Genomic DNA, 57,551 nt, shown 5'->3' on the forward strand with positions numbered 1-57,551 from the left:
AAGTCCTTCGACTTCCAGGTGTTCGAATGGCACAAGGACGGCAGCAAGTCGGTCGCTGCCAAGTAATCCCCCTCGTTGACTGGCCGGGGCACGCTTGCGCGTGTCCCGGTTGTCTGCATCCTGGCCTTTTAGGCCTTTTCCTGTTTTGGGGCGGCATTACACCATGTCAGAACTCTTACCTCAGCTGATACAGCAGCTGTTCAACGGACTGTCCCTGGGCGCCATCTATGCCCTGATCGCCATCGGCTACACAATGGTCTACGGCATCATCGGGATGATCAACTTCGCCCACGGCGACATCTACATGATCGGCGCCTACATCGGCCTGGTCACGCTGTCGGCCATCGGCACGACAAGCGGCCTGCCCGTATGGGCCATCATCGGCCTGATGCTGGTGGTGTCGGTCTTCATCACCGGCGTCTACGGCCTGGTGGTGGAACAGGTGGCCTACAAGCCGCTGCGCCGCAGCCCGCGCCTGGTGGCCCTGATCTCGGCCATCGGCATGTCCATCTTCCTGCAGAACTGGGTGGCCCTGGGTCAGGGCGCGCGCGACATGGCCGTGCCCTCGCTGCTGCCGGGCGCGCTGCGTTTCGGCGCCGAAGGTGGCTTCGAGATCTATGTGCCCTACTCGCGCATCCTGATCATCGTGGTCGCCATCGTGCTCATGGTGCTGCTGACGCTGTACATCCGCCATTCCCGCATGGGCCGTGCCTCGCGCGCCTGCGCCCAGGACATGCACATGGCCAGCCTGCTGGGCATCGACACCAACCGCGTGATCTCGTTCACCTTCGTGCTGGGCGCCATGCTGGCGGCCGTGGGCGGCGTGCTGATCGCGCTGGCCGTGGGCAAGCTCAACCCGTTCATCGGCTTTCTGGCCGGCATCAAGGCCTTCACGGCGGCGGTGCTGGGCGGCATCGGCTCCATCCCCGGCGCCATGCTGGGCGGCGTGCTGCTGGGCGTGGCCGAGACCTTTGCGGCAGCCTACATCTCGTCCGAGTACAAGGACATCGTGGCCTTCGGCCTGCTGGTGCTGATCCTGCTGTTCCGCCCCACGGGCCTGCTGGGCAAGCCTGAAGTGGAGAAGGTCTGATGAAAGCCAAACCCACCTTGAACCTGCGCGACGCCCTGATCGCCACGGTGATGACCGCCGTGGTCGTCACGCCCATCTTCGGCCTGCACCTGGAGCGCGCCGGCACCCGCACCATCATCAATCCCGACTGGACGGTGGTGGCCTGGGCCTGCGCCCTGGTCTTCCTGGTGCAGCTGCTGCGCCCGCTGATCGCGGCGAAGATGCCCAAGGTCTCGCTGCCCTCGCTGCCGCACGCACGCCCCAGCCACCGCAACGGCCTGATCCTGGCCGCCCTGCTGATCGCCGTGTCCTGGCCCTTCTTCGCGGGCCGCAACGCGGTGGACATCGCCACGCTGGCCATGATCTACGTGATGCTGGGCCTGGGCCTGAACATCGTCGTGGGCTTTGCCGGCCTGCTGGACCTGGGCTTCGTGGGCTTCTACGCCGTGGGCGCCTACACCTATGCGCTGCTGTTCCACTGGGCCGGCTGGTCCTTCTGGGAAGCGCTGCCGCTGGCCGGCGCCGCTGCCGCGATGTTCGGCTTCGTGCTCGGCTTTCCGGTGCTGCGGCTGCGCGGTGACTACCTGGCCATCGTGACGCTGGGCTTCGGCGAAATCATCCGCCTGATGCTGGTCAACCTGACCAGCATCACGGGCGGGCCGGACGGCATCTCCAGCATCCCCAAGCCCACGGTGCTGGGCCTGGAGATGACGCGCAACCCCTCCACCGAGGGCGGCACGACCTTCCACCAGTTCCTGGGGCTGGAGTTCAGCTCGCTGCACATGGTGATCTTCCTGTACCTGATGGCGCTGCTGCTGGCCGTGATCACGCTGTGCATCTCCAACCGCCTGGTGCGCATGCCCATAGGCCGCGCCTGGGAGGCGCTGCGCGAGGACGAGATCGCCTGCCGCTCCCTGGGCCTGAACCCCATGAAGATCAAGCTGTCCGCCTTCACGCTGGGCGCCATGTTCGCCGGCCTGGGCGGCGCCTTCTTCGCGGCGCGCCAGGGCATCGTCAACCCCGAATCGTTCACCTTCATCGAATCGGCGCTGATCCTGTCCATCGTGGTGCTGGGCGGCATGGGCTCGCAGCTGGGCGTGATCATCGCGGCCATCTTGCTGACGGTGCTGCCCGAGCTGGCGCGCGAGTTCTCCGAGTACCGCATGCTGATCTTCGGCCTGGTGATGGTGCTGATGATGATCTGGCGCCCGCAGGGCCTGCTGCCCATGCGCCGCCACCATGTGGAGGTGCGCTCATGAGGCATGCCGACACCATGATTTTTGGGACAACAGATAGCAGCAAGGGCCGGCAATGAGCGAGTATTTGCTAGAAGTCAAAGACCTGTGCATGCGCTTCGGCGGCCTGCTGGCCGTGGACCATGTGGGCTTCAACGTGCGCCCGCAGGAAGTGTTTGCCATCATCGGCCCCAACGGCGCCGGCAAGACCACGGTGTTCAACTGCATCAGCGGTTTCTACCAGCCCAGCAGCGGCTCCGTCACGCTGGACGGCAGCGCCATCGAGGGCCGCAGCAGCCACCACGTGGCCAACCACGGCGTGGTGCGCACCTTCCAGAACGTGCGGCTGTTCAAGTCCATGACGGTGCTGGAAAACCTGCTGGTGGCACAGCACCGCAGCTCGGGCGTCAACCTGCTGTCGGGCCTGTTCAACACGGCAAGCTACCGCCGCAGCGAAGAGGAAAAGATCGAGAGCGCCCTGCACTGGCTGGACGTCATGGGCCTGCGCGAGTTCGTCAACCGCGAGGCCGGCAACCTGGCCTACGGCCACCAGCGCCGCCTGGAGATCGCGCGCTGCATGATCACCAAGCCGCGCGTGCTCATGCTCGACGAACCAGCCGCCGGCCTGAACCCGCAGGAGAAGAAGGACCTGCAGGGCTTGATCGACCAGCTGCGCCGCCAGTACGGCATTGCCGTGCTGCTGATCGAGCACGACATGGGCCTGGTCATGGGCGTGTCCGAGCGCATCCTCGTCATGGAGTACGGCAAACCCATCGCCATGGGCCTGCCGGACGCCATCCGCAACGATGAACGGGTCATCAAGGCCTACCTGGGAGAAGCCTGATGCCTGCCATGCTGCAACTGGAGAACATCTCCACCCACTACGGTGCCATCTGCGCGGTCGACAGCGTGAGCCTGCACGTCAACCAGGGCGAAATCGTCTCGCTGATCGGCTCCAACGGCGCCGGCAAGACCTCGCTGCTGATGACGGTGTGCGGCAACCCGCGCGCCAGCTCGGGCCGCATCTCGTTCGAGGGCGAGGACATCACCCAGCTGCCCTCGCACCACATCATGCGCAAGGGCATCGCGGTCTCGCCCGAGGGACGGCGCATCTTCTCGGACCTCACGGTCACGGACAACCTGAAGATGGGCGGATTCTTCCTGGACAAGCCGCAGATCGAGGCCGGCATCGAACATGTGTTCGGCCTCTTCCCGCGCCTGCGTGAGCGCGCCCACCAGCGCGCCGGCACCATGTCGGGCGGCGAGCAGCAGATGCTGGCCATCGGCCGCGCGCTGATGAGCAAGCCCCGCCTGCTGCTGCTGGACGAGCCCACGCTGGGCCTGGCGCCGCTGATCATTGCGCAGATCTTCGAGATCATCCAGACCATCCGCACGGCCGGCGTCACGGTCTTCCTGGTCGAGCAGAACGCCAACCGCGCCCTGCAGATCGCCGACCGCGGCTATGTGCTGGAAACCGGCAAGGTGGTGCTGGAAGACACCGGCGCCAACCTGCTGACCAACGACGCCGTGCGCCGCGCCTACCTGGGCGCCTGACAACGCACAGGCGCCCAGCGCTCCACGGGCCCGCCCTTCGGCGGGCCTTTTTCTTTTCACGCGCAGATCGCACAGTGGTCTGGTCATGCACGGCCGATTGTGGGGTCTGCGGCCTGGGCGCAGGCGTTATAAAACACGTCCCTGCCTCTCATTGCTCCCCCACGCCCATGAACGCCTGCGCCCCCCAAGACATGCTGCAACCCCTGGCCATCGACGTGGTGTCCGTGCAGTCCCAGGTCGTCTACGGCCGCGTTGGCAACAACGTGGCCATGCCCACGCTGCAGGCGCTGGGGCTGGCGGCGGCGGCCGTGCCCACGGTGGTGTTCAGCAACACGCCGCACTATCCCAGCATCCACGGCGGGGCGATTGCCGCCGAGTGGTTTGCGGGCTATCTGCAGGACCTGGGCGCGCGCGGCGGGTTGCGGCAGTTGCAGGCCGTGCTGGCCGGCTACCTGGGCGGGCCGGCCCAGGCCACGCTGCTGGCGGACTGGGTTGCCGGCCTGCTGGCGCAGCGGCCCGGCCTGCGCGTGGTGGTGGACCCGGTGATCGGCGACCACGACAGCGGCATCTATGTGGACCCCGCCATGGTCGAGGCCTACCAGCGCCACCTGCTGCCGCTGGCCGACGGGCTGACACCCAACCATTTCGAGCTGGAGCGGCTGACCGCGCGCCCTGTGCGCGGCATGGACGATGTGGTCCAGGCCGCGCGCAGCCTGCTCAAGGGACGCACGCAGTGGGTGGCCGTGACCAGCGCATCGCCCGAGCTGGACGGCGACCCTGCCCAGCGCATGCGCGTGGCCCTGGTCACGCGCGATGACGTGCATGTGATCACCCACGCGCGGGTGGATGCGGTGCCCAAGGGAACGGGCGATCTGTTCAGTGCCGCGCTCACCGGCCACTGGCTGCAGGGCGCCAGCCTGCACGAGGCGGCCGAGCGTGCCTGCGAACGCATCGTGCAGGCGCTGGAGCGCACCCGGCAGGCGCACAGCGCCGAGCTGCTGCTGCCATCGGACCCTGTCGCCGCCCAGGCAGCGGCCGGGCCGGCAGCACGGGCACAAGCGATACCATCGCCCGCATGAACAATGCATCGCCTCTTCTTTCCCTGACGATTCTTACCGGCGCCTCGCGCGGCATGGGCCTGGCCATGGCCCGGCAACTGCTGGATGCCGGCCATGAACTGGTCACGCTGTCGCGCTCCACCAGCGAAGACCTGGCCCAGGCGGCCGCCACGGCGGGCGCGCCGCTGCAGCAGTGGAGCGTGGACCTGGGCGAGCCCGAGGCCGCGGCCCGCAGGCTGGGCGACTGGCTGGCCGGCCTGGACGCCGCGCGCTACGCCAGCGTCACCCTGATCAACAACGCGGGCGTGATTCCGCAGATTGCGCCGCTGTCGCAGCTGCAGCCCGCCGACATTGCCCAGGCCATGCGCGTGGGGCTGGAGGCGCCCATGCTGCTGACGGCCGCCTTCCTGGCCGCCACCGAGGGCTGGACGGCCGTGCCGCGCAAGGTGCTCAACATTTCTTCGGGCCTGGGCCGGCGCGCCATTGCCTCGCAGGCCTCCTATTGCGCGGCCAAGGCCGGCATGGACCATTTCAGCCGCAGCGTGGCGCTGGACGAGGCGCTCAAGCCCCACGGCGCGCGCATCTGCTCGCTGGCGCCCGGCGTCATCGACACCGACATGCAGGTGCAGCTGCGCAGCGCGGATACCGCCGCCTTCCCCGATGCAGGCAACTTCGCCCAGCTCAAGGAGGGCGGCAAGCTGTCCACGCCCGAGCAGGCGGCAGCGCTGGTGCTGGGCTGGCTGCAGCGTGCCGATTTTGGCGAGCAGGTGGTGGCCGACGTGCGCCAGCCCTGAGCATTTTCCGGATGGCAGCTTCAATGCGGCGATGAATATCCGGCAATGGAAAAGGCATCGCTGCACTGACCTGAATAACCCGAATACCCGCCCTGGAAAATGTTCTGCAAGAATTACCGATTGCAGGCAGCATTTTCCATATCCGGCCTGCGCATTCGCTTGAAAATCGTCATCTGGCAAAGGATGACGTTTTTCATCTACGTTTGCCAGTCCTGCATTTCCAATCCTCCTACAGCGGCGTCTATTGCGACTGGCAAGAATGGGGCACTCAACTCCAAGAAAGTCGGCCATGTCCATTGCCTATTCCGAATCCGCGCCCCTGGCTGAAGCGCCAGTGGTCAACACGGTCGCCACCGTAGATACCTCACGCAGCGGCGTTTCATGGGCCGCGATATTTGCCGGCGCCATGGCGGCGGCATCGCTGTCGCTGCTGCTGTTCATTCTGGGCACGGGCCTGGGCCTGTCGTCGGTGTCGGTATGGTCCGGTGAAGGCCTGGATGCCGGTGCCCTGGGCCTGACGGCCGTGGCCTGGATCGCCTTCACCCAGCTGGCCTCGGCCGGCGTGGGCGGCTATCTGGCCGGGCGGCTGCGCACACGCTGGCAAGGCGTGCACACGGACGAGGTCTACTTCCGCGACACGGCCCACGGCTTTCTGTCCTGGGCACTGGCCACGCTGGCCATGGTGGCCCTGATGGGCGCCGCTGCAGGCGGTGCCGTCTCCGGCGCCTTCAAGGCCGCGCAGACCGTGGCCACCAGCGCCTCCAGCGTGGTGGGCGGCGCGATCGGCGCCGCGGGCGGTGCGGCTGCTGGCGGTGCCGCAGCCATGGCCGGTGCCTCGGGCGCCGATGCCTCGCCCCAGGGCCTGGCCTACTGGACCGGCAGCCTGTTCCGCAATTCCGGCGCTGCTACCTCCACCAGCAATGCCACCCCCGCCGACCTGGCCAGCGCCACCCGCGAGGCCGGCGTGATCTTTGCCCAGTCGCTGCGCACCGGCCAGCTGTCTCCCGCCGACGAGCAATACCTGGCCCAGCTGATTGCGCGCAACTCCGATATGTCCGTGGAAGATGCGCAAAAGAAAGTGCGTAGCACCTTTGATTCCGTGCAAATGCAGATAAAGCAGGCCGAGCAAAAGGCTGAAGAAGCCAAGCAAAAGGCCAAGCAGGCTGCTGAAGAGGCACGCAAGGCCACGGCCCATTCCATGCTCTGGCTGTTTGTTTCGCTGATGCTGGGCGCTTTTGTGGGCAGCTTGTGCGCCACCTGGGGTGGTCGTCAACGCGATGCCTTTTGATAATCCCCGGCACTGAAACCCAATCAATCCAATTCAATCCATTCAACGGAGGCTTGCCATGCGATCCATACTGCTTTTTCTCCTGGGCGTTCCCATTCCCATCATCATTCTGATTGCGCTCATCCACTGACGGATGCCGCCATGCCGGCCACGCGCAGCAAGTCCCAGGCATCCCGCCAGGCCCGCCCCACCAAAGGGGCGGCCAAGGCGGCGACACCCCAGGCCTCGCTCGCGCTGTACCGGCAAAAGCGCGACTTCACGCGCACACCGGAACCTTCGGCAGAACCTTCCAGTGAAGCGATTGCAGGGCAGCCCGGCGCGGGCGCCCTGCAATTCGTCATTCAAAAGCACTGGGCCAGCCACCTGCACTACGACTTTCGGCTGGAGCTGGACGGCAGCATGAAGAGCTGGGCCGTGCCCAAGGGCCCCAGCTACGACCCGGCCGACAAGCGCATGGCCGTCCAGGTGGAAGACCACCCCATGGCCTACAACCGCTTCGAGGGCCAGATTCCACCGGGACAGTACGGCGCGGGCAAGGTCATCATCTGGGACCGTGGCACCTGGCTGCCCGAGGGCGATGCGGCCGAAGGCTATCGCAAGGGCAAGCTCAAGTTCGAACTGCGCGGCCACAAGCTGCAGGGCCGCTGGACCCTGGTGCGCATGCGCGGCAAGGACGATGCCAAAAAGCCCGCCTGGCTGCTGATCAAGGAGCACGACGGCCTGGAACGTGCTGCCAGCGAATTCAACGTGGTCGAGGACATGCCCGACAGCGTGGCCGGCCTTCCCCTGCCCACCGCCACAGCGCCCGTCACCACGCCCGTCGCTACGCACGTCACCGCCCCCATGCCGCAGAGCATGGCCCCGCAACTGGCAACCTTGGTGGACCATGCACCTGCAGATGCCGGGCAATGGATCTTCGAGAGCAAGTTCGACGGCTACCGGCTGCTGGCGCGCATCGAGGACGGCGCCGTTCGCCTTTTCACGCGCAACGGCAAGGACTGGACCACCAAAATGCCCGCCCTGGCCCGCGCCTTTGCCGCACTGCCCCTGCAATCGGGCTGGGTGGATGGCGAGGTGCTGATGCTGGACAGCGACAGCCGCCCTGACTTCCAGGCCCTGCAAAACGCCTTTGACGGCGAGCGCACCGACCACCTGGTGTTCTTCGCGTTCGACCTGCTGTGGAAGGACGGCCAGGACCTGCGGCCCCAGCCCGTGGAGCAGCGCCGCCAGCAGTTGCAGGCGCTGCTGCACAAGGCGCCTTCGGAGCGCCTTCGCTTCAGCGAGGCCTTTGACGCCCCGCCCGCCGACCTGGTGGCCGCCGCCTGCCAGCTGGGCCTGGAGGGCGTGATCGGCAAGCGGCGCGGCAGTGCCTATGCCTCGCGGCGCAGTGCGGACTGGATCAAGCTCAAGTGCGGCCTGCGCCAGGAATTCGTGATCGCGGGCTACACCGATCCCCAGGGCACGCGCACGGGCCTGGGCGCCCTGGTCCTGGCCGTGCATGGCGAGGACGGCCAGCTGCGCGCGGCAGGCAAGGTGGGCACGGGGTTCAACAGGCGCACCCTGGCCGACCTGCGCCAGCGCCTGGAGCGCCTTGCCACCGGCACCTCGCCGCTGGCGGACAGCCGGGGCCTTGGCAGCGGGGTGCACTGGGTGCGCCCCACGCTGCTGGCCGAGGTCTCGTTCGCGCAGTGGACCGAGGACGGCCAGGTCCGCCATGCCGTATTCCAGGGCCTGCGTGCGGACAAGACTGCACGCAGTATTGTCAAAGAGGAGCCACAGCACGTGCCATCGACCGCATCTTCCGCCAGCGCTGCAGCCACGCCGGGCGCTGCAAGAACGCAAACCCGCAATGCCAGGGCGGCGCGACTGCCCGCCTCGATGACCATCACCCATCCCGAGCGGGTCATCGATCCCTCCACCGGCATCACCAAGATGGATCTGGCGCGCTACTACGCCACGGTGGCGCCCTTCATGATCACCCACCTCAAGTCCCGGCCCGTGGCCATGGTGCGGGCGCCGGACGGCATCGAGGGCGAGCTGTTCTTCCAGAAGCACCTCGACCAGGCGCCGCTGCAGGGCATCGCCGCCCTGTCGCCGCAACTGGACCCCGGCCATGCCCCGCTGATGGAGGTGTCCCGGCGCGAAGGCCTGGTGGCGGCGGCGCAGATGAACACCATCGAATGGCACACCTGGAACGCGCGCAAGGACCGCATCGACCGGCCCGACCGCATGACCTTCGACCTGGACCCCGGCGAAGGCGTCCCCTGGCAGCAGGTGCAGGAGGCCGCCAGCCTGCTGCATGTGCTGCTGCAGGAGCTGGAGCTGCCGGCCTTCCTCAAGACCAGCGGCGGCAAGGGCCTGCATGTGGTCGTGCCCATCAAGCGGCTGCTGGACTGGGACACCGTCAAGGCCTTCTCGCAGGCCGTGGTCCAGCACCTGGCCCATGCCGTGCCCCAGCGCTTCGTGGCCAAAAGCGGGCCGCGCAACCGCGTGGGAAAGATTTTTGTGGACTACCTGCGCAACGGCTTCGGCGCCACCACGGCCTGCGCGTGGACGGCCCGGGCGCGGCCGGGCATGGGCATCTCCGTGCCCGTGGCATGGAACGAGCTGGACAGGCTCACGGGCGGCGCGCACTGGACCATTCGCTCGGTAGACCAGCGCCTGCGCCTGGGCAACTCCCCCTGGGAGCACTACGGCACGGCCGCCGTGGGCCTGGGCCGCGCCATGAAGGCGCTGGGCTTCGAGTCGCAGCGCTGAGCACCGTCCTGCAGGAATCGAAGAAAGCACCGCCATGAAGAAAGCCGCCTCCCCCAAATCCAGCCCGTCCACCTCCGCGCGCAGCATGTGGAAGGGTGCCATCAGCTTTGGCCTGGTGCACATTCCCATCGGCCTGTACGCGGCCACGGCCAGCTCGGACATCGACTTCGACTGGCTGGACAAGCGCAACATGCAGCCCGTGGGCTACAAGCGCATCAACAAGGTCACGGGCAAGGAAGTGGCCACGGCCGATATCGTCAAGGGCGTGGAATTCGAGGAGGGCCGCTACGTGGTGCTGAGCGCTGAAGAGATTGCCGCCGCCTTTCCCAAGACCACGCAGACCATCGAGATCGAGGCCTTTGTCGATGCCCAGGACATCCCCTTCATCTACCTGGAACGCCCCTACTACACCGCCCCCCTGCACCGTGGCGAGAAGGTCTACGCCCTGCTGCGCGAGGCCCTGCGCAAGAGCAACAAGGTGGGTGTGGCCAAGGTGGTCATCCAGACCAAGCAGCACCTGGCCATCCTGATCCCCTGCGGCCGGGCGCTGGTGCTGAACCTGCTGCGCTGGGGCGGCGAGATCCGCTCCTTCGAGCAGCTGGACCTGCCGCCACTGGACGCCAAGGCCGCCGGCATCAAGAGCGCCGAGATGACCATGGCCATGGCCCTCATCAAGGACATGAGCCAGGCCTGGGACGCCGACCAGTTCCGCAACTCCTTCAGCGAGGAAATCCACCAGCTCGTGCAGGCCAAGGCGCATGCGGGCGATGTCCAAAACGTGGAAAAACAGGAGACCACACCCGCCGCGCCGGCCAACGCGGCCGTGCTGGACCTGACGGCCCTGCTCAAGAACAGCCTGGGCAAGGGCGCAGGCGGACCATCCGCCACCGCAGCCAAGGAAAAAAATACCGCGTCAACGGTAAAAAATGCAAAGACCCCAGCGTCCAGAAAATCGACAAAATCCACAAAAACCCCGGCCAGGCCCCCTGCAAAACGCCCCACCGCCAAATAACCCCATATTTGGCCTGGCTGCATTTTTTACAAAAGCAATTTCATTATAAGAAACACATCCATTTGTACCGACAAAATGGAACAAAGCTACTCCATAGCAAATTCCAATGCTTTACCAAAAGTAATCTTCCAAATATCCTACAAGCCCGCCATTTTCACGGTCGCACAATGAAATTGCAGTGATGACGGCATCGCTGTTTACTTAAGGAGTACGGAAATGACGCAACAGACCAACAACCCTCAAGGCAACACGGCCAGCAACCAGCAAAACGACAAGAACAAGCAGCAGCAACAGAACAATCCGGGGCAGCAGCAGCAAAGCAATCCCAACAACCCGAACAATCCCAACCAACAGCAGCAACAGAGCAATCCCCAGCGCAACCAACCAGGGGAACAGCAAAAGCAGGGCAGCCATCAGCAGCGTTAAGCTGCCGATAGCGTGAACTGGCAAAGGGCCCCCTGGGCCCTTTTTTTATCTCCAGAGCTTTGCTGACGATGCCCTTTGGTTCAGCCAATCGCCTCTTCCAATAATTATTGCCTCATACAACAGGCCATCCTCTTTCTTTCAAGGAGTAAATCGTGGCTAAGAAATCCCCTGGTGAAAAGAAATCGTCCAAGCAATCCCCCACAGGCCATGGCGGAGAATTACAGCAACAGGCCGACGGACAGCACCCCGGATTGACCACGCAGCAAGGCATTCCGGTTCCTGATAATCAGAACTCTCTCACCGCCTGGGAAAAAGGCCCTACGCTGCTGGAAGATTTCATCCTGCGCGAGAAAATCACGCATTTCGACCATGAGCGCATTCCAGAGCGAATCGTCCATGCACGCGGCACAGGCGCCCACGGTTATTTCCAGCTGACAGATTCGCTGGAGCAATACACCACCGCCAAGGTCCTGACCGAAACCGGCAAGCAAGTGCCGATCTTTGTGCGCTTCTCCACCGTGGCCGGTGGAGCAGGCTCGGTGGACACCCCGCGCGATGTGCGCGGCTTTGCCATCAAGTTCTATACCGAAGAGGGCAACTGGGATCTGGTGGGCAACAACATACCGGTCTTCTTCATCCAGGACGCCATGAAATTCCCCGACCTGGTCCATGCCGTGAAGATGGAACCCGACCGGGGTTTTCCGCAGGCAGCCACTGCGCACGACACGTTCTGGGACTTCATCTCCCTCATGCCCGAGTCCATGCACATGGTCATGTGGATCATGAGCGACCGCACCATCGCACGCAGCCTGCGCATGATCGAGGGCTTTGGCGTGCACAGCTTCCGGCTCGTCAATGCCCAGGGTGAAAGCACCTTCGTGAAGTTCCACTGGCGGCCCGAGCTGGGCATCCAGTCCACGGTCTGGGACGAGGCCCTCAAGCTGCAGGCCGCAGACAACGACTACCACCGCCGCGACCTGTTCGAGGCCATCGAGGCGGGCGACTACCCGGCCTGGGAGCTGTGCGTGCAGCTGTTCTCGCAAGAGCAGGCAGACGCCCTGCCCTACGACCACCTGGACCCCACCAAGCTCATCCCCGAAGAGGAAATTCCGCTGCGCAAGATCGGCCGCTTCGTGCTGGACCGCTGGCCCGACAACTTCTTCGCCGAGACCGAGCAGGTGGCCTTCTGCCCGGCCAATATCCCGCCCGGCATCGATTTCAGCAACGACCCGCTGCTGCAGGGCCGCCTGTTCTCGTACCTGGACACCCAGCTGTCGCGCCTGGGCGGGCCCAACTTCACGCAGCTGCCCATCAACGCGCCCAAATGCCCGTTCGCCCACCACCAGCGCGACGGCCACATGCAGACCGAAGTGCCCAAGGGCCGCGTGGCCTATGAGCCCTCCAGCCTGCAGGCCGACAGCCCGCGCGCCTCGGCAGCCCGCGGCTTGCGGCACTTTGCCCAGCCCGCGCAGGAGGGCGCCAAGGGCCGCATCCGCCCCGAGAGCTTTGCCGACCACTACAGCCAGGCGCGCATGTTCTACCAAAGCCAGAGCGCGCAGGAGCAGGCCCACATCGCCAGCGCCCTGGTGTTCGAGCTGTCCAAGGTACAGACGCCGCATGTGCGCTTGGCCGTGGTCGGCCACCTGCAGGTGATAGACGCCGACCTGGCAAAGCGCGTGGCCGACGGCCTGGGCCTGCCCCAGCTGCCGCCTGCCGCCAAGCCTGCCGTGCCCCCGCAAAAGCTGCCGCCCAGCCCGGCCACGCGCATCATCGACCGCATGAAGCCCACCTTGCAGGGCCGCTGCGTTGCCATCCTGGTGGACGAAGGCTCCAGCGCCCGGCACGTTGCCGCCTTCCACAAGGCGCTGGTGGCGCAAAAGGCCAGCGTGAAGATCATTGCGCCCAAGATCGGCGGCGCCACGCTGGACGACGGCAGCCACCTGCCCGCCGACGGCCAGCTGGCCGGATCGCCATCCGCGCAGTTCGATGCCGTGGTGTCCATCATCACGCTGGAGCGCGGCCAGGCGCTGGCCCATGAGGCAGCCGCGCAGGACTGGTTCCGCGACGCCTTCGGCCACCTCAAGGCCATTGCCGCCTGCAAGGCCACGCAGCACATCATGAAGACGGCCGGCATCACGCCGGACGAGGGCGTGTTTCCCATCGACAAGCCCGAACCCTTCATCGAAGGCGCCAAGAAGCGCTTCTGGGCCCGCGAAGCGAAGCTGAGAACGCTGGCCTGACCCCCGTCCCGGCGTGCGCCACATCATTGCCACCAGATGGCATCGCGCCGGACTTCAACCAACCTTGTACCCGGGCCATTTACCCCGGGTCCAGGCATGGCGCTTGCCATGGCAACACCAAGGCCGGCCCGGCCTGCCACCTACAGGAGCAACTTCCCATGATCACTTCGGTACCTGCACCCCCTGTCACCCCGCCTGTTGCGCCCCCGGTCAACCCGCCGCCCACCGAGCCGCTGGTTCCCCCCGTGGGCGACCCGCCACCGGCCCCTGCACCTTCGCCCTACTCCGACCCGCCCATTGCCCCGCCGCCACCGCCGCCGCAGGGGGTGCACTGAGCTCCGCGCCAGCCAGGGGCAGGGCAGCGAACGCAGACGGCCCCGGCCCTGCCCTGACCTATGTGAACGACCGCATGCCCGGCTGGCGCCGCGTGCGGCGCGGCAAGGGCTTTTCCTACGTGGCACAGGACGGCAAGCCCGTGCGCGATGCCCAGGCGCTGGCGCGCATCCGCAAACTCGCCATTCCACCGGCCTATGTGGATGTCTGGATCTGCCCCGATCCCCAGGGCCACCTGCAGGCCACGGGCCGCGATGCCCGGGGCCGCAAGCAGTACCGCTACCACCCGCAGTGGCAGGAACAGCGCAAGCAGGTCAAGTTCGACCGCATGCGCGCCTTTGGCCGCCACCTGCCCGCCATCCGTCGGGCGGTGGCGCGCGACCTCAAGCCTGGCCGGCCGCAGCTGGACACCGTGGTGGCCGCCATCGTCTGGCTGCTGGACTGCACGGCCCTGCGCATAGGCAATGACGAGTATTCCGAGAGCAATGGCTCCTACGGCCTCACCACGCTCAGAAACCGCCATGCCCAGGTGCACGCGGGTGAGCTGACGCTGAGCTTCAAGGGCAAGAGCGGCGTGCTGCAGCAGGCCCGCGTGTCCGACCGGGCCGTGGCCCGCATCGTCAAGCGCTGCCAGGAGCTGCCGGGCCAGCGGCTGTTCCAGTTCATCGACGATGAAGGCGAAGTCCACCATGTGCGATCCGAGCATGTGAACGACTACATCCGCAGGATTTGCGGCAAGGCTGCGGCCCATGGGGCTGATGCCGGAGATACCTCAGACGGCCCGGATTTCAGCGCCAAGGATTTCCGCACCTGGCATGCCAGCGTGTACGCGCTGGAACTGGCGCTGGAACTTGCGCTGACTGCAGGCAAGGCAGCGTCGCAAGAAGGCGCAGGCACCAGTGCGGCGGCGCTGAACGCTCTGGTCACGCAGGTCGCCCGGCGCCTGGGCAATACCTGTGCGGTTTGCCGCAAGTTCTACATCCATCCCCAGGTGCTGGCCCTGTGCGAGCAACCTGGACAGGACATTCCCACCGCACCGGACAGGCGCCCGCGCGGACTGAGCGCAAAGGAATGCCTGTTCCTGGGGCTGCTGCAGCCCCGCAGCGGCCGGCGCGCCAGCCGCCAGCCGCCTCCCTGATCCCGCCTCCCGCACGCCCGGCAAACACTGTGCCTGTGGACTGACAAAGACGCCCGCATGCTCGCCCTTAAACTGGCAGATCATGAAATTTTGTCAAAACGCGTTGCGGCGAGGACCCCTGGAGGCCATGCAATGAACCACGTGCTGATCGTCGATGACGATGCGGATTCCGCAGCGACCATGCGCGAACTCGTGGGCGTGGACCGCTTCTCGGTCGCCGTGGCCCACACCCTGCGCGACGCGCGCCGGCAGATGGCCATGCAGCCGCCCAGTCTGGTGCTGCTGGACCTGCAACTGCCCGATGGCAACGGCATGGACCTTTTTGGCGACCAGCAGGTGCCGCAGGACTCGCAGATCGTGCTGGTGACAGGCCACGCCAGCCTGGACTCCTCCATCGAGGCCCTGCGCCGCGGCGCCATGGACTATCTGGTCAAGCCCGTGGGCATCGGGCGGCTGGAGGACATTCTTTCGCGCTTTCTGATCCCCACGGCCGGCCTGCCGGAGACGGGCACCAGCACCGTCACGGGCGCGGCCTTCGACCAGATCACCCCGCAAGACAGGCCAGGCGCCACGCCCGGCGCCGGCTACTGCGCGCAGGAAGGGCGCTTTGGCCGGCTGTGGGGCGGCTCGGCCCCCATGCAGCGGCTGTACCAGCAGATGGAGCGCGTGGCGGGTACCTCGGTCACGGTCTTTCTGACGGGCGAAAGCGGCACCGGCAAGGAAGTCGTGGCACAGACCCTGCATGAGCTGAGCCAGCGGCGCAGCCGGCCCTTCCTGGCGGTCAACTGCGGTGCCATTTCTCCGCACCTGATCGAAAGCGAGATCTTTGGCCACGAAAAGGGCAGCTTCACCGGCGCCGACCGCCAGCACCAGGGCTTTTTCGAGCGCGCGGCCACGGGCACGCTGTTTCTGGACGAAATCACGGAAATGTCGATGGAGCTGCAGGTCAAGCTGCTGCGCGTGCTGGAGACCGGGCGCTTCATGCGCGTGGGCTCCACCCAGACGCTGCAGACCGATGTGCGCGTGATCGCCGCCACCAACCGCTGCCCCTACGAGGCCGTGGCCAGCGGCAAGCTGCGCGAAGACCTGCTGTACCGCCTGAACGTCTTCCCCATCGAGCTGCCGCCGCTGCGCGAGCGCCTGACCGACGTTCCGCTGCTTGCGCAGCATTTCATGGAGGCCATCTCCCAGCGCGAGGGCCAGGCCAAGCAATTCACGGCATCGGCCCTCAAGCAGCTTGCGCAATACAGCTGGCCCGGCAATGTGCGCGAGTTGCGCAATGCCGTGCAGCGCGCCTATGTGATGGAGCCCGGCCCGCTGGTGAGCCAGGAATGGCTGCCCCGGCCGCCCGTGGCCATTGCCCAGCAGCCGGCCCCGGTGCATCCGGCCGCCCACGCCCTGCACCTGCCGCAAGTGCCGCAAGTGCCGCAAATGCCACATATGCCGCAGGCGGGGTCCATGCCAATGAGCGCGCCATTGACCGCGCCACTTACAGCGCCATCGAGGACGCCCATCACCCCCACCATCACAGCGCATGCGCCCGCCGACCACGCCCATGCAGCCGCCACCTACGACCTGCCCGACACGGAGCCGGCCACCATACAGCTGCCCATCGGCATGACCATGGCGCAGGCCGAGCGGCTGCTCATCCAGGCCACGCTCAAGCAGTGCAAGTACCAGAAGGAACGCACGGCGGCCGTGCTCGGCATCAGCCTCAAGACCCTGTACAACCGGCTCAGGGACTATGCGGGCGGCAAAAAGGGCGAAACGGACGCCGAGCCCGGCTGACACCCGCCGGCAGGCACGCTGCTTGCCACCTTGCTTTCACCTTCGTGCAACCAAGGACAAGCCCATGGACTCCTCTCCTCCCCGCGCCTACGGTGTCTTCAAGCCCGTGGGCCACATGGTGGTCTCGTTTCCCACAGCTGCGCAGGCCGATGACGGCGTGGCCGCGCTGCAGGCGCTGGACCTGCCCGCCCAGGACATCCAGCGCTATACCGACCGGGAAATGCTGGCCCAGATCGATGAAGACCTGCGCCAGGCCAGCCCCGTTGCCGCCGTGGGCCAGGAGCTCAACCTGGTCAAGGCCCACCAGGCCCTGGCCGAACGCGGCTACCACTGGCTGGTGGTGCGCGTGGACAACGACGAGGCCGCACGCACGGCCGCCGATGCCCTGAAGGCCGCCGGCGCCGAGCGCGCCCAACTGTATGGCCGCTTCATCATCGAGGAATTGATAGAGCACGCCGCCGACCTGCCCCAGGTCAGCGAGTCGCCCGACCGGGGCCTGGATGCCCAGACGCCTTCGGGCCATGAGGCGGAGCGTGCAGAGATTCGCCCTACCTCGGACCAGGACACCGCCCCTGACAAGCCAAGGCTCTGAACGGCCTGCAGGAGCCAGGCACGCCGATTGCCCTTGACAACCAACCGTAACTTTTTTTCAAGGGCAATGGCATGGACTTCCTCATCTGGCTGATGGTGGGTGGCCTGGTCGGCTGGATTACCAGCATGGTCACGAACACCCAGGCCGAGCAAGGCATTTTGCTCAACGTGGTCATAGGCGCCATTGGCGCACTGCTGGGCGGCTGGCTGCTGGCGCCGCTGCTGGGGCCTTCGGCCATGAATGCGCAGACGGAGGCGCCGGCCACCTCCATGTCCATCTTCGTCTCTCTGGCCTGCGCCGTTGCGCTGCTGGCCATCTTCAACCTGTGCAAGCCGAGCGTGCCGCGCTGAAAGCGGCCAGGCAGCCTGTCAGTCCAGCCTTTGCGCCAGACAGTCCTGCGCCGCCATGGCCACGCGCGGCAGCACCAGTGAGACCGCCAGGCAGCGGCCTTCCTCACCCTCGGCCCGCACCACGCCGCCGCGCTCCAGGCACAGGCGGCGCGCCAGGCGCAGGCCGCAGGTGGCGTCCGCATCGGCATCGTTCAATGGAGTGAAGACAGGCGGCGGGTCCTGCCTTTCCACACGTTCCAGCCGTGGCGCGCCCGCCTCGCCGGTGCCGGTGTTGGCCGCGCCCGCCCCGTGGGCCAGGGCCTCGATGCGGATCTCCACCAGCGCATTCCCTCGAGAAGCTGCGGCCTGGTCCTGATCCTGGTTCTGATCCTCGGACAGGGGCCGGGCGGCCATGTGCACCTGCGCGCCATCGGTCATCGCTTCGCGGATGGCGAGAAAAATGCTGATCAGCGCCAGTTCCAGCTCGTCCGGGTCCACGTGCACGCCCAATCGCGGCGCCGGCTGGCCGGGCTGACTGGCCTCGGCAGGCTCCGCCACCTCCAGCGCCATGCGCTTGCCCAGGACCACGGCCAGCGTGCCCTGCAGGCCGGGCAGCCAGCGGTACAGGTCCACCACCAGCGCATGCGTGCAATGGTGCGCCCCAAAACGCAGCAGTTGCTGCGTGAGGCGGCTGGCCGTGTCCACCGAGCGCAGCATGGCCTGGGCAGGCAGGCTCAGCGCCGGGTCCTCGGAGCGCCGCTCTATCAGATAGGCGCTGTTGCTCAGAATGCCCAGCTGGTTGTTGAACTCATGGGAAAACCGGCCTGCCAGCCGCCCCACCACCTGCAGGCGTTCGCTCTGGAGACGGGCAGCGGCCTCTTCGAGGCCGGCAGCGTCCACCGCAGCGCCATTGGGCCGGCCGGCATCACCGCCGCCCTGGCCCTGGCCATGGTCTTGCGCATTGCCGCCCATTGCCGGCAACACCAGGGCCGCGCTGCCCCGCAGCGCCAGCCGCGCCAATCCCAGGCCCGCCACCGCAAACAAAACGATGGCCACCCAGAGCACCCCCTTCAGGGGCCGGGAGCATGCGGGGTCCAGCGCAGAACAGGGGACCCAGCTCACCCAGGTCCAGCCCTGGGCGGACTTGCTGAAGAAGGCCCGCAGCGGCCCGCCCTGCGCATCTGGCAGATCCAGCCAGCCCTGCGAAGCGTCCTGCCCTGCGCCCTGCCCTGCGCTTTGCTCTGCGCCTTGCCCCGCACTTTTCACGCCGGGCGCAGCCTGCGCCAGGCTGGCCGCCAGCCGTTCGCTGAAATCGGCGGGCAAGGCAGGCAGGTCGGCTGCCGCGCCGGGCCCGGCCGGCAGGGCGCGGCCTGTGCTGTCCACCAGAAAGCCGGGCCAGCCGGAGTCCAGCAAGGGCCGCAAGGCCGCCAGCACCTGGTCGGCGCCGGCCGTGCGCGGCTCCTTGTCCAGCAGACGGGCCACGGCCATGCTGCTGACGCGCGCGGCCTGCTCCTGCGCCGCATGCTCGGATTGGTAGGCGCGCAACAGCAGCCAGGACGAGGCCGCCAGTACAAAGACCAGCAAGGCCAGCAGCAGCAGGACCAACCTCAGGCGTATGGACATGGGATCTTCGGGCAGGGCATCACGCGGCGCCTCCCGTGGAACGGAATTCTGGGCCCCCGGGGGCGGGACCGTGTGGAAGCTGGTGGACTGGTACATGGCAAAGTTTGCAGAAAACCTTGCGCCCAAACGGCAATTTCTGCCGTGGACGCCATGACCGGCCCCGCTGTTCCAGAACCGATCCCCCGCAGCGGCGGCAAAACCCTGGGCCCCGTGCCGCCTGCGCAGGGAGACCACAGCAGGTTTCGTGCCCAAAGTGTATCCAGACGATTCGCCGCCCGCATGGCGGCATGGAGCTTGCGTCTTCGGGTCATCGCACCAAGGAGATGAAATGGGTTCCATGCACCTCAGGGCGGACATACGCCAGTCCCAGACGCTTTCTCCCCGCCTGCAGCTTGCAGTGCGGATGCTGCAGATGTCCTCGCTGGACTTTGCCGCCGTGGTGCGCAGCAAGCTGGAGGACAACCCGTTCCTGGAAGACCCGCAGGATGCGCAGTACGGCGAGTACGAACAGGGGCTGCTCGACGGCAAGGAGCTGGGTGAAGAGGGCCGGGAAGGCGGCATGGGCAGGCTGGCCCCGGAGGCAGGCCTGGCCCCGGACACCGGCATGGATGACGGCATCGGTTTCGGCATCGGCATGGGCATCGGTCTGGACATGGACCGCGATCTCCCCGGCATGCAGCACCCGCCCGACCCGGCCGACCACCTGCCCGGCCCCGCCACCGAACCCGCCGACGACCGCGACCTGTGGCTGGCCGATATGCATACGGGCTCGCGCCAGGGGGTAGATGGAGAAGGCACGGCCATGGATCTGGCGGCCTGCGAGACCACGCTGGCCATGCACCTGCACGGCCAGCTCAATGTGATGGCGATGACGCCGCGCGACCTGTGCATGGCCCGCGCCATCGTGGAGTCGCTGGACGACGACGGCTATCTGCGCACCGAGCTGCAGGAACTGGCCGGCCTGCTGGCCCTCAGCCCCTCACCTGACGCGCAGGAAATGCTCATTGCCCTGCGCTTGGTGCAATCGCTGGACCCGGCCGGCGTGGCGGCCCGCAGCGTGGGCGAATGCCTGTTGCTGCAATGCCCGCAGATCGGCGATGCCCACCTGCGCCAGCTGGCCCAGGCCATGGTGCAGGACCACATGGATGCGCTGGCCGCCCGCGACGTGCCCCGGCTGGCCCGGGCGCTGCAGGTGCCGCCCGCGCAGATCACGCAGGCGCTGGACTGCATACGTCGGCTGAACCCCAGGCCGGGCTGGAACTTCGGCTCCTCCCACGTGGACTACATCGTTCCCGACGTGATCGTGCGCCGGGGCCAGAACGGCTGGAACGTGCACCTCAACCCCGCGGTCGTGCCGCGCGTGCGCCTGAACCGCGTCTACGAGCAGCTGTTTCAGCGCCACCGCCGCAGCGGCCAGAACCAACTGGCCGACCACCTGCAGGATGCGCGCTGGACGGTGCGCAACGTGGAGCAGCGCTTTTCCACCATCCTCGACGTGGCGCAGGCCATCGTGCGCAAGCAGCAGCTGTTCCTGGAGTTCGGTGCCATGGCCATGAAGCCGCTGGTGCTGCGCGAGATTGCCGAGGAAGTGGGCGTGCACGAGTCCACCGTCTCGCGCGTGACCAACAACAAATACATGGCCACGCCCACGGGCGTGTTCGAGCTCAAGCATTTCTTCTCGCGCCCCATGCTCAGCGCCAGCGGCAATGCCTGCTCGGCCACGGCCATCCGCGAGTTGATCGGCGACATCATCGCGGCCGAGTCCGATGCCCGGCCGCTGTCGGATGTTGAAATCGCACGCCAGCTCGGTGCCCAGGGCCTGGTCGTGGCGCGCCGCACCGTCACCAAGTACCGCCAGCTGCTGCGCATAGAACCGGCCGACCGGCGCAGGCGCCACGCCTGAAACCTGGCTTGGTGGCAAGCGGCGTGCCCGTCCAAAAGCCTGTCCGGCCCGTCCTGCCAAGCCCCACCGCCGTGCAGCGGCTTGTCGCTCCCGCACGGCATGCCTTGTCCGACAGTTGCAGGCCGCCGCCCGGCCTAAGGTGAAAGCTCATGGACTGAAGGAGCCCGCCATGGACAACTCACCCCGCCGAATGCATGCCCCCCTCGAACGCCAGCGCAGCGAGAACAACCACATCCGTGACGGACGCTGGCCCTTGCGCATAGGCGCACTCACCGCCGCCGTCGCACTGATCCTGGTGCTGATGTTCAACTTCATGGCCCCCAAGGGCCGGCTGGATGCGCCCAGCGCCACTGGAGCGACTGGAACGCCTTCGCCCTCACCGTCTCCCGCGACACAGCCCGCGTCGCCGCCCGCGCCTTCCGCCGCGCCGCAGCAGGCTGATCCGGCCACGGCCCCTGCTCCCACCTCCACGCCTGCGCGCTGAGAGGGCATGCACCCCCCCATCACCACACACCCCCAAAAGGACACGCACCATGAACCACCCCCTGCCCCACGCACCCAATATTCCCCAGGTGCCGACCACGCCCAACGACCCCGTGGCCCCCGATGATCCCAACCGCCAGCCCGGCCGCCCGCGCGGGCCCGAGCCCATAGACCCGCCCACCACGGCGCCGCCCATCGAGCTGCCACCGTCCCCGGAGCAGGAACAGACGCGCAAGGGAGAGTGACATGCCACAAGGTGACAAATCGGCCTATACCGATAAGCAAAAGCGCCAGGCTCGGCATATCGAAGACAGCTACGAGTCGCGCGGCGTAGGCCACGAAGAAGCTGAAAAGCGCGCCTGGGCCACCGTGAACAGGCAAAGCGGCGGCGGCAAGCTGTCGGGCTCGGGCCGGGGCAGGCAGGCGGGCCAGTCCAAGTCAAAATAACCGCGACTGCGGCCAGGCCCGAGACCCGAGACCCGCAATTGCCGTGGGAGAAAGTGTGAACTCAGAAGACAGTTTTCGATTCCTGCCGCAGCGCGGCGAAATGCCGGCACGCGTGCGTTCCCACGACTGGGCGGCCACGCCCCTGGGAGCGCCGGACGGCTGGCCGCAGACCCTGCGCAACGCCGTGAGCCTGGCGCTGGGCTCGCGCTTTCCCATCACCATCTGGTGGGGCGAAGACTTCCGCCTGATCTACAACGATGGCTATATCCCCTTCCTGGGAACCAGCAAGCACCCCCAGGCGCTGGGCCAGGCCGGCGCGCACTGCTGGAGCGAGATCTGGAGCGATATCGGCCCCATGCTGGAAGGCGTGATGCGTACCGGCGAGGCCACTTGGTCCACCGACGCCCGCTACTTCTTCGACCGCGACCTGCCGCAGGAAGAGGTCTTCGTGACCTTCACCTACGGCCCCATCCTGGCCGATGACGGCGTCACCGTGCAGGGCGTGTTCTGCCCCTGCACCGAGACCACGGAAAAAATCGTCAGCCGCAGGCGCCTGGAGACGCTGCACCGCCTGGGCATACGCACGCTGGACATGCACAACGCCAGGGACGCCGCCCAGAAAGTCTGCGCCGTGCTGGACGAGAACCCCTATGACGTGCCCTTCGCCATCATCTACGAATGCGTGGACACCCCTGCCGCGGGCAGCGCAGGCGCCAGCGGCCCGGCCTTCAGGCTTCTCTGCGCCACGGGCATGGATCTGGACATGGAGCTGGCGGCCGACCCCTCGCGCTGGCCGCTGGACCGGGCCGTGCAATCCGATCCATCGGACCGAGCGGACCTAACGGTCCAGGCGCATCAGGCGGATCAGGCGGCCCAGCCGGGCCAGCCCGCCAATGTGGAACTGGCGCCCCTGGGCCTGTCCCTGCCCGGCGGCCCCTGGCCCGAGGCCTCGCGTCTGGCGCGCATCGTGCCTGTGCGCTGGTCGGGCGACGGCCAGGTATCGGGCGTGATGGTGCTGGGCGTCAGCCCGCGCCGCCCGCTGGATGTGGACTATTGCGCCTTCCTCGACATGGTGGCAAGCCACACCGGCAGCGTGGTCGCGCACGCCCAGGCCTACGAGCAGGAAGCGCGGCGCGCCAAGGCCCTGGCCGAGGTGGACCACGCCAAGACCGTGTTCTTCTCCAACGTCAGCCACGAGCTGCGCACCCCGCTGACCCTGATCCTGGGCCCGCTGGAAGATGCCCTGCGCGAGCACGGCGGCCAGGTGCCGGCCGGGCAGACGCAGATGATCCACCGCAACGCGCTGCGCCTGCAAAAACTGGTCAATGCCCTGCTGGACTTCTCGCGCATCGAGGCCGGGCGCATGCAGGCCAGCTACGAGCCCACGGACCTGGCCCGCACCACGGCCGAGCTGGCCAGCATGTTCCGCTCGGCCGTGGAGCAAGCCGGCCTGCGGCTGCGCGTGGATTGCCCGCCGCTGGACGGACCGGTCCATGTGGATCGCGACATGTACGAAAAAATCGTGCTCAACCTGCTGTCCAACGCCTTCAAGTTCACGCTGCAAGGCGAAATCGCAGTGGCGCTGCGCGATGTGCATGATGCGCACGGCGCGGGGGGGGCCTGTGGTGCGGTGGAGCTATCCGTCACCGACACCGGATCGGGCATTGCGGCCCAGCACCTGCCCCATCTCTTCCAGCGTTTTCACCGCATTCCCGGCAAGCCGGCCCGCACGCACGAGGGCACGGGCATCGGCCTGGCCATGGTGCAGGAGCTGGCGCGGCTGCATGGCGGCACCGTCACGGTCAGCAGCACGGAGGGCGAAGGCAGCCGCTTCACCGTGCGCCTGCCCAGGGGGCATGCGCATCTTCCGGCCGAGCACCGGCCCGCGCGCCCGCCTGCATCGCACCCGCAGGTGGATGAGGCCCTGCGCTGGCTGCCCGGCGAGCCCGCCCCGGCTGCCAGCCACGAAGCCAGGCCCATGCAGCGGGACATGCGCGGTACGCAGCCTCCACGCGCCCGCATCGTCTGCGCCGATGACAACGCCGACATGCGCAGCTACATCGGCCAGTTGCTGGAGCCGCTGTATGAAGTGGAGATCGTGGGCGATGGCCGCGCCGCGCTGGCCAGCATCCACCGCCAGCGGCCCGACCTGGTGCTGGCCGACGTGATGATGCCCGTGCTCGACGGCTTCGAGCTGCTGCATGCGCTGCGCAGTGACGAGACCACGCGCGCCATTCCCGTCATCATGCTGTCCGCGCGGGCCGGCCAGGAGGCCCAGGTCGAAGGCCTGCGCGCGGGCGCGGACGACTACCTGGTCAAGCCCTTTTCGGCGCGCGAGCTGCTGGCGCGCATCGCATCGCTGCTGCAGCTGGTGCGTGTGCGCGAACAGGTCCACGCCGCCGTGCAGGCCAACGAGAAAAAGCTGCGCGCCATCATCGACCAGATGCCTGCGGGCGTGGGCGTCTCCGACATGAGCGGCACCATGGTATTGAGCAATGCGCTCATGGACCGCTTCATGCCGCGCGCCATTCCTTCCACCCTGGCGGACCGCATGCCGCGCTGGAAGGGATGGGATGACAAGGGCCAGCCCATTGCCCCCGAGAACTGGCCCGGCAAGCGCGCGCTGCGCGGCGAAGTGGTCATGCCGGGTCTGGAGATGCTGCACACCGACGACGATGGCCGCGAATGGTGGATGCGCGTCAGCTGCGCGCCCCTGCGCGATGACGACGGCCAGCTCATAGGCACCTGCTCCGTCATCCAGGACATCACCGAACTCAAACAGGCCGAGCACCACCTCAAGGAAGCCGACCGACGCAAGGACGAATTCCTGGCCACGCTGGCGCATGAGCTGCGCAATCCGCTGGCGCCCATCAGCCACGGCCTGCAAATCCTCAAGCGCACCGCCAGCGGCGACGACAGCGCGCGCCACAGCCACGAGATGCTGGAGCGCCAGGTCAACCACATGATCCGCATGGTGGACGACTTGCTGGAGGTCTCGCGCATCACCACGGGCAAGGTCCAGTTGCGCAAGGAACTGGTGGACCTGAACGATGTGCTGCAAGGCGTGGTGGCGGCCAGCGGCGCGGTCATGGAGGCAGGCAGCCACCAGTTGCGCCTGGAACTGCCCGCCGCGCCCGTATCGCTGCTGGCCGACCCGATGCGGCTGGCGCAGATGGTCTCCAACCTGCTCAACAATGCCGCCAAGTACTCGCACTCCGGCGGCCACATCGTTCTGGCCGCCTGGACCGATGGCGCGCAGGCCGTGGTCTCGGTACGCGACAACGGCATCGGCATCCCGCCCGCCCTGCTGGGCAAGGTGTTCGATCTGTTCATGCAGGTGGACCGCAACGGCCGCCGTGGGCAGGGCGGCCTGGGCATCGGGCTGACCCTGGTGCGCAGCCTGGTCGAGATGCACGGCGGCAGCGTGCAGGCGCTCAGCGAAGGCAAGGGCCAGGGCAGCGAATTCAGGCTGCACCTGCCCCTGCCCACCCAGGCTCAACCCCTGGCGGGACAGGCACCGAATGCCCAGCCCGAGGATGCAACGGCCTTCGGCCGCATCCTGGTAGTCGATGACAACATCGACGCCGCCGACACCCTGGCCATGCTGCTCAGGCTGCTGGGCGCCGAAGTCGAGATTGCCCGCGACGGCCCCGGCGCCCTGGCCATGCACGCGGCGTTCAGGCCCGAAGTGGTGCTGCTGGACATCGGCCTGCCCGGCATGGACGGCCTGGAGGTCGCCCGCCGCATCCGTGCCGAGCACGGCCGCGACCAGGTCGTGCTGATCGCGCTCACGGGCTGGGGCCAGGAGGAGGACCTGAGACGATCGCGGGAAGCCGGCATGGACCACCACCTCGTCAAACCCGTGAGCTTCGACACCCTCGAGCGTCTGCTGGCGGGCCTGCGCCCCCTGCCGTGAGGACTGCTTTTTTCGCGCGAGAATTCGGGCTGCCCGATTCCAGCTGCCCCAGACGCCACCGAGACCGATGACCGCCCTGCCCGCTTCCTCCGCCCCCAACCTTCCTCCCATCAACGCCGAGCGCCTGTGGCGCCGCGTGGAGACCCTGTCCACCTTCACCCTGCCCGACGTGCCGTGGACCCGCCGCGCCTTCTCCCCTGAATTCGACCAGGCCCGCGCCTGGCTGCGCGGGCAGTTCGAGGCTGCGGGCATGCAGGTCCATCTGGATGAAGGCGGCAACCTGGTGGGCCGCCTGCCGGCTGCCCCAGGCCCGGTGCAACGTGCCCCCATCTCCACCGGATCGCACTGCGACACCGTGATGATGGGCGGGCGCTTCGACGGCATCATCGGCGTGCTGGCCGGCATCGAGGTCGCGCACTGCCTGCACGAAAACGGCATCGCCCTGCAGCACCCGTTCGAGGTGATCGACTTCCTGTCCGAAGAACCCAGCGACTACGGCATCTCCTGCATAGGCAGCCGCGCGCTGTCGGGCAAGCTGGACGCCGCCATGCTGGCCGCCCGCAACCCCGAGGGCGAAACCCTGGCCGAAGGCATGCGCCGCATCGGCGCGCGGCCCGAGGCGCTGGACCGCCCGCTGCGCAGCGCCGGCGGCACGGCCGCCTTTGTGGAACTGCACATAGAGCAGGGCCCGGTGCTGGAGCAGCGCGGCCTGCCCATCGGCGTGGTGACGAACATCGTGGGCATACGCCGCGTGAGCTTCACCGTGCGCGGCCAGGCCGACCACGCAGGCACCACGCCCATGGACATACGCCAGGACGCGCTGGTGGGCGCGGCGCGCATCATCGATGCAGCCAACCGCAAGGCCGCCGCGCTCAGCGGCCAACCTCACTATGTGGTGGCCACCGTGGGCCGGCTATCGCTCACGCCCAATGCCTCCAATGCCGTGCCCGGCCTGGTCGAGATGATGATGGAAGTGCGCAGCGACCACGCCGGCGTGCTGGAGCGCTTCCCCGAGGAACTGCTGGCCGAAGTCCTGCCCGGCCTGGCCGCCTTGCGCGTGCGTGCCGAGATGGCCGACGTGAGCCGCTCCCAGCCCACGGACTGCTCCGCGCCCGTCATGCAGGGCGTGGAGCAGGCCTGCGCAAACCTGGGCTACGCCCACATGCGCATGCCCAGTGGCGCCGGCCATGACGCCGTCTACATGGCGCCCACCGGCCCCATGGGCATGATCTTCATCCCCTGCCTCCACGGCCGCAGCCACGCGCCCGAGGAATGGATAGAACCCGCCCAGCTGCTGGACGGCACCCGGGTGCTGTACGAGACGGTGCGCGTGCTGGACAGGCAGTTGGCGCAGGCCTGAGCGCCTGGCCTGCGGCCAGGCACCAAGGCGGCATAAAATAGCCCGCTTCCCTCTGGAGCAGGCACAAGCTGCTCCTTGGTGGAAGCCCCTGTGGCACAGATTGCGGAAATCCGCCCAAATAGCGGGTTTCCCAATGCAAGATGGCGGAACCACCCTCCCCGATCATCGACAACCCACCGCATGGGCGGCCCGGCACTGCCGGTCCGCTGCGAGAGGGTTGCACCGCCCCATCAGACCCTGGAGTTTCTTCTTTCATGTTCCGCCAACTGATCACCTGCACCGCCGTGGCCGCCGCCATGGGCCTGAGCTTTTCCGCAGCCGCCCAAGGTGCGGCTGCCGACTATCCGAACAAGCCCGTGCGCATGATCGTGCCCTTCCCGCCCGGCGGCGGCACCGACATCCTCGCGCGCGTGGTGTCCAACAAGCTCACCGAAGTCAGCAAGTGGACCGTGGTGCCCGACAACCGCGCGGGCGCAGGCGGCACCATCGGCATCACCGAGGCCGCCAAGGCAGCGCCCACGGGCTACGACATGGTCATGGGCCAGAAGGACAACGTGGTCCTGGGCCCCTACCTCTACAAGAACCTGCCCTGGAACCCGGTCAAGGACCTGGTGCCCGTGGCCCACGTGGCCTACACGCCCATCGTGATCGCCACCAGCGTGAACTCGCCCTACAAGACCCTGGCCGACATCGTGGCCGCTGCCAAGCAGCACCCGGGCAAGGTGACCTACGGCTCGCCGGGCAATGGCACCAGCATCCACATCTCGGGCGTGCTGCTGGAGAAGGCGGCGGGCATCCAACTGGTGCACGTGCCCTACAAGGGCTCCAACCCGGCCCTGATGGACGCGCTGGCCGGCAACGTGGACCTGCTGGTGTCCTCCGTGCCCTCGGCCATCGGCCAGATCAAGGCCGGCAAGCTGCGCGCCATCGCCGTGACCTCGGCCAAGCGCTCGTCCTCGCTGCCCGACACGCCCACGCTGGCCGAATCGGGCCTCAAGGGCTTTGACGTGAGCACCTGGTACGGCCTGTTCATGCCCAAGGGCACGCCCACGGCCGTCGTGACCAAGGTCAACGCCGAAGTGAACAAGCTGCTGGCCATGCCCGAAGTGCGCGACGCCATCCAGACCCAGGGCGCCGAGCCCCAGTCCATGAGCGTGGCCGACTTCGACAAGATGTTCCAGGCCGACTTCAAGCAGTCCAAGCAGATCGTCGAGTCCTCGGGCGCCAAGATCGAGTGACATGCCTGCGGTGCCAGGGCTGCATGCCCGGCACCGCCTGCAATGGCCAACGCCGCATTTCATTGATGCAGATCAGCCTGATCTGCATCAAGGAGCTATGTGACAGTCCCGTGAATACTTCTCTGGAAATCACCGAATTCCTGGAGAACGTCATGGCATTGCTGGTCTGGGTCCCCGAGCTGGACACCGGGATTGCAGAAATCGACCGGCAGCACCGCCGCATCGTCGATTACATCAACAAGCTCTACGAGCTGCGCTCCTCGCCCGACCGCGAGGCCCTGGGCGATGTCATCGGCGAGATGATCGACTACACCGTCTCGCACTTCGTGTTCGAGGAAAGCCTGATCGAGAGCGCCGGCTACATGTTCGCCGGCCCGCACAAGAAGGTGCACGAGCTGTTCACGCGCCGCGTGATCGAGATGCAGACCCGCTTCGATGCGGGCGAGGACGTGGCCGCCGAGCTGCACGGCATGCTCTCGCGCTGGCTGTTCAACCACATCCGCAACGAAGACACCGGCTACGTGGACTCGGCCAAGGCCTATCTGCGCATGGCGCGCGAGTCCAGTCCTGCCGCCGAGAAGGAAAGGCTCAAGAACGAAGTGCTGCAGGAGCTGGAACTGCAGCGCAAGAAAAAGGGCTGGCTGGCACGGCTGCTCAATCGCTGAGCGCCCTCTCCCCCTGCAGCGCACCAACAAAAACGGCTCCCGAGGGAGCCGTTGACGTTTCACCCGGCGAAGGGCCGAGCGGCCCGGTGATTACTCGCGCACCACCAGCACCGGCACGCGCACGGCGCCCAGCACGCGCTGGGTCACGCTGCCCAGCATCAGCTTTTCCAGGCCACGGCGGCCTTGCGAGCCCATGATGATCAGGTCGGCGCCCGTGCTCTCGAGCACGCGCACGATGCCTTCGTGCACCGCATGGCCCTCGCCCACCACGGTGGTGGCGGTGATGCCGGCCTCGTCGGTGATCTTCTTGACGGCGTCCAGCGTGGTATTGGCCTCGGCCGTGGCCGCGCTCAGGTACTGCGACTGGCCGTAGGCGAAGTCGGCGCCCACGCCCGTGAACGGATAGGGGTCCACCACGTAGACCGCCGTCAGCGTGCTGCCAAAGGCCTTGGCCAGCTCCACGCCCTTGTGTACCGCCAGCATCGAGCTGTTGGAGCCGTCCACGGGAACCAGGATGTGCTTGAACATGCGTTTTCTCCTTTGTGCTTGGCCGCCGTCAACAATCGGGGGCGGCCGGGTCGATGAACCAAAGTGTGCGCCCATCATGCGCCAGCGTCTTGAGCTGCATCAATCCTTGCGGCGACGCGTCAGCTCCGAGCCCTGGAAACCCTGGCGGCGATAGGTCAGCACCAGGGTATCGCGCACGCCGCCCGGCTGCTCGGGCTGGATGGGCGTGGTCTCGTGGATCATGCGGGCATCGTCCAGCAGCATCACCGACCAGGGCTCGGTCAGCGTGAAGCGCTGGCCGCTGGGGCCCGTGGCCTCGAAGATGCGTGTCTCGCCGCCCTTCACGCCCTCGCGCCCGACCAGGATCACGGCCACCAGGTCCACGCCGTCGCGGTGCGCGCCTTCGGGCGTGGGCCGGCCAATGCCGTCCGTGGTGTCGATGCGGAACTGGTGGGACTCGATGAACCAGCGCTCGTGCTGCACATCATCGCCCTGGGCGCAGAACACCTGGTCGGACAGGCCGGCCAGCGCCAGCAGCAGCCGGCTCCAGGTGGCGCTTTGCGCCGTGGCGTCGCGCATGGGATCGAACATGCGCAGCATGCCGCCATGCAGGGCGTTGTATTCCACCGGCTGCCAGTGCGCGCGGTGCTCCACCTGCTGCAGCCCGTCCTGCCCGGCGATGAAGCAGGAATGGCGGCGGCGCCGGTAGCGCCCGCCGTCCTTCAGGAAGGCATCGGGCGGCAGCTGGGCCCAGTCGGCATCGAGCGCATGCAGCTCGGTCAATGACACGCCTGCCCAGGCCGCGAATTCATCGGGGCGCAGCACCGCATAGCCTGCGTCGCGCAGCGACTGCGCTGCATTCTGGGGGGCGATATAGGGAGGGGGAAACGTGATGTGCGCCATAACCCGACAAGCTTACTCCTCGCCCGCACCCGTCCGGGCGAGGCGGGCTGCAAATTTGCGCAATGCTGTGGCGACAGACGCGCATCAATGCGGGCGCAGCCTCGGCGGCGCCCGGCGCCTCACACCGGCTCTCACACCAGCGGCAGCCCCACATAGTTCTCCGCCAGCGAGGTCGAGCCTGCACGGGAGTTGACGATGTAGTCCAGTTCCGCCTCCTGCACCTTGGTGTCGAAGCCGCCCGCGTCGGGAAAGCGGTGCATGAGCGAGGTCATCCACCACGAAAAACGCTCGGCCTTCCAGACGCGGCGCAGGCATTGCTCGGAGTAGCCGTCGATGCCTTCGGGCGCCTTGTCGCGGTAGTACTGCGCGAAGGCGCTGGACAGGTAGCCCACGTCCGAGGCGGCCAGGTTCAGTCCCTTGGCGCCCGTGGGCGGCACGATGTGGGCCGCGTCGCCGGCAAGGAACAGGCGGCCGAAGCGCATGGGCTCGGTCACGAAGCTGCGCAGCGGGGCAATGCTCTTTTCCAGCGAGGGGCCGGTCACCAGGCGCTCGCGGGCCTCGGGGTCCAGGCGCAGGCGCAGTTCGTTCCAGAAGGCTTCGTCGCTCCAGTCCTCGACCTTTTCGGTCAGCGGCACCTGCAGGTAGTAGCGGCTGCGCGTGGCGCTGCGCTGGCTGCACAGTGCGAAGCCGCGCTCGGTCTGGGCGTAGATCAGTTCGTGCGAGACGGGCGGCGTGTCCGACAGCAGGCCCAGCCAGCCGAAGGGGTAGACCTTCTCGAAGGTGCGCACCTTGTCCTGGGGCACGCTGGCGCGGCAGATGCCGTGAAAGCCGTCGCAGCCGGCGATGAAGTCGCATTGCAGCTCATGGACCTGGCCGTCCTTTTCGTAGCGCACGACGGGGCTGTCGCCATCGAAGCCCACGGGCTGCACGTTGCTGGCCTCGTAGACCGTGGTCAGGCCCTCGGCGGCGCGCACTTCCATCAGATCGCGCGTGACCTCGGTCTGGCCGTAGACCATGACGCGCTTGCCGCCGGTCAGGCCATGCAGGTCGATGCGGTGGCGCTGGCCGCCGAACAGCAGCTCGATGCCGTCGTGCGGCAGGCCTTCTGCGCGCATGCGGGCGTCGGCACCGGCCTGCTCCAGCAGGTCCACCGTGACCTGTTCGAGCACGCCGGCACGGATGCGGCCCAGCACGTAGTCGGCGCTGCGCTGCTCGATGATGACGTTGTCTATGCCCGCGCGGTACAGCAGCTGGCCGAGAAGCAGGCCGGCAGGGCCTGCACCGATGATGGCGACTTGGGTGCGCATTGATTTGTCTCCGTTGCGTTGTTCGATGTCATGGCCGGTTCATGCCATGGCCTGCGCCCAAGATTAGTTTTGAGGCAGCGCAAAGACGAGGGGCTGCAGCACGCGTTGCGCGGTGATCGCGCAATCTGCGCGACAATCGCGCACTACCTGCATGCCCGCCCTCCCCGCCCATGAACCAGCCCTTTCCCATCGACCCGGATGACTTCATCGCCGGACTGGCCAAGGGCCTGGCCGTGCTGGAGAGCTTCGACACCGAGCGCCAGCGCCTGAACGCCACCATGGCGGCCGAGCGCTCTGGCATCACGCGCACGGCCGCGCGCCGCCATCTGCTGACCTTGACGCACCTGGGCTACCTGGAGACGGACGGCAGCCATTTCTGGCTGGCGCCCAAGGTGCTGCGGCTGTCGGGCAGCTACCTGGCCTCGGCGCGGCTGCCGCGCATCGTCCAGCCCGTGCTCTACCGGCTGGCGGCGCAGACCCAGCTGTCGTTTTCCTGCGTGGTGCGCGATGGCCACGAGGTGGTCATCGTCGCGCGCAGCGCCCTGCACGAGCGCGGCCAGCGCCTCATGGCCCACGGCCTGCACCTGGGCAGCCGCCTGCCCGCCCATGCCACCTCCACGGGCCGCGTGCTGCTGGCCGCCCTGCCTGCGGCCGAGCTCAGGCAATGGCTGGCATCGCACGATCTGCGGCGCCTGACCGCCCACACGGTCACCGACAGCGCAGCGCTGGAAGGCGTGCTGGACGAAGTGCGCCGACAGGACTTCTGCCTGGCCCTGGAAGAGCATGAGCTGGCCGTGCAGGCCCTGGCCGTGCCGCTGCGCAACATGGAGGGCCGCACGGTGGCCGCGCTCAACATCGTGACCTCGCCCCAGCGCATGGCGCCCGCCGACATGGCGGCCGAGCTGCTGCCGCTGCTGCAGGAGGCGGCGCGGGAGCTGCGGCCGCTGCTCTGAGGCCTGCTGACCTGCGGCCTGCCTCCGTCGCTGCAGCCGCTCAGAGCGGCGCGCACACCTGCTGGCTCAGTTCGCGCAGGGCCAGCGAGGTCTTGCGGATCAGCGGCGTGGCCTTTTTCTTGGCCGACTGCGCCAGGCACAGCGTGCTCACCACATGGGGCGACTCGATGGGAATGCCCACCAGCTCGGCATCGGTCAGGTGGCTGCGCATGGCGCTGTCGGTCAGCGCGGCGTAGCCGTAGCCGCCGCGCACCAGGTCCAGGATGGCCGGCACGCTGGACACTTCCCAGACCACGTTGAGCTTGACCTGGGACAGGGTGGCCTGCGCTTCCATCAGCTTGCGGAAGATCTGGCCGTGCTGCGGCATGATCAACGGGAACTGCGACAGCTCGTCAAAGCGCACGCCGCTGCGCCCGCCCAGGGTGCGCGCCGGGCCGATCAGGCACAGGCGCTCTTCCAGCACGGGCGTGACCTCGATGTGCGGATGCGGCTCGGGCGTGTAGACCAGGCCCAGGTCCATGCGGCCCGAGGTCAGCCATTCGGCGATGTTCATGGAAAAGCCCTCGACCACGGCCAGGCGGGCCTTGGGCATGTCCTTGCTGAACAGGTCGATCAGCGGCAGCGTCAGGCGCCGCGCCAGGCTGGGCGGCAGGCCCACCACGATGCGGCCCACGGGCTCGTCGCGCTGGCTGCCCAGATCCTCCTTGGCCAGCGCCACACGCTGCATGATGGCGTGGCCGTGCTCCAGCAGGCGGCGGCCCGCGTCGGTCAGCGTCACGCCGCGGCCGGTGCGGATCAGCAGGGTTTCGCGCAGCTCGGTCTCCAGCGCCCGCACCTGGCGGCTCAGTGCGGGCTGGGCCGTCTCCAGCAGCACGGCCGCCTTGCTGAAGCTGCCGGTCTCGGCCACATGCACAAAGGTCTCTATCTGCTGCAAATTCATGTTCTATCGTCTCCTCACTTATGCCATTTTGCTATAGCTGCTAGCGGCAGCCATGGCTAGGTGCTTTGCAGCGAACTGACACAATGCGGCGACTGGATGATCCAGCCGCTCCCGCAAGAGAGCGTAGAAAACAAGAGCGGCCCGTGCATTCCCGGCATAGGGCCAAGCCACCCAGCAAGCCCAACAGCGACTCGGAGACAAACCATGAAAGACAGCGCCTTCAGCATCAATCGCCGCCAGGCGGGCCTCGCCCTTGGCGCCCTGGCCCTGGGCGCGCTGGCGCCCGCGCGTGCCCAGTCGGGTGCCGCCGCCAACTGGCCCACCAAGCAGGTGCGCATCATCAATCCGTTCCCCGTGGGCGGCGGGCCGGACGGCACCTCGCGCCTGGTGGCCGACAAGCTGGCGCGCCTGTGGAACCAGCCCGTCATCGTGGAAAACCGCCCCGGCGGCAACGGCTTCATCGCCATCGAGGCCTTCAAGCGCGGCGCCACCGACGGCACGGACATCATCCAGCTGGACAACGTCCACCTGGCCGCCTATCCCCACCTGTTCAAAAAGCTGCCCTACAACATCGACAAGGACTTCGAGGTCGTCCTGCCGCTGTTTCGCACCTTCTTCTTCGTCTGCGTGCCCGTCAACAGCCCCTACAAGACCGTGGCCGACCTGATTGCCGACGCCAAGGCGCGCCCCGGCAAGCTGAACTACGGCTCGTGGTCCGTGGGCAACCCGGTGCACCTTGGCTCGGCCCTGCTGGAGTCGCTGACGGGCACCAAGATGGAACACGTCATCTACAAGGAAACCAGCCAGCTGTACACAAGCGTGGCCACGGGCGAGCTGGCCTTTGCGCTGGGCTCCTCGGGCACGGCCGGCCCGCTGATGCGTTCGGGCAAGCTGCGCTTCCTGGCCGTGCTGGCACCCCACCGCCTCAAGGGCTATGAAGACGTGCCCACCGTGGCCGAATCGGGCGGCCCGGCCGATGCCGTGGTCACCGGCTGGAATGCCTTTGCCGTCTCCAAGTCCACGCCACCGGCCGTGGTCGAGAAGATCCGCCAGGACACCATGAAAGTCCTGCGCGAGCCTGACATCCAGCCCAAGTTCCAGACCTTTGGCTACGAGAACTACTTCCCCACGCCCGAGGAGTTCAAGGCCTTCATCGTCGAAGAGAACAAGCGCTTTGGCGACGTGATCCGCCGCGCCAAGATCGAGCTGTAAGCCACAGGCCACAGCAGGCCGCAGACGCAAAAAAGCCGCCGTGCCGCAAGGCCGGCGGCTTCTTTCATGCCGTCTTCAGCGCGACAGCCCGCGCGCCGCAATCGGCCACAGCGCGTGCACCACGCCGTCCTGCAGCACCACAAGCTCGTCGTGCAGGTTGAATGTCGGGTCCACGTGGGAGGGCAGCAGCTGCAGAACGCTGCCCAGGGCGGGCGCCTGGGCGCCCGGCTCCACGCGCACCACGCTGTGCTCGTCGTTGATGGCGACGCAGCGCAGGCCCGGCGTGCTGTACACGGCAGGCGGCCCACATTCGGCCGAGGTGGACTTCAGGCCCACGTCCAGGATGACGCGGTCCGGCGCGGGCGTGCTCATCACCGTGGACAGCAGGTACAGGCTGCTGCGAAAGGCCAGCGTCCCGTCCCACTCGTTGGCGCCGTAGTCGCCATCCATGAAGGCATAGGAGCCCGGCTGCAGCTCGGTGTAGACGCCGCTGGCCGCGTCGAACTCCACGCTGCCCGTGCCGCCGCCCGTGATGGTGTGGCAGGCCATGCCGTTGTCGCGCAGCAGTTGCGCGCATGCCGCCGCCTGGCGCGCCGCCTCCCGGCAGACCTGCGCACGCTCTTCGCGGCTGCGCCGGTGCTGCACCGCGCCGTGGTAGGCCTGCAGGCCCGCGAAATTCACGCCCGGCAGGTCATGCGCCTGCCGCGCCAGGGCCAGCACGGCCTCGGGGCCCGTGACGCCGCAGCGGCCCTGGCCCACGTCCACCTCGACCAGCACGTCGATCTCCACGCCCGCCTGCGACATGGCCTCGGACAACTGCACCAGGTTGGCCGCGTTGTCCACGCACACGGCCATGCGCGCACTGCGCGCCAGCCGGGCCAGCAGCGCGTGCTTGGCGGGTCCCACGACCTCGTTGCTGATCAGGATGTCGCGCACGCCGGCCGCCACAAAGGGCACGGCCTCGCTCACCTTCTGGCAGCAGATGCCGCGCGCGCCCAGCGCCAGCTGGCGCAGCGCGATCTGCGGGCACTTGTGCGCCTTGGCATGCGGGCGCAGCGCCACGCCGTGGCGGTCGGCCCAGTCCTGCATGGTGCGCAGGTTGGCGTCGAAGACGGTCAGGTCCAGCGCCAGGCTGGGTGTATCGACCCGGTCGAGCGGATCGCCGGGCCGTGCGGCAGGCTCCATTGCCAGGCCGCTGGAGTCATCGTGCAGGGGCATGGGGCTGTGCCTCATTCCTGCGGGGGCGCGTATTGGGCGATGACCTCGGCCTCGGTCATGGTCGGTGTCTGGTTGGCGAAGTCGTAGTAGCCGGGCTTCCTGTCGATGTAGATCTGCGTGGCCAGTTCGAAGTCCTGCGACTCGAAGGCGCCGGCCGGCACAAAGTACTCGCCCGTGGCGTGCAGCCGGTAGTACAGGTGCGTGCCGCATTGCCTGCAGAAGGCGCGCTCGGCCCATTCGGAGGATGCATAGGTGCCGATGTGCTCGCCGCCCTCGAACTTCACATCGGGCCCGCAATGCACGGTCAGCATGGGGCCGCCGCCCCAGCGCCGGCAGTATCCACAGTGGCAGGCACCGATTTCCCGAGCCTGGGGAGAGACAAAGCTGACAGCGCCGCAAAGACAGTGACCGTTCATGGTGCGTAGACCTTTCCGTGGGTTGCAAGTAGCTGTGATTATTCACAGGTGCCGCGCATCATAGGCGATGGCGCAGCGCCTGCAAACCGCGGCGCCCTACACTGCGCGCCAGTCCTCTCAACCATCCATCCCCCTTGTCAGCCATGCCCCGCAATGACAACCGCCTCAAGGTCCTCTTCGTCTGCAGCCGCAACCAGTGGCGCAGTCCCACGGCCGAGCAGGTCTGGCGCAGGCACCCTGCCTTGCAGGTGCGCTCGGGCGGCACCAGTGCGGGCGCCCGCCACCGCGTGTCGGCCGACGATGTGGCCTGGGCCGACGTGATTCTCGTGATGGAGGAAAGGCACCAGTCCCGCCTCAAGGCCGATTTCGGCAGGCTGCTGGCGCAAAAGCGTCTGCATGTGCTCGATATCCCTGATGAGTACCGCTACATGGACCCCGAGCTGGTGGACATGCTGCAGACCGCCGTCAGCGCACTGCTGCAACTGGACTGAGCGCCGGACGCCACGGCGACGGCAACCATAGGCAAGCACGTAGGCAAAAACAGTCAATTGCATTCGGACGTACGCTATAGTAACGAACGGTATCAAAAGCACGGTCTGCCGTATGACAAATGGACGACTGGATACCCTCCAGGAGGACCCCCAACCGAGGCTGAAATGCACGATGCCATCACCAACCCCACGCAAGCTGCGGTGACCCCGGTGGCGCCAGCCCCCCTGGAAATACCCGATTACGAACTGCTGGAAACCTTGGGATCGGGTGGCTACGGCACCGTCTACCGCGCGCGCCACCGGCGCACGGGTGCATCGGTGGCCATCAAGGTCGTCAGGCTGCAGGAAGGCGGCCGCCAGGTGGAGCGCTTCCACCGCGAGACCATGCTGTGCGCGTCCCTGCACCATCCGCACATCGTCCAGTTGCTGGACAAGGGCGAGCAAGGCGACTGTGTCTACGGCGTCTTCGAGTATGTGCCCGGCGAGACCCTCAAAAGCCTGATCCGCCGCCAGGGCGTGCTGACTGCCGCCGAGGCCGGCCGCCTCATGGCCGAGGTGCTCGATGCGCTGGACTGCGCGCACGCGGCCGGCATCGTGCACCGCGACCTCAAGCCCGACAACGTGATGGTCACCTCCACGGGCGCCGTGCGGCACGCCATGGTTCTGGACTTCGGCATCGGCACCGTCATTCCGCAGTTTGCCGGCCCGCAGGTCTCGCAGCTCACCATGGGCGACGAGTGCCTGGGCACGCCGGCCTACAGCGCCCCCGAGCAGCTGCGCGGCGAGCCGCCCAGCGCCCGCACCGACCTGTATGCCTGGGGGCTGATGTTCCTCGAATGCCTGACGGGCACGCCCGCCGTGCAGGGCGCCTCGGTGGCCGAGATCGTGCACCGCCAGCTCAGCCCGCAGGAAGTGCAGCTGCCGCCGGCCATCTCCACCCACCCCATCGCCACCTTGCTGCGCAAGGCGCTCAAGAAGCGGCCCGCGGAGCGCAGCGACTCGGCGGCGGCCCTGCTCAGGGACCTCATGCGCGTGCGGCTGGACGATCTGGTGGGCCAACTGCCCGCAGCCGCCCAGGTGCAGCAGGCGGACCTGACACGCACCGTGGCCACCACACGCGTGTTCTCCGAAGTGCGCCAGCTCACCGTGCTGTGCTGCAGCGTCTCCCTGTGGCCGGGCAGCGACACCCACGGCATGGACAGCGCGGCACGTACCGCAGGCCAGCCCTCGCAGGGGCTGAACATCGAAGACATCGAACTGCTGCAGCGCGAGGAACTCACGCTGTTCTCCGACGTTGCCACCCGGCGCGGAGGCATGCTGGCGGGCACGCTGGGCGACCGCATGCTGGTGCTCTTCGGCTACCCGCACACCAGCGACACCGATGCCCGCCAGGCCGGCATGACGGCGCAGGAGCTGCTGACGCTCAGCCGCAGCCGCGCGGCCGCCATCGAGCAGGTCCACGGACTGCACCTCGGAATCCGCATGGGCCTGCACACCGGCATGGCCGTGGTGGTCGGCGGCGAAGCACCCTCGGGCCATGCCGTCAACGTGGCCATGCGGCTGGAGGCCATCGCCGATGCGGGCACCCTGCTGGCCAGCGAAAGCAGCCATCGCCTGCTGGCCCGCCATGCGCGCTTCGAGAAAGCCGGCAGCCTGCGCCTGCCCGGCCAGCCCACGGGCATGCAGACCTATCGCCTGGAGCTGGAGCAGCCGGCCGAGCCACTGCCAGGGCCTGTGTCCGATGCGGCCTTGCAGTGCATAGGCCGCGAACCCGAACTGCAGCGCCTGAACGACGCATGGGCGCGGGCCCGCGAAGCCGGGGGCAATGCGCTGTGGATTCGCGGCGAGCCGGGCATCGGCAAATCCTGCCTGGCCGACATGCTGCTCGTCCACGCCAGGACACAGGGCGCGAACACCGTGGTGCTGCAATGCCAGCCCGAGCACCGCAACACCGCGCTGACCCCTTTCCTGGGCCTGATACGGCAGCGGCTGGAGGCGGCCGATCCCCCGCAGGACCACCGCGAGCAGATGCGCGAAGCCCTGCGCGCCGCAGGCTGCGATGCCGAGGCCGCCCTGCCCATTCTGTGCGCCTGGCTCTCGCTGCCCCTGGGCGACTGCGAGCCCAGCCGCATCTCGGCCGTCATGCAAAGGGCGCTGCTGCTGCAGTCCACCGCGCAATGGCTGCTGCACATGTCCGAAGCCGAGCCCCTGCTGCTGGTCGTCGAGGACGTGCACTGGGCCGACCCCACCAGCATCGAACTGCTGGAGCAACTGGTAGCGCGCCTGCCCGGGCGGCGCGTGCTGCTGGTGCTCACGGCGCGGCCGCAATGGCAGCCGCCCGAAGGCCTGCAGGCCGAGTGCGTGGACGTGCGGCGCCTGGAAGACGCGCAGGCCACCGAGCTGGCCCGCCAGACGCTGGCGCCGCGCAGGCTCAGCCCCGCCGTGATCCGCCACGTGGTGGAGCGCACCGACGGCGTGCCGCTGTTCATCCAGGAAATGGCGCGCATGCTGCTGGATGCCCACCTGGTGGAGCAGGACGGCGTCTGGGACTTTCGCCATGCCGGGCTGCCGGCCGCCATTCCGCTGACCCTGCGCGACTCGCTGGTCAGCCGCTTTGACCGCATCGGCCCGCTCAAGCCGCTGCTGCAACTGGCTGCCACCATGGGCCGGCACTTCGACTTCGGCCTGCTGTGCGCCTGCGTGGAACGCCCGCAAGGCGAGGTCGAGCAGGAACTGGCGCAACTGGGCCAGGCCGGCCTGGTCATTGCCGATGAACGTGCGGGCGCCGGCGCCTTCATGTTCCGCCACGCGCTGATCCGCGACACGGCCTACGAATGCATGCTGGCATCGCAGCGCCGGCTGCTGCACCGCGACGTGGCCCTGGCCCTGATGCAGCACCAGCCCCAGCGCGTTGCCGCAGAACCCGCAGGCGTGGCCCAGCACTGGGCAGACGCGGGCGACCATGCCCAGGCCGTGGCGCTTGCGGTGCGGCAGTTGCGCATCACGCAGCTGCGCTCGCTCAACGATGAAACCATTGCCTACGCGCGCCACATCGACGACTGGCTGCACCAGCTCCAGGGCGTGGCCCAGCGCGAGGCGCGGCTGGACGTCAACAGCTACGTGACCCAGGCGCTGATGAACAAGCACGGCTGGGCCCATGCCCAGGTGGTGGAAAGCATCGCGCTGTCGCAGGAGCTGCTGGCCGGCCCCGGCGCCAATGCGGTGGCCGACTACAAGCAGGTGCAGCACCTGTGGATGCTGATCACCTACCACCACGTGGCCAGCAACCGCGAGGAAGTGCGCCAGCTCAGCCACCGCCTGCTGGAGCAGGCCGTGCGCCAGCAGGACACGGGCGTGCTGGTGGCCGCGCAGACCTACCTGGGCCTGGCCCACTACTCCGACGGCCGATTCGAGCAGGCCGAAGAAGCGCTGACCGACGCCATCACCCGCTACGACCCCGTGGCCCATGCCCACCATGCGGCCGAGTTCGGCTTCGACACGCGCGTCTGGGCCACCTGCGGGCGCGCCCTGGTGCGCTGGTTCGCCGGCTTCGACCAGGCCGCGCTGGCCGATGCGAACGACGCCGTGCGCCTGGCGCACGAGGTCTCGCACATCCCATCCCTGAGCATGGCCCTGCTCTACCAGGCCCTGGTCCACCAGGCGCGTGGCGACAAGGAAAGCGCCTTGGCCACCACGGGCGAGCTGCTGGACATCACGGCCCGCTACGGCCTGCCCGCGTTCTCGGGCTATGCGGACATCATCCGCTGCTGGGCGCTGGGTGACGGCGCAGGCAGCGCCAGCGCCGAGGGCATTGAACGCGCCAGCGGCACGGCGCAGCTGCTCTGGGACATGGGCTGCCGCTACTGCCAGACCTACTACCGCTCCTTCGTCGCCGAAATGCTGGCGGCCAGCGGGCGCTGGGCCGAGGCCCTGGACAAGATCGACGAGTGCCTGCGCCTGGCCGACGTGCTGGACGAACGGCTGCACAGCAGCGAGCTGCACCTGAAGAAAGCCCGCTTCCTGCTGGCCATGGGCGCAGACCACACAGCCGTGCAGGACAGCCTGGTCCAGGCGGCAGGGACTGCGCGCACCGCCGGCAAGTACCGCACCGAAACCGAGGCGCTGGCCCTGTCGCAGGCCCTGGCACCCGCCAGGCCGGACGTGGCCGCGCGCCTGAGTGAGCTGGCCGCGCTGCGGCCTGAACTGTCCGTGCACCTGTCCGGGCCCCTGCCCGGCCAGGCGCATTTTTCTTGAACCGAGGATGAAGTCACATGACCACCCAGCTGCAGAATACTGAACCGTTGCTCGCATTCCGCCTTGCCTACCTGCGGGCCATCGCCCGCTCCTGGCAGGATGACGCCTACCGCCGTGATCTGCTGGGGCAGCGCGACATCCAGCCCATGCTGCACCGCGACTTCAGCCTGCCGACCCAGTGGCCCCAGGTCGATGTGTCGCTGCGCCTGAGCGACGACCCTACCCAGCGCGCCGAATGGAAGCCCGTGCTCACGGCCGGCTGGATCGGCCCTGACGACGAATTCGTCATCGTCCTGCCCCAGGCGCCCCAGACCCATGCCTCCGAGGCCCTGGCCGCCTACTACCAGCTGTTCCCCAACTTCATGGGCGTCAGCACCTCGTTCGAGGAACCGAGCAACGGCACGCTCAGGGCCGCCCTGCCCACGGGCCTGGGCATCCCCGGCGGCGGCCCGGACTCGCTGCTGGCCTTTGGCGGCGTGGTGCTGCGCGCCATCGCCCTGGCCTGGCAGTCGCCCGAGTTCCACGCAGAGCTGACGCGTGACGATGGCAAGGACAAGGCCCCCGTGCTGAGCCAATGGCTGGGCTACAACAACCCGTTCAACTTCCAGGTGCGTTTCGAGACCGAGCAGGCCTTCACCTGGGATGCGGCACGCGGCGAATGGAACCTGCAGCGCGCAGACGGCACGGCCATCAAGAACGGCATCGTGCTGAACTACCCGGTGGCACCCGCCGAGCAGGACCTGTGGGCCATCGCCCTCACCTCCTACAACAACACCGGTGACGCCTACCCCTTCACCTGCTGATACGGCACCGGCGCAGCTGCAAGGGGCCACGGCCACCTTGCTGCTGACGCTGGCGGCACGTGCCCGGGCGGCAGGTCCGGCAGCTTCCTCGGAACTGCCGGACCTGCCGCCTTTTTCCGACCCCGAGGCGCGCCGCATTGCCGCCGCCCTGCCCCAGGCCAGCGAGGCCCATGCGGCCGACCCCGCCTTTGTACGCAGCGTGGTGCTGCGCTCGCAGCTGTTCGACCGGCTCACCACCGAATTTCTGACCGCCCATCCGTCCGGCCTGTGCATTGCGCTGGGTGCGGGCCTGTGCACGCGGCGCAACCGCCTGGCCCCCGAGGCCGGCACCGCACGCTGGCTGAACGTGGACCTGCCCGACGCCATCGCCCTGCGCGCGCAATACATTGCAGGCCCTGAAGCCAACCTCGCCTGCTCCATCCTCGACACCTCGTGGCTGGACACCGCCGCCCTGCCCGGCAACCAGCCCGTGCTGGTGCTGCTGGAAGGCGTCTGCCCCTATCTTCCCCAGGCTGCGCTGGAGGCCATGCTGCAGCAGCTGGCCCAGCGCTTTGCCGCGCCCGGCAGCCCGCCGTGCACCGTCGTGCTCGACCATGTGCACCCGGCCCTTGCGCGGCTGCCCATGCAGGTGGGCGGAATGCGGCTGCCCGTCATCTCGGGATTTGCCGACGGCGCGCAGATAGAGCGCATCCACCCCGCCATCCGCATCAGCCTGCAAGAGCACCTGTATGCCCGGTTCTCGCAGCAGCACCAGTTGTTCGAGGCCGCCTTCCACGCCACCACCGGCCAGCACCCCTATGCCGTCGTCCGCCTTGAACTCGGAGCACCGTCTCTTGCCTGAGCCCATGGCCCCGGACCTGTTCGCCCACGCCTTTCGCTGGCACGAGAAATTCCTGCCGCCCGTGCAGCAGGGCGACCGCCTTTTGCTGGCCAGCGAACGCGACACCCTGGCCCTGGGCTCCGCCGCCGTGCTGGCGCTGAACGCCCCGCTGCAGGCCGGCACCAGCCTCATGCAGCACTGCGCCGCAGCGCCCGATGCGCCGCTTGCACAGATGCTGCACGCCCTGGGCGCCCTGCTGCGCCAGGGCCTGGTACAGCCGGTGCAGCACAGCGACGTGAACGGCCACGGTTATCTGCAACCGGATTTCTCGGCCCCGCCCGTGCGCCTGCAGGCATCGGAGCAGATCGACATCGTCATGCTGACTGCAGCGCTGGACAGCACAGCCGCCTGCCGCTGGGCTGCGGCCGCGGCCACGCAGGCACCCGCCCCGCTCACCATCGTTTTCTGCGACGACTATCTGGACCCGCGCCTGGGCGCCATTGACGCCAACCAGCGTGCCGCAGGCCGGCCCTGGCTGCTGGTGCGGCCAACAGGCGAGCAGGCCATGGCGGGACCGCTTTTCAAACCCCAGGCAGCGGCCTGCTGGCATTGCCTCGCACACCGCTGGCAACGCAACCATCCCGCACGCGGCGGCAAGCACGGCCAGCCTCAGGACAGCGACCGCTGCCCGCCCGTGCGCGCCGGCGCCGACCTCATCGCCACGCGGCTGCAGGCCCTGCTGCCCACGGTGCAGCGCCTGCTGGCGCACACCGATGCGGCGCAAACCGTGTGGACGCTGGAGCCTGACCAGCCCCACCCGGTGGCCGCCCGCCCGCAATGCCCGCACTGCGGCACGCCGGGGCTGATGGCCCTGCGCCAGCGTGAACGCATTGCGCCAGTTCCCGGCACGCATGCCGCGCGCACCGACGGCGGCTGGCGCAGCGTGCCGGCCGAGACCACGGTGCAGCGCCTGTCACAGCACGTCAGCCCGCTGACCGGCGTGATTGTCCGGGTCACGCCGCTGACGGCCGAGACCGACGAAGCGCTCAACGTCTACCGCAGCGAAATCTTCAGAACACCGGCCCCCGGCAGCACCAGCCTGGCCGGCTCCGGAACACAGCTGTGCCTGGGCAAGGGCCTGTCGGCCATGCAGGCCCGCGCCAGCGCCATGTGCGAAGCGGTCGAACGCTACGCCGCCTTCCACCAGGGCGACGAAGCCGTAGTCATCGCCCCCGCCGCCGAGCTGGACGCGCCCTGCATCGCGCCCACGGACCTGGCCCGCTTCAGCGAGCGGCAAACCGCCGGCTTTGCCACCGACAAGCCGCCGCATGCCGTGGCCCCCGGCGCCGGCCAGGGCGAGCCCCTGTGGTGGGCTCCCGCCTGGTCCCTGACCGCCGATGCGCGCCGCTACCTGCCGCTGGCCTTCTGCCTGGCCCATGCGCCCGCGCAAAGCCTGCACCACGTGGGCTGGACCTCCAACGGCTGCGCCGCAGGCAACACGCGGGAAGAGGCCATCCTCCAAGGCTTCATGGAACTGGTGGAACGCGACGCCGCCGCCATCTGGTGGTACGGCCAGATCCGCAGGCCCGCCATTGCGCTGCAAGGCATCGACCAGGCCACGCGCCAGCGCCTGGACCGCAGTTGCGGCCCGCAATGGTCGTACTGGCTGCTGGACATCACGCATGACTTCGGCATACCCGTGGTCGTCTCCGTGGGCCGCCACGCTGACACCGGCCAATGGGCCGTGGGCTTTGGCTGCAGCCTGGACCGCGCACTGGCCTGCGAACGCGCCCTCACCGAAATCAGCCAGCTGATCGCGGCCGGCAAAAGCTTTGCCGTGCCCGAGCCACTGCAGGCCTTCCTGCACCCTGCGGACAGCGCCGATGCGCCGCCGCAACAGCCTGCGCCACTGTCTGGGCACACGCCGAACACCACGCCGCCGGACATTGCCCAGGTCATTGCGCGCTGCGTGGACATCGCACGCGGCCTGGGCCTGGAAACCATCGTCTACGACCACTCGCGCCCCGACATCCCTGTGCACACCGTCAAAGTCGTGATTCCCGGCCTGTGCCATATCTGGCCGGAACTGGGCAATCCACGGCTGCGCAACGTACTCGTGGCCCTGGGCTGGCGCAGCCAGCCGCTGCAGGAATCCGAACTGAATCCGCAGGCTCTGTACGTTTGACAAACTGAAACGCGCAGCGGGCATGTACTCTCTCAGCTTGGCAACAGGCTGCCGGCTCCGGGCCAATGCGCCCCCAGCCCACCCCCTGTTCACACAAGCCCCAAGGAGAATTCGAGGCGATGGCCCTCTTTCGTAACCAACTCGACGGCCGCATCGTCGTGCTGCGGCCCCTGCATACCTTCGGCCGCCACCCCTCGGTCTGCCAGACCGTCATGAAGGCGCCCGACGTCTCCCAGGTCCACGCACTGTTCCGCTGGAACCGGCAGACCTGGGAAATCGTGGACCAGAGCCGCAACGGCACCATGCTCAACGGCGTGCGCCTGGTCGCCGGCCGCTGGACCGTTTTGGCGGTGGGCGCCAAGCTCAGCATGGGCGAAGGCGCAGAAGCGGCCTGGACCGTGGAAGACCTGGGACCGCCCATCACCTGCCTGAGCCCCGGCCCGGGACTGCCCCAGGACGGCCCCCTGGCCCTGAACCCGCGCGGCACCCTGCTGCCCGACGCGCAGGAGCCCGAAGCCAACGTCTTCTTCGAGGACGGCCGCTGGCTGCAGGAGTCCGGCGACGGCACCGAGCCCCTGGTCGATGGTGCCATGGTCCACACCTCCGCAGGCAGCTGGGAATTCGTGCAATGCGACGACCTGGAATCCACGCGGGAAAGCAGCTTCGACCCGCGTGCGCCCAAGCCGCCGGAAGTGTCCTTTCGCTTCACCGTCAGCCAGAACGAAGAGCACGCCAGCCTGACCGTCATGAGCGACGGCAAGCCCATTGCGCTGGGCGAACGCATACACCACTACACCCTGGTCACCCTGGCCCGCGTGCGCCAGCAGGACGCAGAAAAAGGCCTGGCCCCCGCAAGCCAGGGCTGGATAGAACTGGAGGCACTCTCACGCATGCTGGGCGTGGAGCCCTCGTACGTGAACATCCAGATCTTCCGCGCCAAGCACCAGATCCTCAGCGCCCTGCCCGAATGCGCCGCCTCGCCCGCCCTGGTGGAGCGGCGGCGCGGCAGCCTGCGCTTCGGGGACTTTCCGTTCGAGATCGAAGGCGGGGCGCGCAGCGCCTGAACGGCGAACTGGAACGGAGAACGGCAGGCACACGGCGCATCGCTAGCCGCATGTAATCAGCTGTAATTTTCTTGTTGTGCACACGTGAATAAAGTGGGAACCGGTTCTTGCCGCCTGAGGTGCGAACCCTCTCACCCTCCTCACGGACCGGGTTGCCCGAGTCCACTGGCGCACCTGGAAGACGCAAATGAGCATGGACATGCGACGTGTACTGTTGATCCCCGCCAGCGCGCGGCCTGTTGACCCTGGCCTGGCCAGCCTTTCCATGGACGCACAGGTCTGGGAAAACGGCTATCCCCTGGTCGTAGGCAAGGCCCGCCACGGCCTGCTGCAGGACTTCTGGCGGCACTACTACGGCGAATCCGCCGCCATGTTCGTGGCCTCCGACCAGCTGCTGGAACTGCACAACGACATCATGGCCGCCATCCCCGCCTGCGTGGGCGAGATGCCCGTGCTGCGCTTTCTCAACGACCTCGGAAGAATGTGCCTGCAGGCGCATGGGGACGGCAGCGGGCTGCAGGTCATCGGCGACTGACGAAACGGATGACTCCTGGGGTTGCCGCGCGTCCCTCTCGCGGCATTGGGGCGCATGCACAATTGCATGCGCCTTTTTTGCGCCCGACTGACCATGAGCAATGCCCCGGATAGCCCCCCTCTTGCCCTGACCGGCAGCTGCCTGTGCGGCGCCATCGCCTATAAACTGCGGTCCAGCCCCAAGGCCGTGTCGCACTGCCACTGCCGCATCTGCCAGAAGGCCCACGGCGCCGCATTCGCCACCTACGGCAGCGTGCCGGTCAAGGACCTTGTCTTCACTCAGGGCCAGGAGCAATTGCGCTCCTTTGCCTCATCGCCCGGCATCACGCGCTGCTTTTGCCAGCAATGCGGCTCATCGCTGACGTGGCACAGCGCGCATTACGCAGAGGGCTCCTGGATCTCTGTTGCTTTGGCCACGCTGGATTCGGAGTTGGCGGTGGGTGGGCAGCGGCATGTGAATCGGGGGATGGGGATGGGGTGGGTGGATTTTGGGATGGGGTGATCGGGGGCTGGTTCGGCCAGGAGCGGCTGTTTGCGACGCCCGCCTGGGTTGGCTGCTTCAGGCTGACCTGCGACATTCACGGCGCAGTGCGTGAGTGGCTGCAACGGTCAAGACCGGTCACTCGCTGGTTGTTCTGCAAGGCGCTGCCGGCGCCCAAGTTCCGAGATTTTTGAATTGGCGGTCATGGCGCCTTCCGTGCGTGGCATTTCTTCGTTTTTTTAGTTGCGTAGGCCGGCCAGCGTTATTTTTGGATCTATTTTTGCTATTTTTCTGTTCGCCAGCGCACATCATGGAAAAAATATTCTGGATGCGCAATTAAATGACCTCATCTCGGATTCGGCAGCAGAACTGATTTTCATATGAAAAAGCCGCTTTCCCGGCAGCGGGCTTTGCGTACGCAGCCGCACATACATGGAATCAAAAAAGCACCATGATCAATAGTGCGGCCTGCTTGAACAGAAAAATTATCTGATGACCCGGCTTCAGCGTCAGTCATCGAGGTATCCATCACGAGAAATGAACGAAACTCATTTCATTGGAATTGTATGAAAAATTCGGGCGCCAATCATGCCAATATTGAAAACAGGATAATACGCCTGCTTTATCCTGCATCGGCAGATCACTTTGTTGAGCACTGTGAAATCTTCGAATTGATCGCATTATCAGAATTGAGCAAAGCAGGCAACCCTTTGGAGCACGCTTACTTTCCTGAAAGCGGATGCATCTCTTTGGTCATGGAAATCAACAGCAACCATTCCCTGGGACATTCCCTGGGAATAGGCATGGTAGGGAATGAGGCGATGGTCGGGTCAGAAATCATTCTAGGCCATGCAACACCTCTTCCTTGGAAGATCTTGGTACAGCAATCTGGTACCTGCTGGCGAATAAGCCGCACGGATTTAGAAAAGCAGTGCACAGAGATCCCCATGCTCGGTGAACTGATTAAAAAATTCATACTTGTGCGCTTGCATCAACAGGCACGTTTCACAGTCTGCCTGAACTACCATACGGCAGCCTCCCGTCTGGCCCGATGGCTGTTGATGAGCAGCGACCGATGTGCCGGCAGCTTTCATGTCACACAGCAATTCATGGCATTGATACTGGGCGTACGGCGTGTCAGCATCACCAACATCGCCAGCAGATTTCAGAACGACGGCATGATTGCCTACAAACGTGGTGAGATGATGGTATTGAACCGCGCAGCGCTGGAAAACAGGGCGTGCAGCTGCTACGCGGCAGACAGACAAATCTATTCAAGAATCATGGGCGCCCCGGCCTGAAAGGCCAAAAGTCAACAAGTCAAAAATCCAAGGACGTGCGCCAGCGCACAGACCATCGCTTGGAAACACGATGCAATGCAACTCTACGCCGTGCATTGCAAAGCGCCTTGGAGAGCATCATGAGTCTGACCACCATTCTTCTAATCGTCCTGATCCTGGTGCTTGTAGGCGCTCTGCCTTCATGGCCCCACAGCCGTAGCTGGGGATACGCTCCCAGCATTGCGATAAGCCTGCTGGTGGTGGTGGTCGTGGTATTGCTGCTTACGGGGCGGGCCTAAGTGCCCTCAAAAACACTGAACTGATAGCCGCTGCGCATGCGCTTGGCCCGATACATGGCGCGATCCGCATCAGCAATCAATTGCTCCGCAGACACAGGCCATTCGTGTGCGATCACGATGCCCATGCTGGCCTCCACTTTCAGCTCCAGCCCGTTGCAGTGAATGGGGTTGGCTATTTCCCTGCAGATCATTCTGGCCAAGGCGCGCAGCTGCTCCATTTCCGGAGAGGGCTCCAGCAGGCATGCGAACTCGTCGCCTCCCAGCCTGCACACCAGATCCTCGCGGCGGATGAAGGATCTCAGGCGGCCCGATACGACCTTGAGGACTTCATCTCCTGCACTGTGGCCATGGAGATCGTTGATTGTCTTGAAGCCATCCAGATCCATATACAACACCGCGATGGGAATGGCCTGGGGCATGGCAAAGCCGATCGCTCTGGAAAGCCGATCCAGGAATGAGAACCTGTTCGGCAGGGAGGTCAGATGGTCATGTGTCGCCAGGTGATGCGCTGCGCGTTCATCCGCCTTGGTCCTGTCAAGCTCGAAATGCGCCTTTCCCAGGGCGATACGCGTGTTGTGCAACTCCTCGCGCAGTGAATCGCATTGCCGCTGCAGGCCTTGCAAACAGGCTTCAAGCCCCTTGCGCATTCGATTTTCCACGGAGACGCCCAGCCAGTGATTTCGCTCGAAATCCGACTGGATGGCGTGGGGGCGAAGGCCTGCTTCGTCTGCAAAAAAAGCACCTGTTCTTCTTGATCCGATGTGCCTTGGATACCTTTGAGCCATGGTGTTCCTCAGAATTCGCCATGCTTGAGGGAAACGGATGATTCGCAGATCCGGAAGATGAATATCGCCTTCACCATTTCACAGACAAGCCCTTGATCCGCCAGCGATTTCTGCATGACCATGCAGGATGCCAAGCCTGCATGGCACGGTTTACTTCTTGTCCTTGCCGACCTGGTTGCCGATGACTCCACCGACCGCAGCACCACCGACCGTTCCCACAGCGCTGCCTCCTGTGAGCACGGCCCCGCCGATCGCTCCTGCACCCGCACCGATCGCCGTGCTTTGATCCCTTTTGGACATATTGCCGCAGCCGGCCAGGCCCATCAGCAGGACTGTCGCCGCCAGGGCGAGCGCATTGACCTTGATTTTTTTCATGGGAGAACCTCTTTGAAACGTAGTGGACTGGCGCATGGCGCGGAGGCTGCCCGCCCTGGTCAGGAACGCCGTCCACCGCACCCACGCGCTGCGCTGTGCCTGCCATGCCATCCCACAGTGGCCTGTTCGCACATCGCCGTCGGTGCGGTAGGGCACATCGCCGCGTGTTGCCCGTGAATGTTCGTCTGCGCACAGACGCCGCGGCCTGCGCCCCCTACAAGAGGGCATGTGTCCAAGGGATTGCATCCGCGCAATCCGCACCAGGAGTTCCGCCCATGCCCCGCTTTTCCAACCTCGTCCCGACCTGGGACACCTCCTGCGTCGGCGGGCCTGCCAGCCTGTCGCAGATGGATCGCCTCATGCTCACCGAGCACCTGGCGCACTGCGATGCGCTGAGAAGGCCATTGCTCGCGCTTTGGACGGGATTCACGGCCATCCACCGCATGCTGGGCGAGCGCACGCTGACGGGAATGCTGCTGATCGCAACCCTGGCCGCCGTCGTGTGGCTTGCTCTGTAGTGCGCTGCCCGGAAGCCATGAATGCAAATGCGCAAGCGCTGGAAATGGATACCGCCACATATCAGCCACCTGCTGGATGCCCGCCATGGAGAAGTCCTGGCACCCATCAGGTCGGAGCTTTTTGGCTGCGCATACTTTGAACAGTATGGGATGACCCTGGGGGGCGCGCATGCCGTGGGCCGCCCCCGTTTTGGCCAGGCGACGTTCTATCCACGTCTTGAAAACAATCTCAGATCCCTGCGCACCTCATTCAGGTACATCGCCGGCCTGCACCAGGAGGGCCATGAGCTGGGATCCGGCGCAGAGTGGCTTTTCGACAATTTCCACCTGATCGAGGATCAGCTGCGGGAGATCAGCGAAGGCCTTTCCACCCGCTACTACCGCTCGCTGCCCGTCTTGCAGGAGGCCCCGCTCACAGGCCTTCCACGCATCTACCAGGTGGCATGGTCCTTTGTCGCCCACACCGATGGTGCCTTCGATGAATCGCTATTGACCTGTTTTCTTGACGCATACCAGAACAAGAGCGAACTCAGCCAGGGTGAGCTCTGGGCGCTGCCCACCACGCTGCGGGTGATTCTGGTCGAGAATTTGAGGCGCCTGGCGGAGCGGATTGCGTGCCAGGCGGCGGCCAAGGAGGTGGCCACACTGGCTGCGGGCCATATCGACAGGCTCGATGCCGTCGGCTTCCACGAAATCCACCGCTTGATGCAATTGCGCGGTGTAGGCCAGGTCTTCCTGTCCCATCTGGCGCAAACACTCTTTGGGCATCGCTCGGTCTTCAGCGACGGCGCGTACATGCAGATCGAAGAGTGGCTGCGCAGTGCAGTGCCCGATCTGGCGGCACTGCAGATTCAGCAGCATGCCGACAGCGCGGCCGACCACCTGAGCGTGGGCAATGCGGTGGCCTCGCTGCGGCTGGTGGGCGCCGGAGACTGGCCCGGTATCGTGGGCAGGACCAGCCTGGTCGTGCGCGCACTGCAAGCCTCGCCCGTTTTCCTGGCCGAGGACGATGCCAGCCGCAACACTACGCTGCATGGCATAGAGCGCCTGGCCGCGCGCAGCCCTGATCGCTCCGAGGCCGCCGTGGCCAGGGCCCTCATCCGGTTGATGGGCCAGTCGCAGGGCGCAGCCCAACTGGCCGGGTACTGGCTGCAGGGCGAGGGACGCGCCCAACTGGAGGACATGTTCGGCGCGCGACGGCCCCTGTCGGACCGCTGGTATGCCATCCTCCTGGTGTCGCGCACGGTCACCTACATCGGCGCCGTTGTGGCAGCTTCGCTGGCCCTGGTGGCATGGATGCTGCACCTCAACGGCGCAGGCAATGCCGCCGCGATGCAGGGTCCGCTGGGGCCCCTGGGCCCGCTGGACGCATGGGTGGGCCATGCAGGCCTGGCCCTGCTGGGACTGCTCATGTTTTTCCCGGCCTCCGAGGCGGTTTTGGCCCTGGTGAACCGGCTCATATGCGAGTCCGCAACTCCAGCGCATCTGCCGCGCTTTCTCTTGAAGGAGGGGATCGGCCCCTCGGCGCGCACCCTGGTCGTCATTCCTGCGCTGCTGAGCAAGCCGGCTGCCATCTCCGAACTGGCACACCGCCTGCAGCTGCACTATCTCGCCAATCCCGAGCACTGTGTCCATTTCGCGCTGCTGAGCGATTGGGCGGATGCGGACCGGCAGGGCACGGCCGACGATGAGCCGCTGCTCGCGCAGGCACGCGAACAGATACAGGCGCTCAACCTGCGCTACCCCGCCGGCGAGGGCCAGGCGCAGCGCTTTTTGCTGCTGCACCGCCCCCGGTCCTTCAGCGCGACGCAGGGCCTGTGGATGGGCTGGGAGCGCAAGCGCGGCAAGCTCGAGCAACTGGTGGCCGCGCTGGCGACGGAAATGCCAGCCCCCTTCCTGGAGATGGGCGTACTGTCCGACCTGCCTGCCGGCGTGCGCTATGTGCTGACGCTGGACAGCGACACCGAACTGCCGCCGGGCCAGGTCAGGGCCTTGGTAGGCATCGCCGAGCACCCGCACAACCAGCCTGAACTGGATGCCACCGGGCGCAAGGTCATACGCGGCTACGGCATCCTGCAGCCGCACGTGGTGTCGCCCTTGCCGCAGACGCGGCAAACCTCTGCCTGGCAGTGGCTTTTTTCCGGACAGCGGGGCATGGACCCCTACAGCGCAGCCACTTCGGATGTGTACCAGGACCTCTTTGGAGAAGGCAGTTTCATCGGCAAGGGCCTTCTCCATGTGCAGGCCCTGCACGCCGTGCTGTCGCAGCGCCTGCCCGAGGACCGCATCCTCAGCCATGACCTGCTGGAAGGCTCGCTGGCCCGCTGCGCGGCGATCTCCGATGTGACCGTGATGGAGTCGGACCCGCTGCACAGCGACACGGCAGCAGCCCGGCTGCATCGCTGGGTGCGCGGGGACTGGCAATTGCTGCCCGTGCTGTGGCACGGCAGGTACTGGCAACTGGCGGCCATCCACCGATGGAAGCTGTTCGACAACCTGCGCCGCTCCCTGGTTGCGCCCGTGTCGCTGCTGCTGATCGTGCTGTCCATGGCAGGACATGGCCTGGCCCTGCCTTTGTCCCTGGCACTGGCGGCGGCGGCCTGCATCACCGGGCCGTTGATAGGCGCCATCGCCGGTGCCCTTCCGCACCATGCGCGATTCGTGGGCAGCCGCTTCGCCCTGCAGTGCGCACGGCAGTTGCTGCAGGTGGCACTGTCCGGCGCGTGGTACCTGGCGCAACTGCTGCCGCAGGCCATGCTCCACGCGGATGCCGTGGCCCGCACGCTGTACCGCATGGCCGTAAGCAAAAGGCATCTGCTGGAATGGACCACCGCCGAAGCATCCCATGCCGCCATCCGGCCCGGCTGGGCGCCGGCCTTGTCAAGGCACTGGCACAGCACCGTGCTCGCGCTTGCGCTGCTGGCGGCCCTGTGGCTGCTGCCCGCCCCGCTGCCAGCCGCGGCATGGCTGCTGCTGTCCGCCTGGGTTTTCACCCCGGCCCTGGTCTGGCTGTGCAATGCCCCGTGGCGGGCCCCTTTCAGCCATGCAGGGCTGCAGACCACAGACCGCGAACTGCTGCAGGACATTGCGCGTGACACCTGGCGGCTTTTCGAGCGCTGCGTGGGCGAAGGCGACAACCACCTGCCCCCGGACAACCTTCAGACGGCGCCGTTCGAGGTGCTCGCCCACCGCACCTCTCCCACCAACATCGGCCTTTATCTGCTCAGCGCCGCCTGTGCGCGGCAGTTCGGCTGGATCGGCACCCAGGATCTGCTGATGCGCCTGGAAGCGACCTCGGCCACGCTGGCCAGGATGGAGCGCCACAACGGCCACTTCCTCAACTGGTATGACACCCAGAGCCTGCAGCCGCTGCTGCCTCGCTATGTCTCCACCGTGGACAGCGGCAACCTGGGAGCCCATCTGCTTGCCATATCCCGCGCCTGCCTTGAGCTGGCCCGCGCCCCGCTGGATCCTGCGGCCAGCCAGCAGGCGATCCATGCGGCCAGGCGCCGGTTGAAACCCTGCCTGGCGGGCGCAGCGCGCCTGTTGCAGCGCCCGCTGCAGCAGACGGCTATCGGCCAATTGCTGGACAGCCCCCTGGCCGATCCCGCAGACATATCGGCCCAGATGATGCTGCAGGGATTGCTGCGCGACGCCTTTGCGGAGCTTCACGCGCTCGATCTGCCGGAACCTGGGGCCGTGGCCGACACCCCGCCCGGGCCGCAGGACCCCTTGCCATGGCTGCTGGCCGACCTGCTGGCCACCCTGCAGTCGGCGGCCCTGGACGTCAGCGCCGTCGGCGCGGGGCAGCAAGATGCGATCTCCCTGCGCCTGCGGACGATGGCCCACACCCTGGAACAGCTGGCGTGGGATGCGGATTTCCGTTTCCTGCTCGACCCGCGGCGGCAATTGCTGCACATAGGCTACCGGCTCGAGGAGCAGCAACTCGACGCATCGTTCTACGACCTGCTGGCCTCCGAGTCCCGCACCACCAGCTTGCTGGCCATTGCCAAGGGCGACCTTCCCGCCAGGCACTGGAAGGCGTTGGGCCGGCCGTTCTTCGCCCATGGCCGCAACGCGATTTTGCGGTCCTGGTCGGGGTCCATGTTCGAGTACCTGATGCCTTCGCTGGTGGCAGTGGAGCCAGCGGGCAGCGCGCTGGACGAGGCCAACCGCTGCGCACTGCGCGAACAGATGGCTTTTGCCAAGGGCCTGGGCATTCCCTGGGGTATGTCGGAAAGCGCCTATGCGGCGCGCGACCAGTCGCTGGCCTACCAGTACGCCTCCCAGGGAGTGCCCTGCCTGGCACTGCGCCGCACGCCGATGGCAGAGAAAGTCATCGCCCCCTACGCCACGGCGCTGGCCTGCCAGGTGGCGGCGGTACCTGCGTGCGCGAACTTCCGCGCGCTGGCCGCCCTGGCTGCGCGCGGGCGCTATGGCTTCTACGAGGCCCTGGACTTTTCTGCCGCACGGCAAATCCATGGCGGAAGGTTCACGCTCGTCAGCACCTACATGGCCCATCACCAGGGCATGACCATCGTGGCCCTGGCCAATGTGCTGCTGCAAGGGGTTGCACAGCGCTGGGGCTCTGACCACCCCCGCATCCAGGCCATGTCCACTCTGCTGCAGGAGCGCACCCCCCGCGAGCTTGCAGGCCTGAGGCCCGGCGCGCTGGCCGCACCCTTTTTGCATGCCCAGTCCCGAAGGCCTGCCAACGCGATCCGCACCGTCGTCCCGGGGGCCCGGGCCCTGGAGCCGACCCTCTTGCTGAGCAATGGGCGCTACAGCGTTGCATTGCGCGCCAACGGAGCCGGATGGAGCCGCCTGGGCAACACCCACATCACGCGCTGGCGCGACGACCTGCTGCGCGATGCGCACGGGAGCTTTGTCTACCTGCGAACGGACAGGGACAGCGCCCCGGTGTCCGTGACCCGCAGCCCGGCACCCGATCCGCAGGCGGCCTACACCAGCACGTTCCACCCGGACCGCATGTGCTTCGATGCCCGCTGGCCGCAATGGCGTGTGCGCACCACGGTCTGGATCAGCCCTGAAGACGATATCGAGCTGCGCAAGGTCGTGCTGAACAACCTGGGTAACCTGCCCATGGACGTGGAGCTGATATCGGCCATGGAGGTGGTCCTGGCCGGCGCGGGCGCGGACGAGGCCCACCCGGCGTTCTCCAGCATGTTCGTGAAGGCGCACTGGCTGGCGCAGCAGCAGGGCATGCGTTTTGAGCGGGTTGCCCGCCACAAGGAGGAGAAGGTGGTGCAGATGGCCCATTTCGTGGCCGGCACGCAGGGGGAGGTCCTGGGCCTGCGCTACCAGAGCGATCGGGCGAAATGGGCCGGCCGCAATCACGCGGCCAGCCAGCCGCAGGCGTGCCTGGAGCCCGCACCGGGTGAAGCTGTCGCGCTGGACACCGGCCTGGATCCCGTCGCCGTGCTGGGCGTGCGCATGCGCGTGGGCCCTGGCGGACAAGTGAGCGTGGTGTTTGCGACGGCCGCCTGCGACAGTGCCAGCACCCTCATGGCCATCCTGGACAAGTACCGCCAGCCCAGCTATGTGGAGCGCACCTCCGTGATCTCCGCCACCTTGGCGCAGGGCCAGGATGCCCTGCAGCACCGGCCCCGGCCCGAGTACCTGCCGGCACTGCAACTGCTGGGCACGGCGCTGATGTTCACCCTGCCCAAGCTGCAGCCCGGCCTGCACCCGCATCGCGCAGGCGCCGTCCGCCTGCCGCAGATCCAGGACCGGCGCGTGCTGTGGCAGTTGGGCCTTTCGGGCGACAGGCCGATCATCGTGGTGAGTGCCGCGGCGCCCCAGGGCCTGGGCCTGCTGCGCATACTGGGACAGGCCCTGGGCGAATGGTCGCGCGCTGGCGTGGCCTGCGACCTGGTCGTGCTCAGCAGCGAGTTCCACTCCTACTACATGCCGGTGCAGGCCGAGCTGAACGCCATCGGCGAACAGCTTGAGGCGGCCGGCAACGCCCGCCCAGGGCTCAGCACGACAGGCTTTCATGTCCTGGGCCAGGACACGCTCACCCCCGCGCAGGCAGCCTGCCTGGAGCGCCTGGCATGTGTGCGCCTGCATGCCGATGGCCGTGCATTGCTGCAACAGATCCATGCCTGGAGCGAGCAGTTCGAGGCCCAGGCCAGCCGGCGGCGCACAGCGCATCTGCCCCAGAAAATACCGGTCCAGCCAAGCCGGGGCTCGGCTGTCCCCGCATCGACCGGACAGTTCCTCGGCGACCATGGCCACTTCCAATTCGATGTCAGCGCATCCCGGCGTCCGGGCAGGCCCTGGATCAACGTCCTGGCCAACCCCGGCTTCGGAGGGCAGATATCCGAAAGCGGCGCAGGCAATACCTGGGCGATCAACAGCCGGCTCAATCAGGTCACGGCCTGGTCCAATGATCCCGTCTGCGACATGCCGTCCGAGTGGTTTTTTCTCCAGAACCGACGCACACGCGAGACATGGAGCGTGCCCCCCAGCGCCTGGGGGCATGCCCAGGCCCGCTACAGCGTGGTGCATGGCCAGGGCTTCACTGAAATCGCCCACCGCCACGGCGACCTGGGCATCCGCGCGCGCTGGTGCGTGGACATCAGGACGGCCGTCAAGCAAGTGCGCATCACCGTGGTCAACCATGGCAACTCCAAGATGCACCTGAGGATGGCGGGCATGGTGGAGTGGATGCTGGGCGAGCGCCGGGCCGACCGCGCCACGCTGGAGACCATGGCCCTGTGGGCACCGGCGCCCGACAAGCGCTTTCTGGGCCTGCTATGCACCCAGACCGAGGCTGCAGGCGGCTTTGGCGGCGGCACGGCTTTCTTCTGCGAATCGCATGCCGGCGAAGGCACCCTCGCGGGAAAGCACGACAGCCTTGACTGGACCTGCGACCGCAGCGAGTTCTTTGCATCCGACGGACATTTGCAGCTCCCGGCACAGCTGGGGCAGCGCA

General features: G+C 67.0%; 48 protein-coding genes (2 of these 48 running past the window's edge). 39 read left to right on the plus strand and 9 right to left on the minus strand.

Annotated features, from left to right (window positions below):
* The 17 genes from A4F85_RS02830 to A4F85_RS02905 all read left to right on the plus strand — a co-directional run.
* Positions 1–66, plus strand: the 3' end of a protein-coding gene (locus tag A4F85_RS02830) for a branched-chain amino acid ABC transporter substrate-binding protein (RefSeq protein ID WP_012206134.1). It extends 1,056 nt beyond the left edge of the window; the window shows 66 of its 1,122 coding nt (coding positions 1,057–1,122); its start codon lies off the left edge, out of view; the stop codon is at positions 64–66.
* Positions 67–163: 97 nt separating this feature from the next.
* Positions 164–1,090 (plus strand): high-affinity branched-chain amino acid ABC transporter permease LivH, encoded by a 927-nt coding sequence (gene livH / locus A4F85_RS02835; protein ID WP_063325595.1) that lies wholly within the window; start codon positions 164–166, stop codon positions 1,088–1,090.
* Positions 1,090–2,328, plus strand: coding sequence for a high-affinity branched-chain amino acid ABC transporter permease LivM (locus A4F85_RS02840; RefSeq protein WP_043824703.1), 1,239 nt, complete (start codon positions 1,090–1,092; stop codon positions 2,326–2,328). Before livH ends, A4F85_RS02840 begins: the two co-directional genes overlap by 1 nt.
* A 52-nt stretch (positions 2,329–2,380) precedes the next feature.
* Positions 2,381–3,148: a high-affinity branched-chain amino acid ABC transporter ATP-binding protein LivG gene (livG, locus tag A4F85_RS02845; protein ID WP_034394891.1), complete on the plus strand. Its 768-nt coding sequence runs from the start codon at positions 2,381–2,383 to the stop codon at positions 3,146–3,148.
* An 8-nt stretch (positions 3,149–3,156) separates the two neighbouring features.
* Positions 3,157–3,858, plus strand: a complete 702-nt coding sequence (locus tag A4F85_RS02850) for an ABC transporter ATP-binding protein (RefSeq protein ID WP_034398706.1) — start codon at positions 3,157–3,159, stop codon at positions 3,856–3,858.
* 167 nt (positions 3,859–4,025) lie between these two features.
* Positions 4,026–4,937, plus strand: a complete 912-nt coding sequence (pdxK, locus tag A4F85_RS02855) for a pyridoxine/pyridoxal/pyridoxamine kinase (protein WP_063325596.1) — start codon at positions 4,026–4,028, stop codon at positions 4,935–4,937.
* Positions 4,934–5,710 carry an SDR family NAD(P)-dependent oxidoreductase gene (locus A4F85_RS02860; RefSeq protein WP_063325597.1) on the plus strand — a complete coding sequence of 259 codons (777 nt, stop codon included), beginning with the start codon at positions 4,934–4,936 and terminating at the stop codon, positions 5,708–5,710. Before pdxK ends, A4F85_RS02860 begins: the two co-directional genes overlap by 4 nt.
* Positions 5,711–5,999: 289 nt before the next feature.
* On the plus strand, positions 6,000–6,998 hold the full coding sequence (locus A4F85_RS02865; protein ID WP_063325598.1) for a hypothetical protein: 999 nt from the start codon (positions 6,000–6,002) through the stop codon (positions 6,996–6,998).
* Positions 6,999–7,139: 141 nt separating this feature from the next.
* The gene (gene ligD / locus A4F85_RS02870; protein WP_063325599.1) at positions 7,140–9,755 is read left to right on the plus strand and encodes a DNA ligase D; all 2,616 of its coding nucleotides are present in this window, start codon (positions 7,140–7,142) and stop codon (positions 9,753–9,755) included.
* 34 nt (positions 9,756–9,789) lie between these two features.
* Complete coding sequence (gene ku, locus A4F85_RS02875; protein ID WP_063325600.1) at positions 9,790–10,767, plus strand: non-homologous end joining protein Ku; 978 nt, start codon at positions 9,790–9,792, stop codon at positions 10,765–10,767.
* A 216-nt stretch (positions 10,768–10,983) separates the two neighbouring features.
* Positions 10,984–11,193 carry a hypothetical protein gene (locus tag A4F85_RS02880; RefSeq protein WP_043824693.1) on the plus strand — a complete coding sequence of 70 codons (210 nt, stop codon included), beginning with the start codon at positions 10,984–10,986 and terminating at the stop codon, positions 11,191–11,193.
* A 152-nt stretch (positions 11,194–11,345) separates the two neighbouring features.
* Positions 11,346–13,433, plus strand: a complete 2,088-nt coding sequence (locus tag A4F85_RS02885) for a catalase (RefSeq protein WP_013801927.1) — start codon at positions 11,346–11,348, stop codon at positions 13,431–13,433.
* Positions 13,434–13,591: 158 nt separating this feature from the next.
* On the plus strand, positions 13,592–13,768 hold the full coding sequence (locus A4F85_RS30220; protein ID WP_156516919.1) for a hypothetical protein: 177 nt from the start codon (positions 13,592–13,594) through the stop codon (positions 13,766–13,768).
* 74 nt (positions 13,769–13,842) lie between these two features.
* Entirely contained in the window at positions 13,843–14,904 is a 1,062-nt protein-coding gene (locus tag A4F85_RS02890; protein ID WP_063325601.1) for a DNA topoisomerase IB, read from the plus strand.
* Positions 14,905–15,036: 132 nt separating this feature from the next.
* The gene (locus A4F85_RS02895; protein WP_063325602.1) at positions 15,037–16,692 is read left to right on the plus strand and encodes a sigma-54-dependent transcriptional regulator; all 1,656 of its coding nucleotides are present in this window, start codon (positions 15,037–15,039) and stop codon (positions 16,690–16,692) included.
* Positions 16,693–16,756: 64 nt separating this feature from the next.
* Positions 16,757–17,284 carry a hypothetical protein gene (locus tag A4F85_RS02900; RefSeq protein WP_063325603.1) on the plus strand — a complete coding sequence of 176 codons (528 nt, stop codon included), beginning with the start codon at positions 16,757–16,759 and terminating at the stop codon, positions 17,282–17,284.
* 71 nt (positions 17,285–17,355) lie between these two features.
* On the plus strand, positions 17,356–17,634 hold the full coding sequence (locus A4F85_RS02905) for a GlsB/YeaQ/YmgE family stress response membrane protein (protein WP_012206149.1): 279 nt from the start codon (positions 17,356–17,358) through the stop codon (positions 17,632–17,634).
* An 18-nt stretch (positions 17,635–17,652) separates the two neighbouring features.
* Here the strand turns inward: A4F85_RS02905 and A4F85_RS02910 are convergent, their stop codons facing one another.
* Positions 17,653–19,236, minus strand: coding sequence for a hypothetical protein (locus tag A4F85_RS02910; RefSeq protein ID WP_231890426.1), 1,584 nt, complete (start codon positions 19,234–19,236; stop codon positions 17,653–17,655).
* A gap of 328 nt (positions 19,237–19,564) precedes the next feature.
* Between A4F85_RS02910 and rpoN the strand changes: the two genes are divergently transcribed.
* From rpoN to A4F85_RS02950, 8 genes are all read left to right on the plus strand, one after another.
* A complete protein-coding gene (gene rpoN / locus A4F85_RS02915; protein ID WP_063325605.1) occupies positions 19,565–21,139 on the plus strand; it encodes an RNA polymerase factor sigma-54 in 1,575 nt (524 codons plus the stop codon).
* Positions 21,140–21,308: 169 nt separating this feature from the next.
* A complete protein-coding gene (locus tag A4F85_RS02920; protein WP_063325606.1) occupies positions 21,309–21,623 on the plus strand; it encodes a hypothetical protein in 315 nt (104 codons plus the stop codon).
* A 49-nt stretch (positions 21,624–21,672) separates the two neighbouring features.
* Complete coding sequence (locus tag A4F85_RS02925; RefSeq protein WP_012206153.1) at positions 21,673–21,867, plus strand: hypothetical protein; 195 nt, start codon at positions 21,673–21,675, stop codon at positions 21,865–21,867.
* A 1-nt stretch (position 21,868) separates the two neighbouring features.
* A complete protein-coding gene (locus A4F85_RS02930; protein ID WP_013801919.1) occupies positions 21,869–22,069 on the plus strand; it encodes a hypothetical protein in 201 nt (66 codons plus the stop codon).
* 55 nt (positions 22,070–22,124) lie between these two features.
* Positions 22,125–25,985, plus strand: coding sequence for an ATP-binding protein (locus tag A4F85_RS02935; protein WP_197485442.1), 3,861 nt, complete (start codon positions 22,125–22,127; stop codon positions 25,983–25,985).
* Between the two features lie 67 nt (positions 25,986–26,052).
* Positions 26,053–27,345: a Zn-dependent hydrolase gene (locus tag A4F85_RS02940; RefSeq protein ID WP_063325608.1), complete on the plus strand. Its 1,293-nt coding sequence runs from the start codon at positions 26,053–26,055 to the stop codon at positions 27,343–27,345.
* Positions 27,346–27,599: 254 nt separating this feature from the next.
* The gene (locus A4F85_RS02945) at positions 27,600–28,583 is read left to right on the plus strand and encodes a Bug family tripartite tricarboxylate transporter substrate binding protein (protein ID WP_043825246.1); all 984 of its coding nucleotides are present in this window, start codon (positions 27,600–27,602) and stop codon (positions 28,581–28,583) included.
* A 110-nt stretch (positions 28,584–28,693) separates the two neighbouring features.
* A complete protein-coding gene (locus A4F85_RS02950; RefSeq protein ID WP_224986183.1) occupies positions 28,694–29,248 on the plus strand; it encodes a bacteriohemerythrin in 555 nt (184 codons plus the stop codon).
* Positions 29,249–29,338: 90 nt separating this feature from the next.
* On the opposite strand, the gene A4F85_RS02955 is transcribed toward A4F85_RS02950, so the two are convergent.
* The 3 genes from A4F85_RS02955 to pobA form a co-directional block, all read right to left on the minus strand.
* The gene (locus A4F85_RS02955) at positions 29,339–29,776 is read right to left on the minus strand and encodes a universal stress protein (protein ID WP_012206159.1); all 438 of its coding nucleotides are present in this window, start codon (positions 29,774–29,776) and stop codon (positions 29,339–29,341) included.
* Positions 29,777–29,875: 99 nt separating this feature from the next.
* The gene (locus A4F85_RS02960) at positions 29,876–30,658 is read right to left on the minus strand and encodes a 2OG-Fe dioxygenase family protein (RefSeq protein ID WP_043791151.1); all 783 of its coding nucleotides are present in this window, start codon (positions 30,656–30,658) and stop codon (positions 29,876–29,878) included.
* 131 nt (positions 30,659–30,789) lie between these two features.
* Entirely contained in the window at positions 30,790–31,965 is a 1,176-nt protein-coding gene (gene pobA, locus A4F85_RS02965; RefSeq protein WP_013801914.1) for a 4-hydroxybenzoate 3-monooxygenase, read from the minus strand.
* A gap of 170 nt (positions 31,966–32,135) precedes the next feature.
* On the opposite strand from pobA, the gene A4F85_RS02970 reads away from it, so the two are divergent.
* Positions 32,136–32,918: an IclR family transcriptional regulator domain-containing protein gene (locus tag A4F85_RS02970; protein WP_012206162.1), complete on the plus strand. Its 783-nt coding sequence runs from the start codon at positions 32,136–32,138 to the stop codon at positions 32,916–32,918.
* A 40-nt stretch (positions 32,919–32,958) separates the two neighbouring features.
* Here A4F85_RS02970 and A4F85_RS02975 read toward each other — a convergent pair whose 3' ends face one another.
* Positions 32,959–33,858, minus strand: a complete 900-nt coding sequence (locus A4F85_RS02975; protein ID WP_013801913.1) for a LysR family transcriptional regulator — start codon at positions 33,856–33,858, stop codon at positions 32,959–32,961.
* A 204-nt stretch (positions 33,859–34,062) separates the two neighbouring features.
* On the opposite strand from A4F85_RS02975, the gene A4F85_RS02980 reads away from it, so the two are divergent.
* The gene (locus tag A4F85_RS02980; protein ID WP_013801912.1) at positions 34,063–35,070 is read left to right on the plus strand and encodes a Bug family tripartite tricarboxylate transporter substrate binding protein; all 1,008 of its coding nucleotides are present in this window, start codon (positions 34,063–34,065) and stop codon (positions 35,068–35,070) included.
* A 75-nt stretch (positions 35,071–35,145) separates the two neighbouring features.
* Here the strand turns inward: A4F85_RS02980 and A4F85_RS02985 are convergent, their stop codons facing one another.
* Together A4F85_RS02985 and A4F85_RS02990 are read right to left on the minus strand one after the other, a co-directional pair.
* Positions 35,146–36,288 (minus strand): DSD1 family PLP-dependent enzyme, encoded by a 1,143-nt coding sequence (locus A4F85_RS02985; RefSeq protein ID WP_063325609.1) that lies wholly within the window; start codon positions 36,286–36,288, stop codon positions 35,146–35,148.
* 11 nt (positions 36,289–36,299) lie between these two features.
* On the minus strand, positions 36,300–36,704 hold the full coding sequence (locus A4F85_RS02990) for a GFA family protein (RefSeq protein WP_063325610.1): 405 nt from the start codon (positions 36,702–36,704) through the stop codon (positions 36,300–36,302).
* A 143-nt stretch (positions 36,705–36,847) separates the two neighbouring features.
* Here A4F85_RS02990 and A4F85_RS02995 point away from each other — a divergent pair, with 143 nt between their 5' ends.
* The 10 genes from A4F85_RS02995 to A4F85_RS03040 all read left to right on the plus strand — a co-directional run bounded on the left by A4F85_RS02995 (position 36,848) and on the right by A4F85_RS03040 (position 48,915).
* The gene (locus A4F85_RS02995; RefSeq protein WP_063325611.1) at positions 36,848–37,195 is read left to right on the plus strand and encodes a low molecular weight protein tyrosine phosphatase family protein; all 348 of its coding nucleotides are present in this window, start codon (positions 36,848–36,850) and stop codon (positions 37,193–37,195) included.
* Between the two features lie 165 nt (positions 37,196–37,360).
* A complete protein-coding gene (locus tag A4F85_RS03000) occupies positions 37,361–41,449 on the plus strand; it encodes a TOMM system kinase/cyclase fusion protein (RefSeq protein ID WP_063325612.1) in 4,089 nt (1,362 codons plus the stop codon).
* Positions 41,450–41,466: 17 nt separating this feature from the next.
* Positions 41,467–42,252, plus strand: a complete 786-nt coding sequence (locus A4F85_RS03005) for a BMA_0021/BMA_0022 family TOMM bacteriocin (RefSeq protein ID WP_013801906.1) — start codon at positions 41,467–41,469, stop codon at positions 42,250–42,252.
* The gene (locus tag A4F85_RS03010; protein WP_231890429.1) at positions 42,227–43,093 is read left to right on the plus strand and encodes a class I SAM-dependent methyltransferase; all 867 of its coding nucleotides are present in this window, start codon (positions 42,227–42,229) and stop codon (positions 43,091–43,093) included. Before A4F85_RS03005 ends, A4F85_RS03010 begins: the two co-directional genes overlap by 26 nt.
* Entirely contained in the window at positions 43,050–45,257 is a 2,208-nt protein-coding gene (locus A4F85_RS03015) for a TOMM precursor leader peptide-binding protein (protein ID WP_063325613.1), read from the plus strand. The genes A4F85_RS03010 and A4F85_RS03015 overlap by 44 nt, the downstream gene beginning before the upstream one ends.
* 119 nt (positions 45,258–45,376) lie before the next feature.
* Entirely contained in the window at positions 45,377–46,321 is a 945-nt protein-coding gene (locus tag A4F85_RS03020) for an FHA domain-containing protein (RefSeq protein WP_063325614.1), read from the plus strand.
* A 199-nt stretch (positions 46,322–46,520) separates the two neighbouring features.
* Entirely contained in the window at positions 46,521–46,856 is a 336-nt protein-coding gene (locus A4F85_RS03025; RefSeq protein WP_223275358.1) for a hypothetical protein, read from the plus strand.
* Between the two features lie 93 nt (positions 46,857–46,949).
* Positions 46,950–47,357 carry a GFA family protein gene (locus A4F85_RS03030; protein ID WP_063325615.1) on the plus strand — a complete coding sequence of 136 codons (408 nt, stop codon included), beginning with the start codon at positions 46,950–46,952 and terminating at the stop codon, positions 47,355–47,357.
* 545 nt (positions 47,358–47,902) lie between these two features.
* On the plus strand, positions 47,903–48,637 hold the full coding sequence (locus A4F85_RS03035; protein WP_063325616.1) for a Crp/Fnr family transcriptional regulator: 735 nt from the start codon (positions 47,903–47,905) through the stop codon (positions 48,635–48,637).
* Positions 48,638–48,756: 119 nt separating this feature from the next.
* Positions 48,757–48,915, plus strand: a complete 159-nt coding sequence (locus A4F85_RS03040; protein ID WP_034398712.1) for a DUF3309 family protein — start codon at positions 48,757–48,759, stop codon at positions 48,913–48,915.
* On the opposite strand, the gene A4F85_RS03045 is transcribed toward A4F85_RS03040, so the two are convergent.
* Positions 48,912–49,700 carry a GGDEF domain-containing protein gene (locus tag A4F85_RS03045; protein WP_080736917.1) on the minus strand — a complete coding sequence of 263 codons (789 nt, stop codon included), beginning with the start codon at positions 49,698–49,700 and terminating at the stop codon, positions 48,912–48,914. The genes A4F85_RS03040 and A4F85_RS03045 overlap by 4 nt on opposite strands.
* Before the next feature lie 150 nt (positions 49,701–49,850).
* Positions 49,851–50,075 carry a glycine zipper 2TM domain-containing protein gene (locus A4F85_RS03050; protein WP_013801898.1) on the minus strand — a complete coding sequence of 75 codons (225 nt, stop codon included), beginning with the start codon at positions 50,073–50,075 and terminating at the stop codon, positions 49,851–49,853.
* Between the two features lie 275 nt (positions 50,076–50,350).
* Here A4F85_RS03050 and A4F85_RS03055 point away from each other — a divergent pair, with 275 nt between their 5' ends.
* Both A4F85_RS03055 and A4F85_RS03060 read left to right on the plus strand, forming a co-directional pair.
* Positions 50,351–50,593, plus strand: a complete 243-nt coding sequence (locus A4F85_RS03055) for a hypothetical protein (protein WP_013801897.1) — start codon at positions 50,351–50,353, stop codon at positions 50,591–50,593.
* A gap of 21 nt (positions 50,594–50,614) precedes the next feature.
* Positions 50,615–57,551 carry the 5' portion of a GH36-type glycosyl hydrolase domain-containing protein gene (locus A4F85_RS03060; protein WP_063325617.1) on the plus strand. Its footprint extends 1,760 nt past the window's final position, so 6,937 of the gene's 8,697 nt are visible here — the first part of the coding sequence; it begins with the start codon at positions 50,615–50,617; its stop codon lies beyond the right edge, outside the window.

The organism is Delftia sp. GW456-R20 (assembly GCF_001622915.1).
GTDB classification, from domain to species: Bacteria; Pseudomonadota; Gammaproteobacteria; order Burkholderiales; family Burkholderiaceae_C; genus Comamonas; species Comamonas acidovorans.

Excerpts from the sequence above, each read along its gene's own strand:
- livH (WP_063325595.1), top strand. The coding sequence starts at position 164 with ATGTCAGAACTCTTACCTCAGCTGATACAGCAGCTGTTCAACGGACTG.
- A4F85_RS02840 (WP_043824703.1), top strand. The coding sequence starts at position 1,090 with ATGAAAGCCAAACCCACCTTGAACCTGCGCGACGCCCTGATCGCCACG.
- livG (WP_034394891.1), top strand. The coding sequence starts at position 2,381 with ATGAGCGAGTATTTGCTAGAAGTCAAAGACCTGTGCATGCGCTTCGGC.
- A4F85_RS02850 (WP_034398706.1), top strand. The coding sequence starts at position 3,157 with ATGCTGCAACTGGAGAACATCTCCACCCACTACGGTGCCATCTGCGCG.
- pdxK (WP_063325596.1), top strand. The coding sequence starts at position 4,026 with ATGAACGCCTGCGCCCCCCAAGACATGCTGCAACCCCTGGCCATCGAC.
- A4F85_RS02860 (WP_063325597.1), top strand. The coding sequence starts at position 4,934 with ATGAACAATGCATCGCCTCTTCTTTCCCTGACGATTCTTACCGGCGCC.
- A4F85_RS02865 (WP_063325598.1), top strand. The coding sequence starts at position 6,000 with ATGTCCATTGCCTATTCCGAATCCGCGCCCCTGGCTGAAGCGCCAGTG.
- ligD (WP_063325599.1), top strand. The coding sequence starts at position 7,140 with ATGCCGGCCACGCGCAGCAAGTCCCAGGCATCCCGCCAGGCCCGCCCC.
- ku (WP_063325600.1), top strand. The coding sequence starts at position 9,790 with ATGAAGAAAGCCGCCTCCCCCAAATCCAGCCCGTCCACCTCCGCGCGC.
- A4F85_RS02880 (WP_043824693.1), top strand. The coding sequence starts at position 10,984 with ATGACGCAACAGACCAACAACCCTCAAGGCAACACGGCCAGCAACCAG.
- A4F85_RS30220 (WP_156516919.1), top strand. The coding sequence starts at position 13,592 with ATGATCACTTCGGTACCTGCACCCCCTGTCACCCCGCCTGTTGCGCCC.
- A4F85_RS02890 (WP_063325601.1), top strand. The coding sequence starts at position 13,843 with ATGCCCGGCTGGCGCCGCGTGCGGCGCGGCAAGGGCTTTTCCTACGTG.
- A4F85_RS02895 (WP_063325602.1), top strand. The coding sequence starts at position 15,037 with ATGAACCACGTGCTGATCGTCGATGACGATGCGGATTCCGCAGCGACC.
- A4F85_RS02900 (WP_063325603.1), top strand. The coding sequence starts at position 16,757 with ATGGACTCCTCTCCTCCCCGCGCCTACGGTGTCTTCAAGCCCGTGGGC.
- A4F85_RS02905 (WP_012206149.1), top strand. The coding sequence starts at position 17,356 with ATGGACTTCCTCATCTGGCTGATGGTGGGTGGCCTGGTCGGCTGGATT.
- A4F85_RS02910 (WP_231890426.1), bottom strand. The coding sequence starts at position 19,236 with ATGTCCATACGCCTGAGGTTGGTCCTGCTGCTGCTGGCCTTGCTGGTC.
- rpoN (WP_063325605.1), top strand. The coding sequence starts at position 19,565 with ATGGGTTCCATGCACCTCAGGGCGGACATACGCCAGTCCCAGACGCTT.
- A4F85_RS02920 (WP_063325606.1), top strand. The coding sequence starts at position 21,309 with ATGGACAACTCACCCCGCCGAATGCATGCCCCCCTCGAACGCCAGCGC.
- A4F85_RS02925 (WP_012206153.1), top strand. The coding sequence starts at position 21,673 with ATGAACCACCCCCTGCCCCACGCACCCAATATTCCCCAGGTGCCGACC.
- A4F85_RS02930 (WP_013801919.1), top strand. The coding sequence starts at position 21,869 with ATGCCACAAGGTGACAAATCGGCCTATACCGATAAGCAAAAGCGCCAG.
- A4F85_RS02940 (WP_063325608.1), top strand. The coding sequence starts at position 26,053 with ATGACCGCCCTGCCCGCTTCCTCCGCCCCCAACCTTCCTCCCATCAAC.
- A4F85_RS02945 (WP_043825246.1), top strand. The coding sequence starts at position 27,600 with ATGTTCCGCCAACTGATCACCTGCACCGCCGTGGCCGCCGCCATGGGC.
- A4F85_RS02955 (WP_012206159.1), bottom strand. The coding sequence starts at position 29,776 with ATGTTCAAGCACATCCTGGTTCCCGTGGACGGCTCCAACAGCTCGATG.
- A4F85_RS02960 (WP_043791151.1), bottom strand. The coding sequence starts at position 30,658 with ATGGCGCACATCACGTTTCCCCCTCCCTATATCGCCCCCCAGAATGCA.
- pobA (WP_013801914.1), bottom strand. The coding sequence starts at position 31,965 with ATGCGCACCCAAGTCGCCATCATCGGTGCAGGCCCTGCCGGCCTGCTT.
- A4F85_RS02970 (WP_012206162.1), top strand. The coding sequence starts at position 32,136 with ATGAACCAGCCCTTTCCCATCGACCCGGATGACTTCATCGCCGGACTG.
- A4F85_RS02975 (WP_013801913.1), bottom strand. The coding sequence starts at position 33,858 with ATGAATTTGCAGCAGATAGAGACCTTTGTGCATGTGGCCGAGACCGGC.
- A4F85_RS02980 (WP_013801912.1), top strand. The coding sequence starts at position 34,063 with ATGAAAGACAGCGCCTTCAGCATCAATCGCCGCCAGGCGGGCCTCGCC.
- A4F85_RS02985 (WP_063325609.1), bottom strand. The coding sequence starts at position 36,288 with ATGCCCCTGCACGATGACTCCAGCGGCCTGGCAATGGAGCCTGCCGCA.
- A4F85_RS02990 (WP_063325610.1), bottom strand. The coding sequence starts at position 36,704 with ATGAACGGTCACTGTCTTTGCGGCGCTGTCAGCTTTGTCTCTCCCCAG.
- A4F85_RS02995 (WP_063325611.1), top strand. The coding sequence starts at position 36,848 with ATGCCCCGCAATGACAACCGCCTCAAGGTCCTCTTCGTCTGCAGCCGC.
- A4F85_RS03000 (WP_063325612.1), top strand. The coding sequence starts at position 37,361 with ATGCACGATGCCATCACCAACCCCACGCAAGCTGCGGTGACCCCGGTG.
- A4F85_RS03005 (WP_013801906.1), top strand. The coding sequence starts at position 41,467 with ATGACCACCCAGCTGCAGAATACTGAACCGTTGCTCGCATTCCGCCTT.
- A4F85_RS03015 (WP_063325613.1), top strand. The coding sequence starts at position 43,050 with ATGCCGTCGTCCGCCTTGAACTCGGAGCACCGTCTCTTGCCTGAGCCC.
- A4F85_RS03020 (WP_063325614.1), top strand. The coding sequence starts at position 45,377 with ATGGCCCTCTTTCGTAACCAACTCGACGGCCGCATCGTCGTGCTGCGG.
- A4F85_RS03025 (WP_223275358.1), top strand. The coding sequence starts at position 46,521 with ATGCGACGTGTACTGTTGATCCCCGCCAGCGCGCGGCCTGTTGACCCT.
- A4F85_RS03030 (WP_063325615.1), top strand. The coding sequence starts at position 46,950 with ATGAGCAATGCCCCGGATAGCCCCCCTCTTGCCCTGACCGGCAGCTGC.
- A4F85_RS03035 (WP_063325616.1), top strand. The coding sequence starts at position 47,903 with ATGAAAAATTCGGGCGCCAATCATGCCAATATTGAAAACAGGATAATA.
- A4F85_RS03040 (WP_034398712.1), top strand. The coding sequence starts at position 48,757 with ATGAGTCTGACCACCATTCTTCTAATCGTCCTGATCCTGGTGCTTGTA.
- A4F85_RS03045 (WP_080736917.1), bottom strand. The coding sequence starts at position 49,700 with ATGGCTCAAAGGTATCCAAGGCACATCGGATCAAGAAGAACAGGTGCT.
- A4F85_RS03050 (WP_013801898.1), bottom strand. The coding sequence starts at position 50,075 with ATGAAAAAAATCAAGGTCAATGCGCTCGCCCTGGCGGCGACAGTCCTG.
- A4F85_RS03055 (WP_013801897.1), top strand. The coding sequence starts at position 50,351 with ATGCCCCGCTTTTCCAACCTCGTCCCGACCTGGGACACCTCCTGCGTC.